Here is a 54,865-nt window from a genome sequence, read left to right as displayed (position 1 = left end):
GTGCGAGCGGGCGTCGGTGAGCCGTCCGGAGTCATGGGCGAGCCAGCCCACCGAGATGGCCAGCTCGCCCGCGCCCGCGTACAGCCGCTCCACCACGGAGCGGCCGTAGCCGCCCGCGTCGAGCAGCGCGTACGCGGCGCTCAGCGGGCGCGCGGTGTGCACGTAGAGGCTGTCCGCGCCGTGCCGGTCGTCCAGCAGCCGGATGCGGCGCACGGCCTCCTCGACGGCGGCCGCCTCGGCCTGTCCGGCCCGCCGGGAGGTCCGCACGGCCTCGGCGGCGGCCACCGCCCCGCCCGCCATGAACGCACGCCGTAGCAGTTCGCTCTCCTCGAAGATGTCGATGTCGGCCGGGGCGCGGGGCTCCGGCTCCGGGCGGGGTGCCGGAACGGCGGCCGGCCCGACCGGGCGGCCCCGGACCGCCTCGCGCGGGGTGAATCCGAGGTCGGTGAGGGCGCGGCCGGGGAACATGTGGCGGAACACGCGCTCGTACGCGTAGTTGGGGCAGCGGATCGCCCCTGACTCGACGCGGCCGATATAGCGCGCGTCGCAGGAGACCTGTTCGCCGATCTCGCGGGCCGCGCGCCGTACGGACGCCGCGAACTCGGCCGGTGAGAGCTGCCCGCGTAACAGCCGGAACGCGGTGTTAGGGCGGGATGACGAGGCTGGTGGGGCTGGCGAGGATTCCGGAAGCGGCCTCATGGTGACCCTCCCTACGGTGCTGCCGTGTCGGCGGGGGAGAACCGTACCGGTTACGACGTTCCGGACATTTGGATATTCCCGGCAATAAAGACAAGTCGCCCTCGATCTGCCATGAACTGCCATCCTTTACGGCGGCATTCGGCCGTAGCCGTTGACACTGCCGAGCGTTGAACCCTGAGCAACCCGATGAAGAGGGAGGCCGGAGTGGATATCAGCCGCTCGCGGACGACTGCCCAACATCACCCGCGCCAGGAGTGTGATCTGGTCACCGTGCCCGCCCGCCAGGGGCTGGAGGCGGTGGACATCCTGCGCCGCGGCTGCGACGGCCTCGGCCCCGTGATGCACGACAACGCCTGCGACACCCTCGGCTTCCTGGTGCCGCCCGGCACCGCGGACGGCTGGGACATGCCGGGCAGCGCCTGCACCGAGACGGCCGGGCGCGGCATGCGCATAAACGACGGCGGCGCCGTGGGGCAGGGCGCCACCCACTGGCTGGTGCCACCGGACGCCGCGTACACCGGCGCCACCGACCCCGCCGAGCTGCGGGCCGCGCTCGGTGAGGCGGCCCGCACGATCGAGGCCGTCGACCGCTGTCAGTAGCCCTGTGACCAGCCCCGATGCCGGGCGGTGGACCGGCTGTCGGTGGCCCGGCCCATACTGGGGCGCATGGCGAAAGGCACGAAGAAGCGAGCGGCGGAGCGCGGGCGCGCGGCGGGCCGGGGGCGCACCCCCGAGCCGGTCACCGCACCCGTCGACGGGGGCCTCGCCGAGCTGGTGCCGGACCGCGACCGCCCGCGCGGCTGGACGCTGCTGCTGGACGGCAAACCGCAGTCCCATGTGGACCTCGACGACCCCGCGTACCTCGACTTCGAGTACCAGCGGCGGCTCGGCCACGCCGCCGATCTCGCCGCCCCGCCGGGGCGCCCGCTGCACGCCGTCCATCTGGGCGGCGGCGCCTTCACGCTGGCCCGCTACATCGCGGCGACCCGCCCCCGCTCCACCCAGCAGATCGTCGAGATCGATGCCCCGCTCGTCCAGTTCGTACGGCGCGAGCTGCCGCTCGGCCCCGGCGACCGGATACGGGTGCGGGGCGCCGACGCCCGGGCCGGGCTCGCCAAGGTGCCCGAGGGCTGGGCCGATCTGATCATCGCGGACGTCTTCAGCGGGGCCCGCACCCCCGCGCACCTGACCAGCCAGGAGTTCCTGGCCGAGGTCCGCCGGGCGCTGCGCCCCGGCGGCCTCTACGCGGCGAACCTCGCCGACGGCCCGCCGCTGGCCCATCTGCGCGCCCAGATCGCCACCGCCCGCGCCGCGTTCGCCGAGGTGTGCCTGACCGCCGACCCGGCCGTGCTGCGCGGCCGCCGCTTCGGCAACGCCGTCCTGCTGGCCGCCGACCACGAGCTGCCGGTGGCCGAGCTGACCCGCCGCGCCGCCGTGGACCCGCACCCCGCCCGGGTCGAACACGGCCGCGCGCTCGCGGACTTCACCGGCGGCGCGGCCCCGGTCACCGACGCGACGGCCACCCGGTCCCCGGCGCCCCCGGCCGCCGTCTTCGACTAAATCTGTCGCATTCCACAGATCCGGTCGTATGTTCCCCATCCGCTCGCTAGCGTGCCCCCCGTAGTCCACCTAACTCCGTACGCAGGGCAGGCAGATGATGAGCCGCAGGTACCGCCGTCGCCGCACCGTGGGCCGGGGCACGATGGCGATCGGCGCGACCGCCGTCGTCCTCGTGGCGGGCGGGGCGGCGTTCGCGCTGAGCGGCGCGGTCGGTGGCGGCGAGTCGGTGAACGAGGCGCCGGACCTGGGCGCGGGTACGGGACCGGGTACGGGACCCGGGACCGCGCCGGGCGGGACCCCCAGCACGACGCCGGGCACGACACCGGGCACGACGCCGGGGCAGCAGGGCAACGGGGAGGGGGTGGCGGCCGCCGCGCCCTTCGCGCCGTACATCGACACCTCGCTCCACGTCCCTTACGACATGGTCGGCACCGCGAAGAAGACCGGCGTCAAGGAGTTCACGCTCGGCTTCGTCTCCCCCGGCGGCGGCTGCACCCCCGAGTGGGGCGGCAGAACCGCGCTCGGCGGCGACAAGGTGGCCCGGCAGACGAAGGCGCTGCGCGCGGAAGGCGGCGACATACGGGTCTCCTTCGGCGGCCAGTCCGGGAACGAACTGGCCCTGGCCTGCTCCTCGGTGGACGACCTGGCCGAGGCCTACGGCGAGGTCGTGGACCGGTTCAAGCTCACCAAGATGGACTTCGACATCGAGGGCAAGGCGCTGAAGAACGCCGCGGCCAACACCCGCCGGGCGCAGGCCATCGCCGCGCTGCAGAAGGAGAACCCCGGCCTGGACGTCTCCTTCACCCTGCCCGTGATGCCCACCGGCCTCACCCGGGACGGCGCCGAGCTGGTCGCCGACGCCGAGAAGAACGGGGTGAAGATCTCCGCCGTCAACATCATGGCGATGGACTACGGCACCTTCTACGACGGCGACATGGGCCAGTACGCGATCGACGCGGCCACCGCGACCCAGAAGCAGCTGAAGCGCGCGCTGAGGCTGAGCGACGAGGCGGCGTGGAAGGCCGTCGGTGTCACCCCGATGATCGGCGTCAACGACGTCAAGGTCGAGATATTCACGGTCGAGGACGCCACCCAGCTGGTGCGGTTCGCCCGGACCAAGGGGCTGGGCAAGCTGTCCATGTGGTCCGCGACCCGCGACAAGCAGTGCGCGGGCGGCGCCCAGAAGTCGGCGTCGGCGATCTGCAGCTCGGTCGAGCAGGACGCGCTGGCGTTCACCAAGGCGCTGGGCGGCTACGAGGGCTGACCGCACAGCCCCTCGGCTAGTGGTGGGGGGTCTCCTGCTGCTCCCGGTACTCCTCGGCCGTCGGCTTGGCGATCTGGCCGCCGTCGCCGAAGTAGAAGCGGGACAGCCGCGCCCGCAGACGCACCGAGCGGGACAGTTTCCGTTCGACCCCGGCGCCGTCCACGGCCGGTGGCAGCTCCAGGGGCTCGTACTGCTCGTAGGCCGTCAGCGTGTACCGCTCGCCCGGTGACAGCGGCTCGTGCACCTCGATGTACTCGCCGTGCGGCAGCCGCTGGATGATGCCGGTCTCGCGGCCGTGCAGCACCATGTCGCGGTCGCGCCGCTGCAGCCCGAGGCAGATCCGCCGGGTGATGGCGAACACCACGAGCGGCACCACGAAGAAGCCGATCCGCCCCGCCCAGGTGATCGCGTTGATCGACAGATGGAAGTGGGTCGCGAAGAGGTCGTTGCCGCCGCCGATCAGCAGGACCGTGTAGAGGGAGATCCAGGCGGCGCCGAAGGCGGTGCGGGTGGGGGCGTTGCGCGGGCGCTGGTTCAGATGGTGTTCGCGCTTGTCGCCGGTGATCCACGCTTCGAGGAACGGATAGAGCCAGATGGCGAGCAGCACCATCGGGAAGACCACCAGGGGGATGAAGACACCGAGGACCAGGGTGTGGCCCCACAGATTGATCTCCCAGCCCGGCATCAGCCGGATCAGCCCCTCGGAATAGCCCATGTACCAGTCGGGCTGGGCGTCGGTGGAGACCTGGTCGGGCCGGTAGGGGCCGTACGCCCAGATCGGATTGATCTGGGCGATGCCCGCCATCAGGGTGGTGATGCCGAAGACGAGGAAGAAGAACCCGCCGGATTTGGCGACATAGACCGGCCACAGCGGGGGACCCACGATATTCATGTTCTTCTTGCCGGGCCCGGGCCCATGGGTGTGCTTGTGATAGACGAGCAGGATCATATGGAGGGCCAGCAGGCCGAGCATGATACCGGGAATGAGCAGCACATGGAGGGTGAAGAGCCGGGGGATGACGATCGTCCCGGGGAACTGTCCGCCGAAGAAGAAGAACGACAGATACGTGCCGACGATCGGCACCGACAGGATCGCGCCCTCCATGAAGCGCAGCCCGGTGCCGGAGAGCAGGTCGTCGGGGAGCGAATAGCCCATGAAGCCGTCGAACATGCCGAGAATGAGCAGTCCGGCGCCGGAGAGCCAGTTGATTTCGCGTGGCTTGCGGAAGACGCCGTTGAAGAACGTCCGCATCATATGGGCGATCATGCTCGCGATGAAGAGCACGGCCGCCCAGTGGTGGATCTGCCGCATGAGCAGGCCGCCGCGCACGTCGAAGCTGATGTCCATGGTGGACTCGAACGCCTGGGACATGTGGATGCCGTTGAGCGGCTCGTAGCGGCCGTGATAGACGACCTCGTTCATGGCGGGCTCGAAGAACAAGGTCAGGTAGACGCCCGTCAGGATGATGATGACGAACGTGTACAGGGCGATCTCGCCGATCAGGAAGGACCAGTGGTCGGGGAAGACCTTCCGCAGATTGGCCTTGGCCATCGAGAAGAGGCCGACTCGCCCGTCGAACCACCCGGCGAGTGCCTCGCCCTTTGCTTTGCTCATATCTCATGCATTTACCAGCACCGTCCGCCCACCGCTCTGTCGGCCGGGCGTGTGGCCCATGCCGTAATCCATTCGGAGGAGGAAAGTGCGGCTCCGCCCACCCCCCACAGGCTGGGCGGAGCCGCGGTCTTTTCCCGCGGCCCGGATTACGCGTCCGGCAGCTCCCCGGTGCGCGCGACCTCCGCGTACCAGCGGGCGCTGGACTTCGGGACGCGGGCCTGGGTGGGGTAGTCGATGTAGACCGCGCCGAAGCGCTTGCTGTAGCCGTACGCCCATTCGAAGTTGTCCATCAGCGACCACAGGAAGTAGCCGCGCAGATCGGCGCCGTCCGCGATGGCCCGGTGGGCGGTGGCCAGATGGGCGCGTACGTAGGCGATCCGCTCCGGGTCGTGGACGTGGCCGTCCGCGTCCGGCTTGTCGTCGTACGCGGCGCCGTTCTCGGTGATGTAGAGCGGCACGCCCGGCGCCTCCCGGGTGTAGCGCATCAGCAGGTCGTACAGCCCGGTCGGGTCGACGGTCCAGCCCATCTCGGTGCGCTCGCCCGGCGTCTGGTGGAAGGCGACCCGCTCGGAGCCCGGCCAGGGGGAGTGGGCGCTGGCCCCGTGGCCGTCGTGCCGGGCGGCCCGGCCCCCGTTGTCGGTGGCGGCTGATACCAATGAGGGCGTGTAGTAGTTGATGCCGAGCGCGTCGAGGGGGTGCTTGATGACGGCCAGGTCGCCATCGCGGACGAAGGACCAGTCGGTGATAGCCGTCGTGTCCTCGATGAGGTCGTTCGGATACGCGCCGCGCAGCAGCGGCCCGCTGAACACCCGGTTGGCCAGCGCGTCGATACGGCGCTGAGCGTCCAGGTCGGCCGGGTCCTGGGTGAGCGGGCGGACCACCGCCGGGTTGAGGCTGATGGCGATCTGGGCGCGGGCCGGGAGGGCGGCCCGCAGCGCCTGGGCGCCGAGGCCATGGGCCAGGTTCAGGTGGTGGGCGGCGCGCAGCGGGGCGAGCCGCTCGGTGCGGCCCGGGGCGTGCACCCCGGAGCCGTAGCCGAGGAAGGCGCTGCACCACGGCTCGTTGAGGGTCGTCCAGTACTCGACGCGGTCGCCCAGCGCCTCCGCGACGATCCCGGCGTACTCGGCGAACCGCTCGGCCGTCTCGCGTTCCGGCCAGCCGCCCGTGTTCTCCAGCTCTTGGGGGAGGTCCCAGTGGTAGAGGGTCAGGACCGGCTGGATTCCGGCGGACAGCAGCTCGTCCACCAGCCCGCGGTAGAAGTCCAGCCCGCGCTGGACGGCGGGCCCGCGGCCGGTGGGCTGGACGCGTGACCAGGAGACCGAGAAGCGGTAGGCCGCGAGGTTGAGGTCGGCCATGAGCCGGATGTCCTCGCGGAAGCGGTGGTAGTGGTCGACCGCGACATCGCCGGTGTCGCCGCCGAGCACCTTGCCGGGGGTGTGGCTGAAGGTGTCCCAGATGGACGGGGTGCGGCCGTCCTCCTGCGCGGCGCCCTCGATCTGATAGGAGGCGGCGGCCGCGCCCCACAGGAATCCGGGCGGGAAGGAAAGACTCATGGAAGCGCTCCCATTCGAGGTCGTGATGTGGGGAGGGACGGGGGAGAGGGAGGTGAGGGCGGTGCGGGCGGCGCGGACGAAGGGCTCAGCCCTTGACCGCGCCCTGCATGATGCCTCCCACGATCTGCTTGCCGAAGAGCACGAAAGCGATCAGCAGCGGCAGGGTGCCGAGCAGCGCTCCCGCCATGATCACCGACTGGTCGGGGACATAGCCGCGGCCCAGTCCGTTCAGCGCGACCTGGACGGTGGGGTTGCCCGTCTGGGTGAGCGCGATGATCGGCCAGAAGAAGTCGTTCCACGCCTGGACGAAGGTGAGCATCCCCAGCACGGCCATGGCCGGGCGGGCCGCCGGGAAGACCACGTGCCAGATGACGCGCAGGCTGCTGGCGCCGTCCATCCGGGCAGCCTCGATCAGCTCCGTCGGCAGCGCCTGGCTGAGGTACTGCCGCATGAAGAACACCCCGAAGGCGGTTACCAGCGTCGGCAGGATGACGGCCTGGAGCTGGTCGGTCCACTCCAGCTTCGCGACCACCATGTACAGCGGCACGACGCTGAGCTGGGGCGGCACCATCATCGTCCCGATGGTGAGCATCAGCAGCAGGTTCTTGAAGCGGAAGCGCAGCTTGGCGAAGGCGAAGCCCGCGATGGTCGAGAACAGCACGGTGCCGGTCGCGATGGTCCCGGCCACCACGGTCGTGTTCAGCAGCGCCTCGCCCATATTGGCGTCGTTCCACGCCACATCGAGGTTGTGGAACAGGTTCCCGCCGAACCAGAACGGCGGCGGGGTCTCGGCGAGCCGGGTGTTGGTGCGGGACGCGGCGATGGCGGTCCACACCAGCGGGAAGAGCGAGCCCAGGGTGAACAGGGTCAGCACGGCGTAGGTGATCTTCCCGCCGTGCAGCTGCTTGCCCGCGCGGTTACGGCCCTTCCGCCCGGCCGGGGGCGGTGCGGGCGGTGCGGTGGCCGGTCGGGAAGACACGGTGGCGGTCATGGTGGTCCCTCGTCTCCCTCACTGGCTCTTCCGCAGCCGTCGCTGCACCAGCCAGTTGGCCGCGGCGATCAGCAGCAGGATCAGGAACATGGCCCAGGCGATGGCCGAGGCCCGGCCCAGGTGCTGGTTCACCCAGCCCTGCTCGTACAGGTAAAGACCCAGCGTCTGGAACTGGTGGTCGCCCCCGCCGGTCGCGCCCGCGCTGCCGTTGAACAGCAGCGGCTCGCCGAAGAGCTGGGTCGCCCCGATCGTGGACACCACGATGGTGAACAGGATGGTGGGCCGCAGCGAGGGGATCGTGACGTGGAGGAACTGCTGCCAGCGCGAGGCCCCGTCGAGCGACGCCGACTCGTACAGATCGTGCGGCACCGCCTGCATGGCGGCCAGGTAGATCAGCGCGTTGTAGCCGGTCCAGCGCCAGATGACGATCGTGGAGACGGCGAATTGCGAGGACCAGGTGCCGTTCTGCCAGTCGATCCCGTCGACGCCGATCAGGCCAAGCGCCCAGTTGATCATTCCGTAGTCGCGCCCGAAGAGCAGCACGAACACGAGCGTGGCGGCGGCGACGGAGGTGGCGTACGGGGTGAGCATGGCGACCCGGAAGAACATCGAGCCGCGCAGCTTGTAGTTGAGCAGATGCGCCAGCCCGAGCGCCATGATCAGCTGCGGCACGGTGGAGATCAGCCCGATGGTGAACGTGTTCTGGAGCGCGTTCCAGAAGAACTCGTCCTCCCACAGCCGGGAGAAGTTCCGCATCCCGACCCACTCCATATGGGTGGGGTCGGTCAGCTCCACCCGGTGCAGCGCGGACCAGCCCGTGTAGACCAGCGGGAAGAGCCCGAACGCGGCGAAGAAGACGAAGAACGGGGCGACGAAGGCGTACGGGCTCCACTTCACGTCCCAGTGGTGGCGGCGGGAGCGCCACGCGCGCCGCCGCCGCTCCCGGGGATCGAGGGGCGCCACCGGAGTGGCGCGGCGCGGGGCCGCGCCCCCCTGCCCTGCGGGGGGCGCGGCAGTACCGGAGGTGGTGGGCATTCCGGTCACTGGTCCAGCGCGTTGTCGATCGTCTTGGTCGCGGCCTTCCAGCCCGCCTCGGGCGACCTGCCCTGCTGGTCGACCTGGAGGAGGCCGATGTCCACGAGGTTCTGGTTGATGATCTGGTCCTTCGCGCCCAGCACCTGGACCGGGATGCCCTTGGCGGCCTCGGTGAAGATGGAGCCGATCGGCGCGTTCGCGAAGTAGGGGTGCTTGGCGTCCTTCACGTCCGGCAGGGAGTACGACGCCTGGGAGCTGGGCCAGCTGCCGCGCTCCTTGAACAGCTTCGCCTGCTGTTCGGGTGCGGTCAGCCAGGCGACGAGCTTGGCCGCCTCTTCCTTGTTCTTGCCCGCCTGCGGCACGCCGAGGAAGGTGCCGCCCCAGTTGCCGGGCTTGGGCGCGGCGGCCACGTCCCACTGGTCCTTCGCCTTGTCCCCGGCCTTGCTCTGGATGTAGCCGAGCATCCACGGCGGGCAGGAGACGGTGGCGAACTGCCCGTTGGCGTAGCCCTGGTCCCAGCTCTTCTGGAACTGCTGGAGCTTGGCGGTCATCTTCCCGGTGGCCGCCTTGGTGGCCAGCTCCCAGGCGTCCTTCACCGCCGGGCTGTCCTTGTAGATGATCTTGCCGCTCTTGTTGTAGTAGCGCTCCGCGTTGCCCGCGACCGCCGCGTTGAAGACGCCGCCGGCCGAGTCGACGAAGGCCGTGCCGCTGGGGGCCTTCTTCATGTACTTCTCGCCCGCGTCCAGGTACTTGTTCCAGTCCCCGGCCCAGAGCTGGGAGACCTTCTCACGGTCGGTGGGCAGCCCGGCCTTCTGGAACAGGTCCTTGCGGTAGCAGATCGCCATCGGGCCGATGTCGGTGGCGAGGCCGACCGCCTTGCCGTCCTTCGTGATGCTCTGCTGCCATTTCCAGTCGAGCCAGTTCTCTTTCTTGACGCCCGCTGTCTTCGAAAGATCAACGAACTTGTCCGCCTGGGTCTGGACGACCTCGGCGATGTTGGCGACTTCGATGCCCTGGACATCGGCCAGACCGCTGCCCGTGCTCAGGTGGTTGAGCAGCTGCGGGTAGTAGTTCTCGTTGCGCTCGATGACCGTCTGCTCGATCGTGATGTCCTTGTGGAGCTTCATGTACTCGTCGTAGAGACCGGCTTCCTTGAAGCCCATGGTGCCGAAGAGACCCATGATGATCTTGGTCTTTCCGCCACCACCGCCCCCGCCGCCCCCGCCTGACTTGGTGTCGCTGTCGCCGTCGTCGGCACAGCCGCTGAGCAGTCCGGCCCCTAACGCGGCGATGGCCGCGAGGGCCACCGCTCTGCTGCGGTACGTACCAGTGATCCTGCGCATTCCGTCCTCCTAGCGCCCTGACGTACCGCTCCCGGCCAAAAAGGGGGAATCCATGGGACTTTGAGATGCATCGGCACGGGCGGGCAGCGTGCGGGTTGTGTATGACTCAGGTACTGTGGGAGCGCTCCCAGGTTGATGTGTTGAAGGGTTGCGGCTCCCCGCTGGGGTGTCAAGGGACAGAGCGGAACAACTTCCGGAAACCGCACTGCTGTTGAATGTCCACCGCAGCCGCCCATGTGGGTGGATCTGCTGGGTACGGAGGCTGGAGGCGCGAGATGGCAGGAACCCGGCGGCGGCATGGTGCGGGGCGCGGCAGGCCCACCCTTGAGGAGGTCGCGGCCCGCGCGGGCGTCGGCCGCGGCACCGTCTCCCGGGTGATCAACGGCTCGCCGAGGGTCAGCGACCGCACCCGTACGGCCGTCGAGCAGGCCGTCGCCGAACTCGGCTACGTGCCCAACCGGGTGGCCCGCGCGCTGGCCGCCAACCGGGCCGACGCCGTCGCGCTGGTCATACCCGAGCCGGAGACCCGGCTGTTCGCGGAGCCCTACTTCTCGGACATCATCCGCGGCGTCGGCGCCGAGCTGGCCGACACCGATCTGCAGCTGCTGCTGACCCTCATCCGCACCCCCAAGGAGCGCCAGCGCTTCGCCGAATACCTCTCCGCGCACCGGGTCGACGGCGTCCTGCTGGTGTCCGTCCACGCGGACGATCCGCTGCCCGACCTGCTGGAGCGCCTGGAGATGCCCGCGGTGCTCAGCGGGCGCCGCTCGGCGCACGAGTCGGTGCCGTACGTCGACTCGGACAACACCGGCGGCGCGCAGTCCGCCGTGGAGCACCTCATCGGGCGCGGCCGCACCACCGTCGCCACCATCACCGGGCCGCTGGACATGTACGTCGCCCAGTGCCGTCTGGACGGCTACCGCGCCGCGGTCCGGGCCGCGGGCCGGGAGCCGGAACCGGAGCTGGTGGCGTCCGCCGACTTCACCGAGGAGGGCGGCCGCCGGGCGATGCGCCAGCTGCTGGAGCTGCGGCCCCGCCTCGACGCGGTCTTCGCCGCCTCGGACGTGATGGCCGCGGGCGCCCGCCAGGTGCTGCGCGAGTCCGGGCGGCGGGTCCCGGAGGACGTCGCGCTGGTCGGCTTCGAGGACTCCGCGGTCGCCCGCCACATGGACCCGCCGCTGACCAGCGTCCGACAGGCGACCGAGGAGATGGGCCGGGCGATGGTGCGGGTGCTGCTGGAGGAGATCGAAGGCCCCTCGGAACGGCCCTCCAAGCGCCCCCAGGTGGTGCTGCCGACCCAGCTGGTGCGGCGCGAGTCGTCGTGAACGGGTAGGCCCCGCTCGCGTTCGTACGAACACGAGCGGGGCCTGTGGGAGGAGTTACAGCGCCGGGTAGGCGTTCCTCAGCAGCTGCTGGAACTGGGCCGAGAACCAGTGGCCCGACAGCGGCGCGTTCGCGAGCGAACCGGACATGTTGTAGCCGTTGCGCGCGTTGCCCGTGTACGTCGGGTCGCACATCCGGTCGAAGCCCTTGCCCTCGTCGTTCGGGATCTGCGAGCTGGAGCCGTCGGACTCGCCCGGGGGCTTCATCCACACGTACGCGTCGATCCCGGCGGCGGGCGATGCCTTGGGCCGCTCACCGAGCCCGGCCCCGGACTGGTTGCACCAGTTGCCGATGTGGATACGGCGGTCGTAGCGGCCGCCGTTGACGTACGTGTCGACGCTGGTCGTGGCGCCAGGGCCGGACGGGCGGGCCGCGCCGCCCCAGCCGTTGCGGGAGGTGTCGATGAGCGCGCCGACGTTCGACGGGAAGCCCACGTTCACCAGCTCCTGGCGGAAGCCCTGGGCGAACGACAGCTCGTCGACGTAGCGGTTCCAGTCCACCCACTTGGACTGGCGGACCGTGGTCCCGTTGACGTTGTCGTTGATGGTGAAGTTGTTTTCCTTCAGGGCGCTGTAGTTGGCGGTGTTGACGATGATGCCCGCCACCTTGTCGACCGTGCTGCCCTCGGCGGTCGCGGCCTGCTTGAGGACCTGGGCGGTGGCGTTGAAGTTGTCGTCCCAGCCGATCCAGCCGTGGTGTCCGGCGTCGATGTAGTTGTAGACGTTGCCGATGGCGCCGAGCTTGTTGACCGCGTAGCCGACGCCCTTCACGTAGTTGCCGTTGGCCTTCATGGTGTCGCACTGCGGGGTGGCGGTCGGGCGGCCGCCGGTGTTGGTGACCAGGTTCGGCAGCGAGTCGATCTCGATGGTGGTGACGATCCGCAGATTGGAGTTGGCGTACTTCGACTCGCCCAGGATCGACGCGATCGGGTTGATGTACTGCGTCTTGTACTTGTCGATCTCCGTCGGGCCCAGCTCGCCGTTGGAGGCCAGCGCCGCGCAGTCGCGGCCGGGCAGGTTGTAGATGACGAGCTGGACGACGGTGGGGCTGCCGCCCGACTGCTGGAGCGCGGTGTCCAGGTGGGCGCGGAGGCCGCGGGCGCCGGAGGTGCCGTTGATCGCGGCGATGCGGTCCATCCAGACGCCGGTCGGCTGGTTGGAGATCCTGGAGCCGCCGGGCTCGGCGGCGGCCTTGGCGGACCAGTCCGGGTTCACGTACACCTTGGCGCCCGCGTACGGGTTGTCGACCTTCGCGGCGGCCTTGGCGGCCCCGTCGGCCTGCGCCGAGGCGGTGCCCGCGAGCGAGCCGACGGTCAGGGCGGTGGCGGCCAGCAGCGCGCCGCCCGCGAGCGCGGCCGCGCGGGTGCGGCTACGGGGCTTCTGGAACGGTGGGGGAGGTGAGGGAATGCGGCTCATGACAGTCCTTTCAGGTGATCGCGGAGTCCGATGCCGAAAGCGGTGGGGGTGCCGTTGAAATCGCTGATCAGAGAGGGGCCGGACGAGCAGTCCCAGGTGTTCCAGGTCCAGCCGAGATACGAGGCGCGCCGGGCGTCCAGCCAGGCCATGACGCGGTCGATGTAGCCGTGTGAGCAGGTGTTCTCGCCGATCTCTCCCGCCACGAACGGGACTTGGGCGATCACCGGGGCCAGCTGCTCGTTGAAGCAGCTCTCGCTGGAGCAGGTGTTGAAGTTGTACGTGTGCCAGGCGGCGGCGAGGTTGCCCGCCGGGTCGCTCGGCTTGTACGCCAGCCACTGGCGCATGTCGTTGGAGTACGCGAGGCCGCCGAGCAGGATCACGTTCCGGGCGCCGGTGGCCCGTACCGCGTTCACCAGGCTCTGCGTCCCGGCGACCGGGAAGTCGATGCCGGGGCAGCTGCCGCCGTCCCGCCAGCACTTCCACGCCGCCGTGAGGTCGGAGGTGGCGCGGTCCGGGAACGGCTCGTTGAAGAGGTCGAAGACCACGGCCTGGTCGCCCTTGAAGGTCTCCGCGACCGAGGACCAGAACGCCGGGGTGTACTGGGCGTTCGGCATCGGCTTCTGACAGGTGGCGTAGGCGGTGTCCGGGCACTTGTTGTCGCCGCCGGTGTACTTTCCGTGGCTCCAGTGGAGTTCGAGGATCGGCGTGATGCCGTGGGCCTCAAGACGGGTGACGTACTCCTTCACCGCGTTGATGTAGTTCGCTCCGCGATAGGCGGCGTTGATGTGCGACAGCCCGAGCCAGCACTCCTCGTTGAGCGGGACGCGGACCGCGTTCGCCTTCCACCCGGCGATGGCCTTCACGGACGCGTCGTCCATCGGCCCGTCGAAGATGCCCCGGCCCTGTACGCACATGAACTCGCCGCCCGAGCGGTTGACGCCCAGCAGCCGCCGGGTGGCCCCGTTCTCGTCCACGAACGCGTTGCCCGCGACGCGCAGCTTCGGCGGGGTGCCGCCCTGGCCCGGCGGGGGATCGGTCGGGTCCGTGGGATCCGTCGGGCCGGATCCGCCGTCGCACGCCACGCCGTTGAGCTTGAAGGCCGACGGCACCGGGTTGGACCCGGACCAGGAGGCGGTGAACCCGGCGCCGACGCTGCCGCCCGTCGCGATCTTCCCGTTCCAGGCGGCGTTGACCGCGGTCACCGTCGTCCCGGACTGCGACCAGGTGGCGTTCCACCCCTGGGTCACCTTCTGTCCGGCGGAGAAGTCGAAGGTGAGGGTCCAGCGGTCGAGCGCGGCTCCGTTGTTGGTGATCGTGACGTTGCCCTGGAAGCCGTCGCCCCACTGGCTGGCGGCGGTGTACGCCACGGTGCAGGCGGCCGCCGCCCGTGGTGCGACGGAGCTGCCGGACCGTGGTGCGACGGAGGTGCCGGACGCGGCGGCGGTGCCCGCGGTGCCCGCCAGGGTGAGCGACGCGGCGGCCGCCAAGGCGTAAAGGCGCGGTGGTGCTCGCATGGAGCGACTCCTCGGGTGCTCGCGCCGTCCCGTCGGCGCTGACTGCTGGAACCGCTCCCACTGGTTGAGCTGACCGTAGCGCCAGTGGCGTACATGTCAACAGACTCGTTCAGAGATTTATCGGTCGAAGGCCTTCTGTCAGGCCGTCCTGTTCAAAGACTTGACACTTCCTCAGATGGAACGGACGCTTGGGAGCGCTCCCACTGGTTCGCACATCCCCCCGTTTCCGAACCCGCGTGGAGGTCCCCCATGCGCGTACAGCGAGGCTCACCCTTGTCAGGGGCGCGTCGGCGGATGAGACGGCTGGTGACCGCGCTGGCCGCGGCCCTCTCGCTGCCCGTGGCCATGACCGCCGCCGGTGGCGCCGCCCCCGCCCACGCCGACACCGCCGCCGCCGTGCAGTGCAACGTCGACTACAAGACGAACGACTGGGGCTCGGGCTTCACCGCCGATCTCACGATCTCCAACCCCGGTACCGAGGCCATCAACGGCTGGACCCTGACCTACGACTACGCGGGCAACCAGAAGCTCGGCAACGGCTGGAACGGCACCTGGTCGCAGTCCGGCAAGACCGTCACCGTCAAGAACGCCGCCCACAACGCGAACATCGCGGCCGGTGGCAATGTCACCACCGGCGGCCAGTTCAGCTACAGCGGCGCCAACGCCGCGCCCACCGCCTTCGCCGTCAACGGCGTCACCTGCCGAGGCGCCCACCAGCCGCCCATCACCGTCCTCACCAGCCCCGCCCCGGGCGCCGTCTACTCGGCGGGCGGCACCGTCCCGATGGCGGCCACCGCCGCGGCCGCCGACGGCGCGAGCATCACCAAGGTCGAGTTCTACAGCGACACCAAGCTGCTGGGCACCGACACCACCTCGCCGTACAGCTTCGACTACGCGGACGTCCCGGCGGGCGACTTCTCGCTGTACGCGAAGGCCTACGACAGCCAGGGCGCCGCCGCCGAGTCCACTCCGGTCGGCATCCATGTCGCGGCGGGCCCCGCGCTGGTCGCGAGCCCCGCTCAGCTCGGCGTCGAGCAGGGCAAGACCGGCACGTTCGGCCTCCGGCTGTCCACCAGGCCGTCCGCCAACGTGACGGTCGCGGTGGCCCGTACGTCCGGCAACTCGGGCCTGACCATCTCCTCCGGCGGCAGCCTCACCTTCACCCCGGCCAACTGGAACACCGCCCAGCAGGTGACCGTCGCCGCCGCCAGCTCCGGCACCGGCTCCGCGACCTTCACCGCGACCGCCTCCGGTCACACCAAGGCCGAGGTCACCGTCACCCAGCTGGCCGCCGCCAAGACGTACGACGCCCGCTTCCTGGAGCTGTACAACAAGATCACCGCGCCCTCGGCGGGCTACTTCTCGCCCGAGGGCATCCCGTACCACTCCGTGGAGACCCTGATCGTCGAGGCGCCCGACCACGGCCATGAGACGACGTCCGAGGCGTACAGCTATCTGATCTGGCTCCAGGCGATGTACGGCAAGGTCACCGGCGACTGGACCAAGTTCAACTCCGCGTGGGACATCATGGAGAAGTACATGATCCCCACCCGCGCCGACCAGCCGACGAACAGCTTCTACAACCCCTCCAAGCCCGCCACCTACGCGCCCGAGTGGGACCAGCCCTCGCAGTACCCGGCGAAGCTCGACGGCAACGTGCCGGTCGGCCAGGACCCCATCGGGGCCGAGCTGAAGAGCGCGTACGGCACCGACGACGTCTACGGCATGCACTGGATCCAGGACGTCGACAACGTCTACGGCTACGGCAACTCGCCCGGCAAGTGCGAGGCGGGCCCGTCCGACACCGGCCCGTCCTACGTCAACACCTTTCAGCGCGGCCCGCAGGAGTCCGTCTGGGAGACCGTGACCCAGCCGACCTGCGACGGCTTCAAGTACGGCGGCAAGAACGGCTATCTGGACCTGTTCACCGGTGACGCCTCCTACTCCAAGCAGTGGAAGTTCACCAACGCCCCCGACGCCGACGCCCGCGTCGTCCAGGCCGCCTACTGGGCCTCCGAGTGGGCCAAGGCGCAGGGCAAGGGCAGCCAGATCTCCGGGAACATCGCCAAGGCCGCCAAGATGGGCGACTATCTGCGCTACGCCATGTACGACAAGTACTTCAAGAAGGTCGGCAACTGCGTCGGCGAGACCACCTGCCCGGCGGGCAGCGGCAAGAACAGCTCCAGCTATCTGCTCTCCTGGTACTACGCCTGGGGCGGCGCCACCGACACCTCCGCGGGCTGGGCCTGGCGCATCGGCTCCTCGCACGCACACGGCGGCTACCAGAACCCCATGGCGGCCTGGGCCTTAAGCTCGTACGCCGACCTCAAGCCCAAGTCCGCGACCGGCGCGAGCGACTGGTCCACCAGCCTCAAGCGGCAGGTCGAGTTCTACCGGTGGCTGCAGTCCAGCGAGGGCGCCATCGCGGGCGGCGCCACCAACAGCTGGCAGGGCCGCTACGCCACCCCGCCCGCCGGAAAGTCCACGTTCTACGGCATGTACTACGACGAGAAGCCGGTCTACCACGACCCGCCGTCCAACCAGTGGTTCGGCTTCCAGGCGTGGTCCATGGAACGCGTCGCCGAGTACTACAACCGCACCGGTGACGCCTCGGCCAAGGCCGTCCTCGACAAGTGGGTCACCTGGGCGCTGTCCAAGACCACCATCAACCCCGACGGCACCTACCAGTTCCCGTCCAACCTCCAGTGGTCCGGCCAGCCCGACACCTGGAACGCGTCCAGCCCCGGCGCCAACACGGGCCTGCACGTCACCGTGACCGACTACACCAACGACGTGGGCGTGGCCGCCGCGTACGCGAAGACGCTGTCGTACTACGCGGCCAAGTCGGGCCACACCGCCGCCAAGAACGCCGCCAAGGCGCTCCTCGACGGTATGTGGAACCACCACCAGGACGCGCTGGGCATCGCGGTCCCCGAGTCCCGCGCCGACTACAACCGCTTCGACGACCCGGTCTACGTCCCCAGCGGCTGGACCGGCACCATGCCCAACGGCGACAAGATCGACTCCAGCTCGACCTTCCAGTCGATCCGCTCCTTCTACAAGAACGACCCGGCCTGGTCCAAGGTCGAGGCGTACCTGAAGGGCGGCGCGGTGCCGAGCTTCACGTACCACCGCTTCTGGGCCCAGGCGGACATCGCGCTGGCGATGGGTTCGTACGGAGAACTCTTCGAGTAGCGGAACCCATCGTGCGGACCGGCGGGGCCCTCAGGGTCGGGGGCCCCGCCTCCTCGCTGCCGTTTGAGGACGTCGCGGATTCGCCCATCTGGGGCATCCAGGGGTGCGACGACGGCGCCCCGGCCGCAGCGTGGAGCCATGACCGAGAGCGAGAGCCCGCGCGTCACCCGGCCGACGATGGTGGTGCTCGGCGTCCAGCACGCCGATCCGCCCTACCGCCTGGTGGAGGTCGCGGGGGAGCTGGTCGGCAAGGCGCACTCGGTCCTGGACATCATCGAGATCGCCCGCCAGCTCGGCCTGGACAACATCGACCTGGACGACCCGGACGTGGTGCGCTGGGTGGGCGGCGACAAGTTCACCTGGACCCCCTGGTGGCCCCGCCACCCACCGCAGCACGAGGGGCGCGCCTAGTCCTGCTGTATGGAGGGCTGCGCCGCGGCCTTCAGCCGTGCCGCCGCCTTCTGGGTCACGTCCTCCACGAAGGCGGTGTCGCTGCTGGGGGAGAAGGTCAGCTCGGCGACCGTGGCGCCTTCCCGGATCTGCACGACGTTGAAGGGGAAGCCCATGGCGTTCATCTGGATGCCCACGGACTCCTCGCCCGCCGTGGGCGCCGCCCAGCGCTTGAACGCCATCTTCGCGCCCGCCGCCTTGCCCCCTTCGCGGCATGCGGCGGGGATCTTACGGAGCTGGCTGATGTTCTGCGCGGCGGCGAGGTCGTCGCGGTAGCTGGTGATCCGCGTCTCCACGCTGTCGAACTCGTCGTTCTCCAGCGACCGCCCGACCCCGGCCGCGGGCTTGCCGATGGCACGGTTCGTACGGGCGACGAACGCGTTGCAGGAGGCGGACGGGCTCTTCCACCCCTGGAGGTTCTGCCTGTCCGTCTGGTACGTCCCGTCCAGGTGCTCCTCGTCCACCTTCCACCCGGCGGGCATGTCCTCCGGGGTCAGCAGCGCCTCGCCCAGGGCGTCGGCGGACAGGGGCTTCGCGGTGGCAGTGGGGCTCGGGGAAGCGGAATCCGCCTGCCGCGACGCCTTCCCCTCCGCCTGTCCGCCGGACGCGCCGCCACAGCCCGCCGTCATCAGCACGGCCACGACACAGGCCGCTCCGGCCGCCGTCTTCTTGAACACAGTCCCGCCCCCGTTGAATTCGTCCTTCACCTGCGCAGGGCAGCCTAGACGGCGTCGAAGAACGCCCGCATATCGGCGGCGACATCACCCGGCCGCTCCATGGCCACGAAGTGGTGGCCGCCCGGGTTGCCGGTGGGCCAGTGGACGATCGTGTTGTGCCGCTCGGCGAGCCTGCGGATGCCGGGCGGGCCGCTGTAGACGCCCGTCGGGGCCACGGCCTGGCCCTCCGGCCAGCCGAAGCCGGTGCTGTCGTACATGGGCCAGGACGAGGAGCCGAACGTGCCGGTGAACCAGTAGAGGCTGAGGTTGGTCAGGAACAGATCCCGGTCGATCAGCTCCTGCCACCCCTTGCCCGCCGTGGTGAATTCCTTGAACTTCTGCGCCATCCAGGCGAGCGCGGCGACGGGGGAGTCCTGCCATCCGTAGGCGAAGGTCTGCGGCGCCGCGCGGAGCAGCGCGTGGTGATCCACGCCGTTGATCCAGTCCTGCTCCTGGAGCCACGCGTACGCCGCCCGCTCGTCCTCGGTCAGGTCGGGGACGTCGGCCTCGGTCGGGAAGCCGAGCCCGCCGATGACGTAGACCCCGGCGACCCGTCCCGGCGGGGCGGCCCTGGCCACCTCCGGGGCGACGTACGCGCCGAAGTCCCCGCCCTGGGTGCCGTACCGGTCGTAGCCGAGGCGTTCCATCAGCTCCGCCCAGATCCGCGCCACCCGCGCCGCGTTCCAGCCGGTCTCGCGCGGCGGCGCGGAGAAGCCGAAGCCGGGTACCGAGGGCACGACCACGTGGAACGTGCCGGTCAGCTGGCCGATGAGGTTGGCGAACTCCACGAAGGAGTTGGGCCAGCCGTGGGTGAGGAGGAGCGGCAGCGCGCCGGGGTCGGCGGACCGGATGTGCAGGAAGTGGATGTCCTGGCCGTCGATTTCCGTCATGAACTGCGGGAACTCGTTCAGCCGCGCCTCCTGCCCACGCCAGTCGAAGCCCTCGCCCCAGTACCCGGCCAGCTCCTTCAGCTCCGCGACGGGGACGCCGCGGCTCCACTCCTCGCCGGGAAGCTGCCGAGGCCAGCGGGTGCGGGCCAGCCGGTCGTTCAGGTCGTCCAGGTCCGGCTGCGGGATGTGGATGCGGAAGGGACGTACCTCGGTGCCGCTCATGGCTCTCCTCGGGGCGGGCTTCTTCGCGATGACGCGCCTGACCCTAGGAACCGTTGAGGACAGCCCGCGTCCTCAACGCACGCCCTCTGTCTCTGTCTCCGTCTCCGTCTCTGTCACGTGCTCGCGCGGACCTGCCTCCGGGCGCGTCCGGCCGGGCAGGGCGGTGGCGAGCAGCGCGCCCAGCGCCGCGACCGCCGCGAGGGCGGCCAGCGCGGGGCCCATCGCGGCGGCGAAGGTTGCGCCGCCCGGCAGCCGCAGCAGCATCGTCGCGGCGGCCACTCCCAGCGTCGGCCCGATGTTCATGGCCGTCTGCTGGAGCCCGCCCGCCACCCCCGCGTGCTCCAGCGGCGCGTGGCGCACGACGACGGCCGTCGCGGTGACCATCACGGTGCCGAAACCGGCCCCGAGCGCGAAGAAGCAGCCGCCGATCTCCGGGACGGTCGCCGCCCGGTCGAGCCGGGAGAGGAGCAGGATGCCGAGCGCGAGGACGGCCATCCCCGCCACCGCCGTACGCCGTGGTCCGCACCGGCGCGCCAGGACCGCCGCGACCGGCGCGCCCAGCACCATCGTCGCGGCCAGCGGAAGCACCCGCAGCCCGCTCTCCAGCGGGTCCAGCGCGAGGACGTCCTGCAGGAAGTACGTGCCGACGAACAGCGCCCCGAACAGCGCCGCCGACGCCGCCACCAGCACGCCGAGCGCCGAGGTGACCGTCGCCGAGCGCAGCACGCCGGGCGGCACCAGCGGGTTCGGCGTACGGCGCGCGTGCCATACGTACGCGCCCCCGGCGGCCGCCATGGCGAGGAGGCCGGGCGCGGTGGCCGCCGTCCAGCCGGTCTCCGGTATCGCGGCGAGCGTATGGACCAGGCACACCAGGGCCAGCGCCAGCAGACAGGCGCCGGGCAGGTCGAGCGCCACCTCGGTGCGCGGCCCGTCCGGTCCGTCCGGTCTGTCCGCCGGGACGCGTACGACCAGCGCCAGTACGCCCACCGCCGCCGCGGGGACAACGCTCAGGAAGAAGACCGACCGCCAGCCGAACTGCGCCGCGAGCGCCCCGCCCACGATCGGCCCGGCGGCGGCCGCCACCCCGATGGCGCTGGTACGCAGCGCGATCGGCATCCCGAGCCGGTCGCGCGGATAGGCGGCGCGCAGCATGCCGAGGGTGGCGGGCTGCAGCAGCGCGCCGAACACGCCCTGCGCGACGCGCAGTCCGATCACCCAGCCGATGCCGGGCGCCACCCCGATGCCCGCCGACGCGGCGGCGAAGCCCAGCGTGCCGACCGCGAACACCCGTTGGTGGCCATACCGGTCGCCGAGCCGCCCGGCGAACACCAACAGGCTGGCGACGGCGATGAGATAGCCCGTGCTGGTCCACTGCACCTGGGTGAACGAGGCGTGCAGATCGCGCTGCAGGGCGGGCTGTACGACGGTCAGTACGGTGCCGTCGAGGGCGACGACGACGGCGCCGGTGACGCTGCCGACGAGGATGAGCCGCTGCCGTCGCCGTGACGTCGTCGTCATGCCGCCCCCAGGTGGGCGTCCATCGCCGCCCGCAGCAACGGCTCGACGTCCTCCGTACCGGTGGCGAGCGGGAGGCTGCCCCACTCCCACAGCTGCGCGATGCCGTGCAGATTGGCCCACAGGGCACCCGCGACGACACCCGCCTCCGCCTCGGGGCGTACCCGGCGGACCAGCCCCACCAGCACCTCGAACAGCGGCAGACTGGTCTCCCGCAGCCCCAGTTGGTTGCTCTCCAGCAGATCGTGCCGGAACATCAGCTCGAACATCCCGCGGTTGGTCCGCGCGAACTCCAGGTAGACCCGCCCCAGCGCCATCAGCTGCTCCCGGGGCTCCCGCCGCCCGTCCCCGATCGCCGCCCCGGCCTGCCCGGCCAGCTGGTCGAAGCCGCGCCGCGCGATGGCCGACAGCAGGGACAGATGCGTCGGGAAGTAGCGCCGGGGCGCCCCGTGCGAGACCCCGGCCTGCCGCGCGATCTCGCGCAGCGACAGGGCCGCCGCGCCCTCCCGGTCCACCAACTCGACGCCGACATCGACCAGTCGGGTCCGCAGGCCCCTGTCCTCTTCGCTCATAGACAGTGTCTACCAGTCAGAAATAGACACTGTCTACTGTCAACTGCGAGTTGACACACCCAGAAGTGTCAACCCATAGTTGACACATGACGAACCCGGACGCGAACGCGCAGCCCACCGGCATGACCAACCCCGTACGCCTCGACGAGCTGATCGATGCCATCAAGAAGACCCACACCGACGCCCTGGAGCAGCTCACCGACGCGGTCATCGCCGCCGACCACCTCGGTGACGTGGCCGACCACCTCATCGGCCACTTCGTGGACCAGGCCCGCCGCTCCGGCGCGTCGTGGACCGACATCGGCAAGAGCATGGGGGTGACGCGGCAGGCGGCCCAGAAGCGCTTCGTCCCCAAGGGCTCCGCCGCCCAGGACCTCGACCCCAGTCAGGGCTTCGGCCGCTACACCCCCCGCGCCCGGAACGTCGTGGTGTCCTCCCAGAACGAGGCCCGCGCCGCCTCCAACGACGAGATCCGCACCGAACACCTCGTCCTCGGCCTCCTGGCCGAGCCCGACGGCCTGGCCGCCAAGGCGATCGTCGCGCAGGACGTCCTCCTGGACACCGTCCGCCAGGCCGCCACCGCCGCCCTCCCGCCCGCCGCCGACTCCATGCCCGCGCTGGTCCCCTTCGACGCGAGCGCCAAGAAGGTCCTCGAACTCACCTTCCGCGAGGCCCTGCGCCTGGGCCACAACTACATCGGCACCGAGCACATCCTGCTCGCCCTCCTCGAACACGAGGACGGCTCGGGCGTGCTCGCGGACCTCGGCATCGCCAAGGCGGGTATCGAGGCGTCCATCGTCCAGATGCTGGAGCGGATCCAGGCGGACTTCTCCGAGAAGGAGTCGTAACCCGCTGACGCGCCCCCTCAAGCGCCGCCCGCCGAACGTGTAGCGCGGGCGGCGTGGGGCGAGCGGTACGCACATACGCCCGAAGCGTCGGACTTATGATCCAACGCGTGGACATCCCCGACAGAATCATCGCCCTCCAGCAGTCGGCGGACGCCGAGCACGCCAAACTGGCAGGTCTCGCCGACGCCGACCACACGACCCAGTGGAAGCGCTGGTACGACGCCGCCGTCGCCGTGCAGGCCGCCGTCACCGAACACGCCCGGGACGCCGGGCTCAGCCGGGCCGCGCTGGAGGCCGCCGTGAAGAAGGCCGTACGACATCCGGCTCCGGCCGACGGCTGAGCCGGTACCTCTCCTGACCCGGGGAGTGTGAGCCGCGCGACCCCGTCGCGTGTTCCCTCCCCGGGACCGGCTGAGCGACGATGAGGACGGCGGCCCGGCCCCCGAGGCCGGGCGCCGCACCCGCGCCCGCTCCCCGGAAGGACGCCCCCGCTCATGCGCCTCCTGCTCGTCCGCCACGGCCAGACCCCCTCCAACGTCATCCACGCCCTGGACACCGACCTGCCGGGCGCGGACCTCACCCCCCTCGGCCGTCAGCAGGCGGAGGCCCTGGTGGAGCGCCTCGCGGTTGAGCGGATCGACGCCCTGTACGCCTCCCCGCTCCACCGCGCCCAGCAGACGGCCGCCCCCCTCGCCCACGCGCGCGGCCTGGAGGTCGTCATCCGCGAGGGCATACGCGAACTGCGCGCCGGTGACCTGGAGATGCGCGACGACAGCGAGTCCGTGCAGCTCTACCTCAAGACGGTGATGGCCTGGTCCGCCGGTCAGACCGACCTGCCGATGCCGGGCGGCGACACCGGCGAGGAGGCCCTGGCCCGCTACGACGAGGTGATCGAGGAGATCGCCGCCTCGGGGGCGGAGTACGTCACCGTCATCAGCCACGGCGCGGCCATCCGCACCTGGACCGCCGCCCGCGCGCTCAACATCGACGCCGCGTTCGCCGCCCGCAACCCCCTGGAGAACACCCAGACCGTCACCCTGACCGGCGACCCACGCAGCGGCTGGACGGTCACCCACTGGGGCACCGAACGGATCGCCTGACGGCCCCGGAGTCGGTCCACACCTCGGCCGAGTCCAGGACGCGTCGGACCCGCCGGAGTCCTCGCCGTCCTTGCCGCCGCCGGACGCGATGCCGCCGATGACGCACACCGCGGTGAGCGCCCCGATGGCGGAGAGCACCTTGTGCCGGGCGAACCAGCTTCGCCGAGGCCGCGGTGGGACGGCCTGGGGAACTTGCCGAAGGCCGACCGTGACGTGAGGTGCGGGCGTCGGGACGCGCGGCTACACGCCCGGCCAGCGCGGGCCCGTTTCGGCGTCCCGGCACCATGCGTACTGCTGATCCGACGTCACCGTCAGGCCGTAGTCGTACAGCTCGGGACGCCCCTCCGTCAGCCACCCGTCCCAGCCCCGCTCCACCTCGTCCGCGAGGCGCCGGGGCCCGCCCTGGTAGGCGACCGTGGTGCCGTCGCCGACCGCGGCGAGCATCGCCCACGACGTGGAGCCGTCGTGGAGCCAGGCGTTCAGCCCGTCCTCGTCTTCGGCGGTCGTGATCTGTACGTCTGACACGGCGACGCGCAGGGCGAACCGCAGGTGCCAGTCGTCGCGCAACGGCGTCAGGTCTCGCGTGAACGGCCGCTCGTCCGCGTACGGCGCGGCCTCGCGTACCTGCTGGAAGTCCCGGCCGAGGTCCGTGCCGCGGGCGGGCATGAACGTGGCCAGGCCCTGCACCCAGCCGCTCGCCGACCGACCGTCGCCCGCGACCGTGAGCGCGACATGCCCAAGTCGCCCCCAGGGGAGGACGATCCGGCCGCCCGGCCGGGTCTGCTCGACCCATGCCCACGGGACGCTGTCGACCGCGTAGGTGGCGATCACCCGGTCGTAGGGCGCCCCCGCCGACCACCCTGCGGCGCCATCGGCAACCCGCACGTCCACATCCGCCCCAGCTCGCTTGAGCCGCCCGGCCGCGGCCGCCGCCAGCCCGGCGCCCACCTCGACGCTGACCACGGAGCCCGCCCGCCGGGCGAGCAGCGCCGCGTTCCAGCCGGTACCGGTACCCAGCTCCAGCACCCGCTGACCGGACTCCAGGCGCAGCGCGTCGAGCATGTCGACCACGACGCCCTGCGCGGACAGACTGGACGACGGCACGCCCCCACGGATCTCGGTGACCGCGGCCGCATCCGGCGAGCCGTACACCTCGGCCGTCCACTCCTCGAAGGCGCTACCGCGATCGATGGGCACGTATGCCCGCCCGGTCCACCGCCAGAGCCGGTCCGGCGCGAAGTCATGCCGCGGCATGGCCGCGACCGCGGCCCGAACCCACGGCGCCCGCCCGGGCCACGCGCCACGCTGCTCCATGACGTCATCCAACGCGGCGCGCAGCCCCTCCTGCCCGGTCACTTCCGGTGCGTCCCGCTCCCGGGGGTTCCCCACGGGTTCGTCCCCTCACTGTCAGACGTGTGGCGCCCATGGTGATGCCGAACCGGGGCGCGCGGCAGGGCGCACGGGCGCTTCGGGGTGAGCGGCGTCGGGGTGCGCGCGCCCGGCGGATCCCTGGCGACGGCGTACGGGGGCTTACGCGCCCTGCTGATCGACCGTCAAGGCCTCGCGGGCGGCCGCGAGGATCTGGTCGGAGAGTGGGGAGCCCTTGGTGGCGCGGGCCAGGACGAGGGCGCCGAGCATCGTGCACAGCCGGGTGAGGCCGTCCGCGCCCTCCTCGCCCTCGGTGTCCTCCGTGGCGAGCCACTCGGCGAAGTCGCCCACGCCCTCGGTATAGACGCGGCGGGCCTCGCGGTCCTCGGGCTCGCGCGCCATGTCGGCGGCGAGCGCGGCGGCGGGGCAGCCGTCCGCCGGGCTGTCGCGGTGCTCGGTGGAGAGGTACGCGTCGATCAGCGCGCGCTGGGCGGCCTCGCGCTGCCCGCCGTACTGCTCTAGCCCGTCGTCGCGCTGCCGGGTCAGCCCCTCGAAGGCATGGGCGGTGGCTTCGCCGATGAGCGCGTCCTTGGAGGCGAACTGCTTGTAGAAGCCGCCGTGGGTCAGACCGGCCGCCTTCATGAGGTCGGCGACGCTGATGTGGGTGCCCTGCTCCCGGAACAGCCGGGAGGCGGTGTCCACGACCCGCCTGCGGTTCTCCTCCGCCTGCGCCTGCGATACGCGGCCCATCAGCCACCTCCCGTTTGGATGTCGATTGACATCCATTCTAGGGCGTGCTTTAGATTATGTACGTAATCTAAATCACGCAAGTGCAAGGAGCGGTCATGGAACTGAAGGACGCGGTCGCGGTCGTCACCGGCGCCAACCGGGGGCTCGGGCGGCACCTGGCCGCCCAGCTGGTGGAGCGCGGGGCGAAGGTCTACGCGGCGGCCCGGCGCCCCGAGGCGGTGGACCTGCCGGGCGTCACCCCGCTGCGGCTGGACGTGACGGACGAGGAGTCGATCCGGGCCGCGGCCCGCACCGCGTCCGACGCGACGCTGCTGGTGAACAACGCGGGCATCTCCACCCCCACGCCGCTGATCGCGGGCGGCCCGGACGCCGTGCGCCGGGAGATGGAGACGAACTTCTACGGCCCGCTCGCCGTGACGCGGGCCTTCGCCCCCGTCATCGAGGGCAACGGCGGCGGTGCCGTGCTCAACGTCCTGTCCGTCCTGTCCTGGCTGCACCCCGCCCCCCTCGGGTCGTACGCCGCGACCAAGGCCGCGGCATGGGCGCTGACCGACGCCGCCCGCGAGGAACTGGCGCCGCGCGGCATCATCGTCTCGGCGCTGCATGTCGGCTACATGGACACCGACATGGCCGCAGGCGTCCCCGCCGACCAGAAGGCCGACCCCGCCGAGGTCGCCGCGCAGGCCCTGGACGGCGTCGAGACGGGCCTGCCCGAGATCCTCGCCGACGAGGTCACCCGGCACGTCAGGCAGTCCCTGGCGGCCTCGCCGAACGCCGCCTGAGGCGCACCCCCTGACGACCGGCTCACCGCGTCCTGTGTCACTCGCCCGAGCCTGGGCACACGGGAGTGGTCCCGAGGGGGGAACCTCCCGGAGGAGTACCGCCGTGATCAAGAAGCTGCACGATATGGGCCTGCGCAGCGAGCACGCCTACACCGCCGCCGTCGCCTCCATCGGGCTGTCCCTGCTGACCTGGGCCGCCTCGCTCCGCGCCGAGCCCGGCCGGGGCATCGACCGGGCCGACCGGTGGGGGATCTTCGTCGGCGAGTGGGCGCCCACCTTCTTCGGCCTCGGTATCGCCCTGTCCCACTACGAGCAGGAAGAGGGCTCGCTGATGGACAAGGCGCACGCCAACGGCGAGCGTCAGCGGCAGATGGCGGGTACCGCGTAGGCCGCCCGGTTCGGGGATACGACGAAGGGCTGACCTGGTCTCCCAGGTCAGCCCTTCGGTCGTTCAGGGTGAGTAACGGGACTTGAACCCGCGACATCCTGGACCACAACCAGGTGCTCTACCATCTGAGCTATACCCACCATGACCGCTGCTTTCCGCACCGGCCGAGAAAAACTATACAGGGTCGGCGGGGGTGCTCGCTCCCGGCTTTCGTGTGTGCCGGGAGCGAGTCGCTACGGCTGCCGGGCGGGCAGGACGTGGCGGGCCGCGATGGTCTTCGCGGTGTCCGAGTCCGGGCCGGGCTGCGGCACGAAGACCGCCTCCCGGTAGTAGCGCAGCTCGGCGATCGACTCATGGATGTCGGCGAGTGCGCGGTGGTTCCCGTTCTTCTTCGGGCTGTTGAAGTAGGCCCGCGGATACCAGCGGCGGGCCAGCTCCTTGACCGACGAGACGTCGACGATCCGGTAGTGCAGGTACGCCTCCAGCGTCGGCATGTCCCGCAGGAGGAAACCGCGGTCGGTGGAGACCGAGTTTCCGCACAGCGGGGCCTTGCCGACGTCCGGGACGTGCTCGCGGATGTACGCCAGGACCTGGGCCTCGGCATCGGCCAAGGTGGTCCCGCCGTCCAGCTCCGCGAGCAGTCCGGAAGCCGTGTGCATCTCCCGCACCACCTCGGGCATGGTGGTCAGCGCCTGGGCGGGCGGCCGGACAACGATGTCCACTCCGTCGCCCAAGATGTTCAGCTCGGAGTCCGTGACCAGCGCGGCCACCTCGATGAGCGCGTCGTCCGACAGCGAGAGCCCGGTCATCTCGCAGTCGATCCACACCATGCGATCGTTCATACGTCTCACCCTACGGGGCGTTCCCGCTGGCCGGGCAGGGTCGGACGGCCCGGGGCGCGGCCCGTGGCCTGCTCAGGCAGGCGTGGGGCGTACGCATCGGATTCCGGCTTGCCCGGTTCCGTACCGCCCGGTGGATGCGGCGAGTGCGGAGGGTGATGGTGGTGTCCCGAATGGGTGACGGGCGCACCGGGGCGGCGCAGCGGCATGGCGTGCTCACCGGGGCGCTGGTCGAGCACCTCGGCACGCTCGCCGCCACCGAGCCGTTCGGCCCGCTCCAGCCGGTCCAGCCGGTCCGGACCGCGCTCCGGGGCGCCGCCCTGGGGCCTGCGGGCCCGATAGGCGGCCCGGTAGGCGGCCGGGGAGGACCCCAGCTGCCGCCGGAAGTGCCCGCGCAGCGCCACCGGGGACCGGAAGCCGCAGCGCCCGGCGACCTCGTCGACCGAGTAGTCGGAGGTCTCCAGGAGCCGCTGCGCCTGGAGCACCCGCTGGGTGATCAGCCACTGCAGTGGAGCGCTCCCAGTGAGCGACCGGAAGCGGCGGTCGAAGGTGCGCCGGCTCATATAGGCGCGGGCGGCCAGGGCCTCGACGTCGAACTGCTCGTGCAGATGCTCGAGCGCCCACGCCACGACCTCGGCGAGCGGATCCGCGCCGATCTCCTCTGGTAACGACCTGTCCAGGTAGCGCTCCTGCCCTCCACTGCGGCGCGGCGGCACGACGAGCCGGCGGGCCAGGGCCCCCGCGGCGTCCGCGCCGTGGTCGGTGCGCACGATGTGCAGGCACAGGTCGATCCCGGCGGCGGTGCCCGCCGAGGTCAGTACGTCGCCGTCGTCCACGAACAGCTCGCGCGGATCCACGTGGACGGATGGGTAGCGCTTGGCGAGCGTCGGCGCGTACATCCAGTGCGTGGTCGCCGGGCGGCCGTCGAGCAGCCCCGCGGCGGCCAGTACGAAGGCCCCGGTACACAGGCCCACGATGCGCGCGCCCTCCTCGTGCGCGCGGCGCAGCGCGTCGAGCGCGGCGGCCGGTGGCGGCTGGGTGATCGACCGCCAGGCCGGTACGACGACGGTTCCGGCCCGGGACAGCGCCTCCAGGCCGTACGGTGCGGTCAGTTCCAGTCCGCCAGTCGTTCGCAGTGGCACATCTTCGCCCGCGCACACCAGCAATCGGTACCGAGGGACTCCGGCGTCCTGCCGGTCGATACCGAAGACGGAGAGCGGGATGGAGCTTTCGAAGATCGGTCCGCCGCTGAACAGCAGCACCGCGACGATTTCTCGTCGGCGGCGTCCGGAGAGCTTGCGCGAGGTCTCCGGTACGGTCGTGGAGTCCTGGCTCATGGCTCTAAGCCCCCCTCGGTGGTCGCGTCCTCTCGGTCCTGCACGTTTCCCCTCGGTCCTGAACGGTTCCCCCGCCGGTCATGGCCAAGATCGAATCTACTGTGTCGCGTGTGGTCGCCGTGACCAGTTCACCACCCGCCACTATGTCGACATGACAACTTGGCGCGAAGCATTCGATCACGAAGCGTTGCACTCGTAGCCCTCGCTGTGAAGTGGGCCTCCTGCTGACGCCCACTTCCCGTAGGGGGTACGGGTGGCTCGTACCCCTTTCCACGCTGGCCGGAAGGGGGTTGAGCATGGCGTTTGCCAAGGGAAGAACTGGGATGCGAAGTTGGCCGAAAACCAGCGGGCGCAGACGTGCGGACGGGTCCTTCGACCGGCGTACGACCGGCTCATGCCGCGTCGCGGTCGTGTCTACGGAGTACGACGTGGCGCGCTTCCCGGGGGTGTCCGGGGACCCTGCCGGGGCCGCGCCGGACGCGCCGGGCCGGGGCCCGGCGTCAGTTCCGCCGACCGCCCCGGTGCGTGCCGATGCCGGTGCGGCTGTGTCGCCCGCGGTGCGGGCTCGCGGCACCGGCGTCGAACCGGGCGGCCGCGCGTTCGTAGTAGCGCAGAAGGGAGCGGCTGGCGGCGGTCACGGCGGCCAGGCCCACGGCGGCGCCCGCCGCGCCGCTCAGCGGTGAGCCACAGAGCAGGAGGACGGCCGGGACCACGGCGCAGCCGAAGGCGGACCAGCGGATGACCTCGTTCACGGGGTCGCGGCCAGGGTCACAGCCGGGGCCGTCGCCGGGCGCGATGCCGGGCGGGACGCCGGGGGCGTCGTACTCACGGGTGCCTGGCACGGTGGCGGCTCCTCTCGCACGGTGGACAAGCGGTGGAGGGCAGTGGACGGCGGTGGACAGATGGTGGACAGATGAGGGGAAGACGGGTCGGCGGACGGTGGAAGCGCGGTAGAACGGGGCTCCGGCGCGGGTCGCCCCCGGCGTCCGCCGGGGCCCGTGGGGCGGTCGTAGCGGCGACCGGTGCGGTCCGTCCGGCCTGTTCTGTACGGAGGCCATCGCTCCGCGGCTACTACAACGTCCCGCCTGCCGACAGGTCACTGCCGGGCGACCGCACGGCGTACGGGAGGGGTCGGCGGGGCCTGAGTCGGGACCACTTGGGGCATTGCGTTACGGGCCGCCCTCCGGCATGCTCCGGGGAATGCTTCGGCCGCTCCGCTGCCGGGGCAACCTCTGGGCAGGCGAGGAATGGCGCCGTACCCTTGGGGGTAAGGGCTTGGAAAGATGAATCCCGGACGGATTTTTTTCGTTCGGCGCTCGTCCCAAGCTCTAGCGGAGCTCTAGTCCCCCGCCAACTTCAACCTGAGTCCCCGCCGTATTCCTCCGCACGAGGACACCCTTCGCCGAGACACCGATGGCCGGTCACGAAATCCCCGAACCCGCGGACCGCAAGCGGGTCGCCGATCACCTGGCGCACCCCCAAGCGGCGGAAGAAACACGTCATTCCTGCGATCCAGCCTTCCAGCACGGCGTCGTGGTCGGATTCGACGGTTCCACATCGAGCGAGCGCGCCCTCGCGTACGCCATCGGCATGGCCGGGCGCTCCGGCTCAGGTCTGATCATCGTCCATGTGGCCAACCGGCTGCCGACGACCGTATGGGCGGGCTGCGAGCCCCCCGTTTTCGTCGACGTTCCCGATCACCGCACCGAGGTGCTGGGCCTTGAGCTGGCCTGTGCCGAGCACCTCACCGAGGTGCCGTGGATCCTCGTCGAGCGGGGCGGCGACATCTGCCACGAGCTGGAGGAGGTCGGCCGGGAGTACGCGGCCGACGCGATCGTGGTCGGCTCCACGCATGGGCTGGTGGGGCGGATCTTCGGCTCGGTCGCCGGGCGGCTCGCGCGGCGCGCGCAGCGGCCCGTCGTCGTCATCCCCTGAGCCCGGGGCCTCATCTCCTGCATCCGGGGCCCGAAGCTTTTCTCCAGCAGCCGCACGCTGAAACCTCCGCATGGGCACCCGCCCGGGCGGACGTTCAGAACTGGACAGCCTCAACTCCCCTTCCCCTCGGCCGAGATGGCCCCAGGGCCGGCTTGACATCCGCCGAAACTACCCGCGCGTAGAGGTGGATTGGGCACGTGTACGGGGCATAAACCGTTCGGTGTGGCGCCGGGCGGGAAGTGACGGTTCCCGCGCGGTGGCCAGCGCCGGCGTAAGGGCGACGCCGGCCCAAGGGGCGGCCCCCGCGTGCGTGGTGGCACACGCGGGGGACCGCCGAGCGGCGACTACTCCACGGTCACGGACTTCGCCAGGTTCCGGGGCTTGTCGATGTCCCGGCCGAGCGCCAGCGCCGTGTGGTACGCCAGCAGCTGCAGCGGGACGCCCATCAGGATCGGGTCCAGCTCGACCTCGTTGCGGGGTACCACGATCGTGTGGTCCGCCTTGTCCTGCACCTGGTGCGCGACCGCGAGGATCCGGCCGCTGCGGGCCTTGATCTCCTCCAGCGTCGCGCGGTTCTTCTCCAGCAGGTCGTCGTCCGGCAGCACCGCGACGGTGGGCACCTCGGGCTCGATGAGCGCGAGCGGGCCGTGCTTCAGCTCCGAGGCCGGGTACGCCTCGGCGTGGACGTAGGAGACCTCCTTCAGCTTCAGGGAGGCCTCGCGCGCCACCGGGTAGCCGCGCACCCGCCCGACGAACATCATGCTCTTTGCGTTCGCGTATTCCGCGGCGAGCTTCTTGATCTCGTCCTCGCCGCGCAGCACCTCCGCGATCTGCTCGGGCAGCTTGCGCAGCCCCGCGATGATCCGCTTGCCGTCGGCGACCGAGAGGTCGCGGATGCGGCCGAGGTGGAGGGCGAGCAGCCCGAAGGCGACGGCGGTGTTGGTGAAGCACTTGGTGGAGACGACGCACACCTCCGGCCCCGCGTGGACGTACACGCCGCCGTCCGTCGCGCGGGCGATCGCGCTGCCCACGACGTTGACGACGCCCAGCACCCGCGCGCCCTTGCGCTTCAGCTCCTGGACGGCGGCAAGTGTGTCGTACGTCTCGCCGGACTGGCTGACCGCGATGTAGAGGGTGTCCGGGTCCACGACCGGGTTGCGGTAGCGGAACTCGCTCGCGGGCTCGGCGTCTGCGGGGATCCGGGCCAGCTCCTCGATCAGCTGCGCGCCGATCAGGCCCGTGTGGTACGCCGAACCGCAGCCGAGGATCTTGACCCGGCGGACGCCGCGCGCCTCGCGCGCGTCCAGGTTCAGCCCGCCCAGCCGGACGGTGGAGAAGCGGTCGTCGATCCGGCCGCGCAGCACCCGGTCCACGGCATCGACCTGCTCGTGGATCTCCTTGTGCATGTACGTGTCGTGGCCGCCCATGTCGTACGACTCGGCCTCCCACTCCACCGTCTCCGGCGCGGGGGCGGTGCGGCTGCCCTCGGTGGTGTAGGTGCGGTAGTCGTCGGCCTTGATGGTGGCCATCTCGCCGTCGTCCAGGGTGATCACCTGGCGGGTGTGGCTGACCAGCGCGGCGACGTCCGAGGCGACGAACATCTCCTTCTCGCCGATGCCCAGCACGACGGGGGAGCCGTTGCGCGCCACGACGATGCGGTCCGGGAAGTCCGCGTGCAGCACGGCGATGCCGTACGTGCCCTCGACCAGGGCGAGCGCGTGGCGGACCTTCTCCTCCAGGGTGTCCGCCTGCGAGCGGCCGATGAGGTGGGCGAGGACCTCGGAGTCGGTGTCGGAGATCAGCTCCACGCCGTCGGCGGCGAGCTTGGCGCGCAGGTCGTCGGCGTTGTCGATGATGCCGTTGTGGACGATCGCGACCTTGCCGTCCGCGTCCAGGTGCGGGTGGGCGTTGATGTCATTGGGCGCGCCGTGGGTGGCCCAGCGGGTGTGCGCGATGCCCGCGGTGCCCGCGAAGCGCTTGGGCAGCCTGGCCTCCAGGTCGCGGACCCGGCCCTTGGCCTTGGCGGTCTTCAGCCCGGCGGCGCCCTGCCCGTTCTGCGCTCCCTTGACCGGCTTGGCCTGGACCGCGATGCCCGCCGAGTCGTAGCCGCGGTACTCCAGCCGCTGCAGCCCCTCCAGCAGCAGCGGTGCCACGTCGCGTTTCCCGATGTATCCGACGATTCCGCACATGGTGTTCAGGCCCTCCCGATTGAATCGATCACGAATGCTCGCCCTGGTCGCTCCGGCGGTGGCGGCCGCGGGGCCGGGCGTGGTGGTGACGTCAGCCGTAGACGATGCGGCGCAGCTGGCGCAGCGAGAGTTCGGGCGGTGCCACCGCGCGGTACGGCAGCTCGGCCGTGATCCGCTCGAAGATGTCCGCGTTGGTCAGTCCGCCGGACTGCAGCTCGCGGTGGCGTCGCCGGATGAACTCCTCCGTCGTCTCGTCGAAGTACGCCAGTACGTCCAGCACCACCCGGGCCGCCTCGCCGCGGCTGAGCGGCGTGCTGCGGACCAGGTGGTCGATGAGGTCATCGTGGGACATACGGCGATCGAGCATCCGTAGATACTGCGGCCCCCCGGGGTGTTTCGCAAGAATCCTGCCCGATATCGGGCAGGCTCGGGTTCTAATGGCGAGAAAACTGACGAAGGACGGCTTGTTTGGCGGTGATGAACTCCTCCTCGGTGAGCACCCCGCCCTGATGAAGATCGCCCAGCTCGCGCAGTCGTCGCAGCAGGGCGTCGTGATCCGCCTCACCCGCTTCGGGCTGTGCGAGTCCGGTGGGCGCCGCGTCCAGAGCCGGGGGCGCGTCGGCGGGGGCGTCGGTGGGGGCGTCGGCGGGCTCCGCCGGGGTGAAGGGGTGCGGCAGCCGGGCCGTGACGGCGGCCGCGACCAGCGCCATCAGTGGGTCCTTCCGGAAGCCGTACAGCACGACGGCGTGCGGGTCGTACTTGGGCGCGGCCGTCGCCGTCGCCTTGGCCACGGTGAAGCGGAGGAAGCCGTTCTCCAGCCCGGCGGCGGGAAACCACTCCACCGCCTCCAGGTCCGCCAGCGGGATCGTGCGGGGCCCGCCCGACTTCTTCGACTCCTCCGTCTTCCAGTTCCATTCCAGCCGGATGCGCTCACCGTCGAAGGACGCGGTCGCGTCACCCGCCGTCGCCGACAGCGGCACCGGCGGACCGGCCAGCAGATAGCGGTCGCACGGGCCGGAGGGCACCTGGTCGAGCAGCAGGGCCTGCCGGACCTCGTCGACCAGATACTCGGCGACGCCGGTGCGGTCCGGGTCGACCGACAACTGATACGGATCGGCCGCGTCCGGCAGCTTGCCGCCCGTGGCCTGCGCCAACGGGTCCGCGCCCACGCGTAACCGCAGCCGCAGACGGCCGGACTTGCGCCCCGGTTCGTACGCGACGCCCGCCAGCGCCTCCAGGGGCACGGCCAGTTCGCCGAGCGCCTGCCGCACCGGGTGCACGCTCTTGTCCCGCCCTGGGACGATCCGTACCGCTTCTCCGTCAAAGGTCCACATGCCATCGCGCTGGGTGATTTCCGCCATGAGGTGGATTCTGACAGCCGCACAGCGGACACATTGGTCTACACCTTGACCCCAACTGGGCGTCGCGGTACGCAAGATGTCGCGGTACCCACGATGCGACGCTTCGTTGAAGGGAACCCCTGTGAGACGACGCCGTGCTCGACTGCTGTGCTCCCTCCTGCTGACCGTGGCGGCCGGGGCGGGGGCGGGGACCGCCGCCACCGCCGCGCCTTCCTCCTTAGCCGCCTCCGCTTCCGGCTCCGCCGCCGCGCCGGTCCCGCTGGACCGGGTCGTGCCCGCGCCCGCGTCCGTACGGCCCGGCAAGAGCCCGTACACGCTTCGCTCGGCGACCCCGATCCGGGTGGGCCAGTCCCGTGCCGCGCGCACGGCGGGCGACTATCTGGCGGGCGTGCTGCGCCCCGCCACCGGCTACCGGCTGCCGGTCACCGCGCGCGGGGGCGCGGACGGCATCCGGCTGCGGCTGGTGGGCGACGAGCGCGGCGCGGAGGGGCCCGGTACGAAGGGTGCGAAGGGGCTCGGCGCGGAGGGCTACCGGCTGGAGGTGAACCGGCGCGCCGTCACCATCAGCGCCCGTACGTCCGCCGGGCTCTTCCACGGCATCCAGACGCTGCGGCAGCTGCTGCCCGCCTCCGTCGAACGCGCCACCCGCCAGCCCGGCCCCTGGCGGATCTCCGGCGGCACCATCACCGATGTGCCGCGCTACGCCTGGCGGGGCGCGATGCTCGACGTCTCCCGGCACTTCTTCACCGTCGACCAGGTCAAGGCGTACGTCGACCAGCTCGCCCTCTACAAGATCAACAAGCTGCACCTCCACCTCTCCGACGACCAGGGCTGGCGGATCGCCATCGACTCCTGGCCCCGGCTGGCCACCTACGGCGGCTCCACCCAGGTCGGCGGCGGGCCCGGCGGCTACTACACCAAGGCCGACTACCGGGAGATCGTGCGGTACGCGGCCTCCCGCCACCTCACCGTCGTCCCCGAGGTCGACCTGCCCGGCCACACCAACGCGGCCCTCGCCTCCTACGCCGACCTCAACTGCGACGGCGTCGCCCCGCCCCTCTACACCGGCACCGAGGTCGGCTTCAGCTCGCTGTGCGTGCCCAAGGAGGTGACGTACGACTTCGTGGACGACGTCATCCGCGAACTCGCCGCCCTCACCCCCGGCCGCTACCTCCACATCGGCGGCGACGAGGCGCACTCCACCAGCCACGCCGACTACGTGGCCTTCATGGACCGGGTCCAGCCGATCGTCGCCAAGTACGGCAAGACCGTGCTCGGCTGGCACCAGCTGACCGGCGCCCGGCCCGCGCGGGGGGCGATCGCCCAGTACTGGGGGACGAGCGGAGACGAGAAGGAGGTCGCCGACGCCGCCAAGAACGGCACCCGCCTCATCCTCTCGCCCGCCAACCGCGCCTACCTGGACATGAAGTACGACCCGAGCACCCCGCTGGGGCTCAGCTGGGCCGGATACGTCGAGGCGAAGCAGTCCTACGACTGGGACCCGGGCAGCTACATCGCCGGTGCCCCGCCGTCCTCGGTCCTCGGCGTGGAGGCCCCGCTGTGGTCGGAAACCCTCTCCACCAGCGACCACATCGAGTACATGGCCTTCCCCCGCCTCCCCGGCATCGCCGAACTGGGCTGGTCGCCACGGTCCACGCACAACTGGGACGACTACCGGCTGCGGCTCGCCGCGCAGGCACCCCGGTGGGACGCGATGGGCATCGACTACCACCGCTCCCCGCAGGTGCCCTGGCCTGCCGCCGGGTGATCAGTTGCTGGTGATGGAGGGAATCGCCGTCGGCGCCCGGACCGGATCGAACCGGAAGACCTGGCCCGTGTCGTCGGCGGCGCAGGGCAGTTGGAGCACCGGGTCACCCTTACGGGTCGATCCGCCGGGCACCGACACGCACTGGTCCGTGTGGACCGGCCGGATCCGGTAGCCGCTCACCGGCTTGGTGACCCGCTGGATGCGGAACGACTCGGCCGTGCCCCGGTGGCCGCAGTAGTCGTCCATCATCTGCGTGCCTCCCTTGGTGCTGCCCTGGCCCACCCCGAGACATCCGTAGCCGAAGACGGGGTGGAGGGACCGGAGCCGGACGGTGGCGTCGCCCGACTCCTCCAGGGCGTACACCGGAATGCTGCGACGGCAGTCGGCCTGGAAGATGCTGCCCCCGCTCTTGCTCTCCACCTCGGCCAGGCACAGCGAGGAGACGGCGGAGCGGATGCGGTAGGTGCCGGGGGCGGGCGTGGCTGGAGCGGACTGGGCGGACGGCGCGGCGGTGCCCCGCGTCCGCGGCTCGCCGTCGTCGGCCGTCATGGCCACCGCGAGCGAGGCCGCCGCGCCCACGAGCACCAAGGTCAGCGCCGCGCCCATCAGCTTGCCGCGCGGCACCCGTTGGCGGCTTTCCGGCGGTTGTTCACTCCGTTCCGCGATGTCGTGATAGATCTCCAGCCATTCCGCGGAGCGATCTTCTTCTCCGCAGGCGCGGAGAAAGGCCATCAGCGTTTCGGTGCGCGGTAAGGCGTCCGTACGTAACGCATCGGCCAAGGTGCTGCGTGCCAGCACGTCGCCGCGCTCGGCGGCACGCTCCTCCAGCTGCCGATAGGTCAGTCCCGATCTTTCTTTCAGCTCCCGCAGCAGCGCGACGAATTCAGCGGCATTGCGCGCAGAGCGCGGCCCCCATTCCCCCTGGCTCCCCATGCCAGCCATGCTGGCGGAGGCGATGCGGGGCGGCAATGCGAATTCGCGCCCTTCCGGTCCCGGTCCGTTCCCAGTCCGTTCCCGGTCCGTCGATGTCCCGGACAAGGCCCTGACCAGGCCGGACAGTGGCGGGCTGTCCGGGACACCCGGACCCTGTTGCTCTCGTTCCGCCGCCTCAGCAAGCCCTTGGGCAGCGCCGAATCAACGTGCGAATTCGCGGCGCATTCGCAGACGAACCAACTGAAAAGGGAGCGACGAAATGTCTCGTACTCGCAAGTTTGTGATGCCCTTGGGTGTGGCGATTGCCGCCGGAACTCTCGCCGCGGGCGGGGTGACCCCCGCGGTGGCGGCCGCACCTTCGGTGACCGGAACCACTCAGGCCACGTCGTTCGTGGGCTGCGCCTCGCTCTACAGCAACAAGCCGGGCCGGGCGCAGATCAAGAACATCTGCAGTAAGGCGATCGACGCCACCGTATCCGTGGACTGGTCCTGGGACCCCTCCTGCATTCGGATCAACCCGGGGCGCATTCTCTCCATCACCTGGAACTCGACCGCCGGGAAGGCGGAGTACGCCTACGAGTGCTGATTCCGCACGGCTGTCGGCCGACAGCCGGGGGAGGGGAGACGACCGGGGGGCGTCTTCCCCTCCCCGTCCTCGGTTCGGGGCTCAGCTCGCGAACCCCAACTCCCTTGCGATCAGCATCCGCTGCACCTCGCTCGTCCCTTCGCCGATTTCCAGGATCTTGGAATCGCGCCACATCCGGGCCACCGGGTATTCGTTCATGAAGCCATATCCGCCGTGGATCTGGGTCGCCTCGCGCGCGTTGGTGACCGCGACCTCCGAGGAGTACAGCTTGGCGATGGACGCCTCCTTCTTGAACGATTCGCCGAGCACCAGGCGGGAGGCCGCGTCACGCCAGGCGACGCGGGCCATATGGGCGCGGGTCTCCATGTCGGCGATCTTGAACTGGATGGACTGGTTGGCGCCGATCGGGCGGCCGAAGGCCTCGCGGGTCCTGGCGTACGACACCGACTCGTCCACGCAGCCCTGGGCGAGCCCGGTAGCCAGGGCGGAGATGGCGATGCGGCCCTCGTCGAGGATGCGGAGGAACTGGGCGTAGCCCCGGCCCAGGTCGCCCAGCAGGTTGGCGGCCGGGACACGGCAGTCGGCGAAGGACAGCTCGCGGGTGTCCGAGGCGTTCCAGCCGACCTTGGAGTAGGGGGCGGCGACGGTGAGACCGGGGGTGCCGGACGGCACGATGAAGGAGGAGATCTTGGGGCGGCCGTCCTCGGTGCGGTCGGTGACGGCGGTGACGGTGATCAGGGCGGTGATGTCCGTACCCGAGTTGGTGATGAAGCACTTGGTGCCGTTGATCACCCACTCGCCGGTGGCCTCGTCCAGCCGGGCCGTGGTGCGGGTGGCGCCCGCGTCGGAGCCGCCGCCCGGCTCGGTCAGGCCGAAGGCGCCCAGGCTCTCACCGGAGCACAGCCCCGGCAGCCACCGGCGCTTCTGCTCCTCCGTCCCGTAGAGGAAGATCGGCATCGCGCCGAGCGAGACCCCGGCCTCCAGGGTGATCGCGACGGAGGAGTCCACCCGGGCCAGCTCCTCCAGGGCCAGGCACAGCGCGAAGTAGTCGCCGCCCATCCCGCCGTACTCCTCCGGGAAGGGCAGCCCGAACAGCCCCATCCGGCCCATCTCGCGGATGATCTCGTACGGGAACTCATGCTGCTCCCAGTACTCCCCGATCTTCGGGGCGACCACATCGTGCGCGAACGCCTCGACGGTGCGGCGCAGTTCCTCGTGCTCGGGGGAGAGACGATGGTCGATCGCCATGACTCACATCTCCTTCTGGGAGGTCTGGGAGTTCTGGGAGAGGGCGCGGACGGTGCGGGACGGGCTGGGTCGGCCCAGGTGCCGGGCCATCCACACGCTGGTGGCGGTGAGACGGTGGATGTCGATCCCGGTCTCGATGCCGAGGCCGTCGAGCATCCACACCAGGTCCTCGGTGGCGAGGTTGCCGGTGGCGCTCTTCGCGTACGGGCAGCCGCCCAGGCCGCCCGCGGAGGCGTCGACGGTGGTCACGCCGTGCTGGAGCGCGGCGAGGGTGTTGGCGAGGGCCTGGCCGTAGGTGTCGTGGAAGTGGACGGCCAGCCGGTCGGCGGGGATGCCCGCCTCGCCCAGCGTGGCCAGCAGCTCCCGCACATGGCCGGGGGTGGCCACGCCGATGGTGTCGCCGAGGCTCACCTCGTCGCACCCCATGTCGATCAGGCGGCGGCTGACCGAGACGGTCTGCGAGACCGGGACCGGGCCCTCCCAGGGGTCGCCGAAGCACATCGACAGATAGCCGCGCACGGTGACGCCCGCCTCGCGCGCCGTGGTGACCACCGGCTCGAACATGGCGAGCGCGTCGTCCACCGTCCGGTTGAGGTTGGCCTTGGCGAACGACTCGGTCGCGCTGCCGAAGACGGCGATCTCGCGGGCGCCGAGCGCGAGCGCGCGCTCCAGACCGCGCTGATTGGGCACCAGCACGGGGAGCCGGGCGCGCACATCGTCGATCAGCGGCATCAGCTGCTCGGCGTCGGCCAACTGCGGCACCCACTCCGGGCGGACGAAGCTGGTGGCCTCGATGGTGCCCAGCCCCGCGTCGGCCAGCCGCCGGATGAACTCGGCCTTCACGGCGACCGGCACGAGCGTCTTCTCGTTCTGCAGCCCGTCCCTCGGCCCCACCTCGTGGATACGCACCCGGGTGGGCAGCCCCGGGGCCGGGATGGTCATGGGGAGGGTCATCACTCACGCTCCTCGGTTACGCGCGGGGTGACGACCGCCAGCAGCTGGTCCATGGCGACGGTGCTGCCGGGGGTCACCTCCAGCTCGGTGACGGTCCCGTCGTGCGGGGCGGAGATCAGGTGCTCCATCTTCATCGCCTCGACCACCAGCAGGCCCTGGCCCGTGGTGACCTCGTCCCCGACGGCCGCCTTCACGACGGTGACCGTGCCGGGCATGGGAGCCGTCAGCTCCCCGGCGTGCGCCGCGGTGGCCCCGCCGCGCAACGCCTCCTCAATGGGGTCATGCCCCGCCACCCGCCAGGCATCCCCGCCCCGCCCCAGCCAGTGGCTGACGCCGTCGGCGGCATGCCGGAAGCGGTGGGTGACCCCGCCGAGGTCCAGCAACACCGACCCGTCGTCCATCCCCACGAGCCGGGCCGCGACGCCCGACCCCGAGCCGTCGGCCTCGGCGGCCCCGCTGCCGCCGCCTGCGGCCGCCGCACCGCTGTCCGCCGGATGGCCGGGCGCCGGGCGCGCCGCGTCCACGGGGTCGGCCGGGCCGCCGGGCCGGTCGCCCGCTGCCGCGTCGTGGGCGGTGTGCGGGTCGCCCGCATCGGCGGCTGTCACGGCGCTGCCGACCGCGCCTGTTGCGGTGCCGCCGCTGCCGGTCCCGGACGTGTGGCCGGGCGGAACGACCGCTCGCCCGGCCGCGGACGGGCCGCCGCCGGTCCCGGACGCGTGGCCGCCCGCGGGGCGCCGCGCGTCGTCTGCCTGCGCGGCATCCGCGCGCTCGATGCGGACCCGCGCCTCGTGGGCCCGGCCGCGCACGCGGACCGTCACCGGGTCGTGGCCGGGAATCCGCAGCCGGTGGACCGTCCAGGCGGGGTCGCCGCCGATCCGCCACCCGGTTGGTACAGAGAACGGATCGACCCAGACATCCGCACCGGATCCGCCGCCCCGCGAAGCGCCCGGCTCCAGCGCCGCCTGGCGCAGCAGCGCCGCCGCCGCGTAGACCTCGTCGGGGATCGCGGACGGGACGAGCGAGGCCGCCGCGCGGTCGACCAGACCGGTGTCCAGCTCACCCGAGACGACGTCCGGGTGGGCGGCCAGGCGCCGCAGAAAGCCGGTGTTGGTGTCCACACCGAGGACGGTCAGCGACCCCAGGGCGGCGCGCAGCCGCCGCAGCGCCGTGGGGCGGTCCGGGCCGTGGGCGATGACCTTGGCGAGCATCGGGTCGTACACCGTGCCGACCTCCGTGCCGGTGCTCAGCCCGGAGTCGACGCGCACCCCCTCGCCCGCCGGTTCGTCCAGGGCGAGCACCGGACCGGCCGAGGGGAGGAAGTCCACCCGGCCGTCGCCCGCCACCCGGCCGTCGCCCGCCACCCGGGCGGTCTCGGCGCAGATACGGGCCTCCACCGCATGGCCGCCGAAAGCGATACCGTCCTGCCCGTACGGCAGCGGTTCGCCCGCGGCGACCCGCAGCTGCCACTCCACCAGATCGAGCCCGGTGATCAGCTCGGTGACGGGGTGCTCGACCTGGAGGCGGGTGTTCATCTCCATGAAGCAGTACGCGGACGGGTCGGCGCCCGGCACGATGAACTCCACCGTGCCCGCGCCCACATAGCCGCACGAGCGCGCCGCCTGCACCGCCGCCTCGCCCATCAGCGCCCGGGTGGTCTCGTCCAGCAGGGGGCTGGGCGCCTCCTCGATGATCTTCTGATGGCGGCGCTGCAGTGAGCATTCGCGCTCGCCGAGGTGGATCACCTGGCCGTGGCCGTCCGCCAGGACCTGGATCTCGATATGGCGCGGCCGGTCGATCCAGCGCTCAACGAGCAGCGTGTCATCGCCGAACGCGCCGCGCGCCTCGCGCCGGGCGGCCGCGATCTCGTCGGCGAGCAGCGCCTCGTCCCGCACGAGCCGCATGCCCTTGCCGCCGCCGCCCGCGGACGGCTTGAGCAGCACGGGGGTGCCGATCTCCCGGGCGGCGTCGATGAGCTGGGCGTCCGTCAACCCACTGCCGGAGGAGCCCGGCACCACGGGCACCCCGGCCGCGCGCACGGTCTCCTTGGCGCGGATCTTGTCGCCCATCAGCTCGATGGCCCCGGCCGGGGGGCCGATGAAGACGAGCCCGGCGTCGGCGCAGGCGCGGGCGAACGCCGCGTTCTCCGCGAGGAAGCCGTAGCCGGGGTGGACGGCCTGGGCGCCGGTGCGGGCCGCCGCCTCCAGCAGCCGCCCGATCGACAGATAGCTCTCGGCGGCGGCCGCCGGGCCGATCCGCACGGCCGTGTCCGCCTCCCGGACGTGCCGGGCGTCCGCGTCGGCGTCGCTGTACACGGCGACCGAACGGACGCCGAGCCGCCGCAGGGTGCGGATGACGCGCACCGCGATCTCCCCGCGGTTGGCCACCAGGACCGTGTCGAACATCGCATGCGCCGCACTCATCGGGTGCATCCCCTCACATCCGGAAGACGCCGTAGCCGGGCGCCGCGGGTTCCTTGGCCGTGCGGTCGGGCAGCGGGGCGCTCGCGCACGCGGTGAGGGCGAGGCCGAGCACCGTACGGGTCTCCAGCGGGTCGATCACCCCGTCGTCCCAGAGCCGTGCCGTGGCGTAATAGGCGCTGCCCTGCGTCTCGTACTGCTCGCGGACCGGGGCCCGGAACGCCTCCTCGTCCTCCTCGCTCCACTTCTCGCCGCGCGCCTCCAACTGGTCGCGCTTGACGGTCGCGAGGACGGAGGCGGCCTGCTCGCCGCCCATCACGGAGATCTTGGCGTTGGGCCACATCCACAGGAAGCGCGGCGAATAGGCGCGGCCGCACATCGAGTAGTTGCCCGCGCCGTAGGAGCCGCCGATGACGACCGTCAGCTTGGGGACGCGGGTGCAGGCGACGGCGGTGACCATCTTGGCGCCGTGCTTGGCGATGCCGCCCGCCTCATAGCTGCGGCCGACCATGAAGCCCGAGATGTTCTGCAGGAAGACCAGCGGGATGCCGCGCTGATCGCACAGCTCGATGAAGTGGGCGCCCTTCTGGGCCGATTCGGAGAACAGGATGCCGTTGTTGGCGACGATGCCCACCGGATGGCCCATGATCCGGGCGAAGCCGGTGACCAGCGTCGTCCCGAACTCTGCCTTGAACTCGGCGAACCGCGAGCCGTCCACCACGCGCGCGATCACCTCGCGCACGTCGTACGGGGTGCGGGAGTCGACCGGGACCGCCCCGTACATCCCCGCGGGGTCGACCGCGGGCTCCTGGGAGGGCGTGAGCGGCCAGGGCGGCGCGCCCTGCTGGGTGGGGGAGGGCGGCAGGGTGGCGACGATCGTACGGACGATGCGCAGCGCGTGGGCGTCGTCCTCCGCGAGGTGGTCGGTGACGCCCGAGACCCGGGAGTGCACCTCGCCGCCGCCCAGCTCCTCCGCGGTGACGACCTCGCCGGTGGCCGCCTTCACCAGCGGCGGCCCGCCCAGGAAGATCGTGCCCTGGCCGCGCACGATGACGGCCTCGTCGCTCATCGCCGGGACATAGGCCCCGCCCGCCGTGCAGGACCCGAGCACCGCCGCGACCTGCGGGATTCCGGCGCCGGACATCCGCGCCTGGTTGTAGAAGATCCGCCCGAAGTGGTCGCGGTCCGGGAAGACCTCGTCCTGCATGGGGAGGAAGGCGCCGCCGGAGTCGACCAGATAGACGCACGGCAGCCGGTTCTCCAGCGCGACCTCCTGGGCGCGCAGATGCTTCTTCACCGTCATCGGGTAGTACGTGCCGCCCTTGACCGTGGCGTCATTGGCGATGACGACCACCTCACGGCCCGCGACCCGCCCGATCCCGGCGATCACCCCGGCCGCCGGGGCCTGGCCCTCGTACAGCCCGTCGGCGGCGAGCGGCGCCAGCTCCAGGAACGGCGAGCCCGGGTCCAGCAGGGTGTCCACCCGGTCGCGCGGCAGCAGCTTGCCGCGCGCGGTGTGCCGGGCCCGCGCCTTCTCGCCGCCGCCCAGCCGGGCCGCGGCGAGCTTCTCGCGCAGCCGCGCGGCCAGCTCGCGGTGCGCGGCCTCATTGGCCTGCCAGGCGTCGGACCCCGGGTCGGCGCCGCTTCGCAGCACCGGTGCCTGCTCCATCGCTACGGCCCCCCTCGCGGTTAGTGGTCGTTAACTCACCCATCAGGTTAACGACCACTAACCCCGCTGTCTAGAATTGCTTCCATGAGCACGCAAGCCCCTGCACCGACCCGCCGCGAACAGATCCTCAAGGAGGCCGCCCGGCTCTTCGCCGAGCGCGGCTTCCACGGCGTCGGCGTCGACGAGATAGGCGCGGCGGTCGGCATCAGCGGCCCCGGCCTCTACCGTCACTTCGCCGGGAAGGACGCGATGCTGGCCGAGCTGCTGGTCGGCATCAGCGGCCGGTTGCTGACGGGCGGCAAGCGGCGCACCGCGGAGGCGGCGGAGGCCGGGGACGCCCCGGCGGTGGTGCTGGACTCGCTGATCGAGGGCCACATCGACTTCGCCCTGGACGACCGCCCGCTGATCATCCTCCACGACCGCGAGCTGGACCGGCTCCGGGACACCGACCGCAAGCTGGTGCGCTCGCTCCAGCGGCGGTACGTGGAGCTGTGGGTCGAGGTCGTCCGGCAGGTCTACCCGGGGCTCGCCGAGGCCGACGCCCGGGCGTGTGTCCATGTCGTGTTCGGGCTGCTCAACTCGACCCCGCATCTGGGCCGCCCCGGCGCCCTCCCGGGCCGCGAGGCCACCGCCGCCCTGCTGCACCGCATGGCCCTGGGTGCGTTCGGCGCCGCCCACGCCTCGGACGGCTCCGCCCACCCCTCGGACGCTCTGGACAGGTGAGGTGACTGGCCGGTAGCTTCGGCTGAGCAAGCGCTTAGCCAGAGGGAGGCCGCAGAGATGCGTCGCACCGTGTTCAACGAGGACCACGAAGCATTCCGGGAGACCATCCGCGACTTCATCGCCGCCGAGGTCGTGCCGTACTACGAGGAGTGGCGGGAGGCCGGTCAGGCCCCGCGCGACTTCTACAAGAAGCTCGGCGAGCTGGGCATCTTCGGCATCGAGGTCCCCGAGGAGTACGGCGGCGCGGGCGAGACCAGCTTCAAGTTCAACGCGGTCATCACCGAGGAGTGCGCCCGCGCCGGGGTGAGCTTCGGCGGCAGCAGCGTCCACACCGCGCTCTGTCTCCCGTACATCCTCAAGTACGCCAACGAGGAGCAGAAGCGGCGCTGGCTGCCCTCCTTCGTCTCCGGCGACCTGATGACCGCCATCGCCATGACCGAGCCGGGCACCGGTTCGGACCTGGCGGGTATGAAGACCACCGCCAAGCTGTCCGAGGACGGCACCCACTACGTGCTCAACGGCGCCAAGACCTTCATCACCGGCGGCGTGCTCGCCGACCGCGTCCTGGTCTGCGCCCGGACCGCCCCCGCCACCCCCGAGGACCGCCGCGCGGGCATATCCATCCTGGTCGTGGACACCAGGAGCGAGGGCTACGCGGTCGGCCGCAAGCTGGAGAAGCTGGGGCTGAAGACGTCCGACACCGCCGAGCTGTCGTTCACCGACGTCAAGGTGCCGGTGGAGGACCTGCTGGGCGAGGAGGGCAAGGCCTTCGGCTACCTCGCGCACAACCTGCCGCAGGAGCGCCTGGGCATCGCCGTCGGCGCGTACGCGCAGGCCGCCGCGGCGGTCGAGTTCGCCAAGGCCTACGTCCAGGACCGCGAGGTCTTCGGCAAGAGCGTGGCGACCTTCCAGAACACCAAGTTCACGCTGGCCGACTGCAAGGCCGAGGTGGACGCGATGCAGGCGGTCGTGGACCGGGCCCTGGACGCGCATGACGCCGAGGAGCTGACCGCCGCCGACGCCGCCTCGGCGAAGCTGTTCACCACCGAGCGCGCGGCCGTCGTCATCGACAAGTGCCTGCAGCTGCACGGCGGTTACGGCTACATGATGGAGTACCCCATCGCCCGGCTGTACGCGGACACCCGTGTCACCCGCATCTACGGCGGGACCAGCGAGGTCATGCGGTCCATCGTCGCCAAGTCGATGGGGCTGTGACGGTCGTCATGTGCACGCCCATCGGCAACGGTGTCGCAACACGGGTCTGCAAGACTGCTTGAACCATGAATGACGCACTACAGAGCCTGCTCGACCTGCTCGACCTCGAACAGATCGAAGAGGACATCTTCCGCGGCACCAGCGATGCCGCACCTCTCGTGCCGCGGGTCTTCGGCGGCCAGGTGGCCGCCCAGGCCCTGGTCGCCGCGGGCCGCACGGTCCCGGAGGACCGTCCGCCGCACTCGCTGCACGCCTACTTCCTGCGGCCCGGCGACCCCGGGGCGCCGATCGTCTACACGGTCGACCGGATCCGCGACGGCTTCTCCTTCACGACCCGCCGCGTGGTCGCCGTCCAGCACGGGCAGCCGATCTTCCATCTGTCCGCCTCCTTCCAGCTGTACGAGGAGGGGCTGGAGCACCAGGAGCCGATGCCGGAGGTACCGGACCCGCTCTCGCTGCCCACCGCCGAGGAGCTGCTGCCCCGGTACGAGCACCTGCTCGCCGGGCCGGGGGTGGTCGACCGGATGCTGCAGGCGCGGGCCGCCGTCGACCTGCGGTACGTGGACGCTCCGCCGTACGGCAGCGTCGGACAGCCCCGTCAGCCGAAGTCGCAGGTTTGGTTCCGGACCGACGGCAAACTGGACGGCGTCGCCGACGATCCGCTGCTGCACGTCTGCCTGGCCACCTATGTGTCCGACATGACACTGCTGGACTCGGTGCTCCTCGCCCACGGCCGAGGCGGCTGGGCGGTCGGGGACATCGTCGGCGCCAGCCTCGACCACGCCATGTGGTTCCACCGGCCGTTCCGGGTGGACGACTGGCTGTTGTACGACCAGGAGAGCCCGTCCTCGTCCGGCGGCCGCGGGCTCGCCAAGGGCCGTATCTTCACCGCCGACGGGCGGCTGGCCGTCTCGGTGATCCAGGAAGGGGTCATGCGGGTCCCGCGCCCGAAGAAGTGATCCCCGGGAGGGGTGAGGTGACGCGCGTCAACCCTGGCGTACGGCCGGTCTGATCGACGTACGGCCCGGTCTGACGCGCGTCCCGGGGCGGCGCGTCAGAACTGGGCCGTCAGCCCCGCCGCGTCCAGCAGATAGGCCGTCATCGGCGCGTAGAACTTCGGATCGGTGACGTGGTCGTCCAGCGGGACCACCGTCTGAAGCGTCCCCTCCGCCTCGCCGAGGAACAGCGCCGGGTCGTTGCAGTCCGCGTACCCTACCGCGTCGATGCCGCGCTGCCCCGCGCACCCCGCCCAGCCGTGGTCGGCGACCACCAGGTCCGGCAGCGGCCGCCCCTCCCGGGCCAGCCCGTCCAGGATGGCCGCCATGGGGGCGGGGGAGTGGGTGTGCCACAGCGTGGCGCCGCGCTCCAGCATGGCCACGTCACAGAACTGGAAGACGTACCCCTCGTCCGCGTGCAGCCCGCCCGGGATCTCCACGATCTCGCACCCCGCCGCGTGCAGCGCCGACGCCGTGGCGCTGTGCACCTCCAGCAGCCCGCCCGGGTGGCCGGTGGCGAACAGCACCCGCTCCCGCGCCTCGGCCGCCTTCCGCAGCACCGACGCCATCCGGTCCAGCGCGCCGACGGTCAGCTCCGGGTCGATCGTGTCCTGCCCGGTGCGGTGCTCCGGGTCGTCGATCACTCCGCACCGCTCCGCCATGACGGCCAGCACGTCCTGCTCGTCCACCCAGCGGTCGCCCAGTTCCAGCCCCAGCCAGTAGTGGCGGTCGCCGTTCGCGAGCTTGCGGTAGTGGGAGAGGTTGTTCTCGCGCGGGGTGGCGACGTCACCCGCGATGCGCGTACGGACGAGATGGTCGATCAGTTCGGCACGGCTGGGCACGGTACTGGGTATCGGCATGTGGCCCATTGTCGCCCCTGTGTCAGGGAAATGGGGCGCATTGCTCGCCGTGTGGACGTGACGCGGTCATGGCGAGCCGGGGGCGCCCCGGGGAGCCCCCGGTAGGGGCGCGCCGGGCCGCCCCTACCGTCAGGGACGGTGACTACCGGCTGGGACGGCGGCTACGACCGGCCCCGCCGCCGGACCCACGGCCCGTCGCGCCACCGGACCCGCGCCCGGCACCGCCGCCGGATCCGCGCCCGGCGCCGCCACCGGAACCCCGGCCCGATCCGCCGCCGGATCCGCGTCCGGCGCCGCCGCCGGAGCCGCGCCCACCGCCGCCGCCGGAGCCGGCGCCGCGCCCGCCTCCGCCGCTGCGGCGCGTCTGCCGGGGGCCGGACGCCTGCCGCTGGGCGGGCGGGGCACTGATCGTCACCGGGACGCCCGACGGCTCCTGGGCGCCGGTGATCCGGGTCAGCTCTTCGTCGGTCGAGTGCACCCGGGCCGTGTTCGGGGTGATGCCCGCGGCGGACATCAGCCGGGTCATCTCGCGGCGCTGGTCGGGCAGGACGAGCGTGACGACGCTGCCGGAGCCGCCTGCGCGCGCGGTGCGCCCGCCGCGGTGCAGATAGTCCTTGTGGTCCGCGGGCGGATCCACGTTGACGACCAGGTCGAGGTCGTCGACATGGATGCCGCGGGCCGCGACGTTCGTGGCCACCAGCGCGGTGACGTCGCCGGTCTTGAAGCGCTCCAGGGTCTTGGTGCGCTGCGGCTGGGACTTGCCGCCGTGCAGCGCCGCCGCCCGTACGCCGTTGGCCAGCAGGTGGCGGGTGAGCCGGTCGACGGCGTGCTTGGTGTCCAGGAACATGATCACGCGGCCGTCCCGCGCGGCGACCCGGGTCGCGACGGAGCGCTTGTCGGTGTCCGCGATGTGCAGCACATGGTGCTCCATCGTGGTGACCGCGCCCGCCGAGGCGTCGACCGAGTGCAGCGCCGGGTCGGTCAGGAACTCGCGCACCAGGCGGCTGATGGCGCCGTCGAGGGTCGCGGAGAACAGCAGGCGCTGGCCATCGGTCGGCACCTGCCGCAGCAGCTTGGTCACCTGGGGGAGGAACCCCATGTCGGCCATCTGGTCGGCCTCGTCGAGGACGGTGATGCGCACCTGGTCCAGACGGCAGTCGCCGCGGTCGATCAGGTCGTGGAGGCGGCCCGGGGTCGCGATGACCACCTCGGCGCCGTTGCGCAGATCGTTGGCCTGCCGGTTGATCGACATGCCGCCCACCACGGTGGTCGGCCGCAGCCGCAGCCGCCGGGCGTAGGGCGTGAGCGCGTCGGAGACCTGCTGGGCCAGCTCCCGCGTCGGCACCAGGACCAGGGCGAGCGGACGCCGGGGCTCCGCGCGCTGTCCGGCGGTGCGGGCCAGCAGCGCCAGGCCGAAGGCCAGGGTCTTGCCGGAGCCGGTCTGCGCGCGCCCGAGGACGTCACGGCCCGCGAGAGCGCTGGGGAGGGTGGCCGCCTGGATCGGGAACGGCACGGTGACGCCCTGCTGCGTCAGCTCCGCGGCGAGACCGTCCGGAAGGTCCAGCTCCGCGAACGTGGCGACGGCGGGCAGCACCGGGGTGGTGCCGGGCGGCAGGGCGAATTCGTTGCCGCCGTCGGAGGGACGGCTGGTACGAACGGGGGAGCGGGAGTGTGACCGGGGCTTACGGGGCGAGCGGGCGTAACGGCTCATGCGGCGCCTTCCTGGAACGGGCGGGGATCGGCCCGCGGAAAGCGGGCACGAGCCGGGGCCCGCACCTCTTCAGGTGCGGGCCCCGGCTCGCGGTATGCGCTGCGTCAGGCGGGAACGATGTTCTCGGCCTGCGGGCCCTTCTGGCCCTGCGTGACGTCGAACGACACCTTCTGGCCTTCCTGCAGCTCACGGAAGCCCTGGGTGGCGATGTTCGAGTAGTGGGCGAAGACGTCGGCGCCGCCGCCGTCCTGCTCGATGAAGCCGTAACCCTTTTCCGAGTTGAACCACTTCACGGTGCCGGTGGCCATGTCATTTCTCCTTCAATGGGGGTCGATCCGGATTCCACACTGCGCGGAACCCGCGTCGCCGCATTGACTCCCATCCGGAAATGACCGGTTAAAACAAAAATGCGCCTGAGGCTACATCCCGTCAGGCGCACATAACGTTCATGGGTACCAAAACTGCAACTACCACGACTCTAACACGCGCGAGCCCGCACGGGGAGGTACGGATGGGGGCGGACGGGGGGAGACGCCGGTCACTCGGCAGCCGGTCGCGCGGCAGTCGCGCGGCAATGGACGCGGTGTCCAAAACGCCCGGGCGTGGTGCTGGGGAACGTACATGTGGTGGAGCGGCGGCCCTGCCTACGCTCGCATGCATGACCGCAGCAGACCGTGAGCCCACCGCAGCCCCCGTAGGCCCCGTCGACTCATCCCGCATCCCGCGCTACGCGGGCCCCGCCACGTTCGCCCGGCTGCCGCGTGTCGACGAGGTCGGCGGTACGGCGGACGTCGCCGTGGTCGGGGTGCCCTTCGACACCGGCGTCTCCTACCGCCCCGGCGCCCGCTTCGGCGGCAACGCCATCCGTGAGGCGTCCCGGCTGCTGCGCCCGTACAACCCGGCGCAGGACGCGTCCCCCTTCGCGCTCGCCCAGGTCGCCGACGCCGGGGACATCGCCGCGAACCCGTTCAACATCGACGAGGCCGTGGAGACCGTCCAGGCGGCTGCCGACGACATCCTCGACAGCGGCGCCCGGCTCATGACCCTCGGCGGCGACCACACCATCGCCCTCCCGCTGCTGCGGTCCGTCGCCCGTAAGCACGGCCCGGTCGCCCTGCTCCACTTCGACGCGCACCTGGATACCTGGGACACCTACTTCGGCGCCGAGTACACCCACGGCACGCCCTTCAGGCGCGCCGTCGAGGAGGGCATCCTCGACACCGCCGCCCTCTCGCACGTCGGCACCCGGGGTCCGCTGTACGGCAAGCAGGACCTGGACGACGACCAGAAGATGGGCTTCGGCATCGTCACCTCCGCCGACGTCATGCGGCGCGGCGTGGACGAGGTGGCCGACCAGCTGCGGCAGCGCATCGGGGACCGTCCCCTCTACATCTCCATCGACATCGACGTCCTGGACCCGGCCCACGCCCCCGGCACCGGCACCCCAGAGGCGGGCGGCCTCACCTCCCGCGAGCTGCTGGAGATCCTGCGCGGCCTGGCCGGCTGCCACCTGGTCTCCGCCGACCTGGTCGAGGTCGCCCCGGCGTACGACCACGCGGAGATCACCGCGGTGGCGGCGTCCCACACGGCGTACGAACTGACGACGATCATGGCCCGCCAGATCGCCGCCTCGCGCACCGCCTGAGCAGGTACGGGGGGTACTGGTGCCGTCCTCCACGGGGCCTCTAGCGGCTGCCGCTCCAATGGCCTCCCCGATCACGGGAATCGGGGGAAACGGAGGTACTGACCCCAGCTGATCCCTCGCGGTAGTCGCACTCACCGTGCCGCCCCGGTCGCCGTCTCCTCCCCCGACGGCCGCCGGGGCGGTGTCGTCATGTGCCGGTCCCGTCCGTGCGGTCAGGGATCAGGGGGCCAGGGGGGCAGAGGATCAGGGCGTCTCCGGGAGGTCCCGCGGGCCGTACAGCGCCGCCGGGGTGCCGGTGTGGAGGGCCCAGTAGCGGTCGCCGTAGGACCAGTGCCACCACTCGGTGGGGTAGTTGACCAGCCCGGCGGAGGTCAGCGCCGCGCCCAGGGCGTCCCGGTGGGCGCGGGCCCCGGCGGGGATGTTCGCCGCCTGCGTGTAGCAGGCGCGGGCGCTCTCCTCCGGGGTCGCGTCCCAGGGCGTGCCCATGTCCAGCTCGCGCCCGTCCGCGTCGGCGAGGGTGAGGTCGACGGCGGCGCCCGCGCTGTGCGGGGCGAGTTCGGGCGGCGATACGTAGCGGCTCGCCGCCGCCCGGATCTCCCCGCCGGACCAGGCGGGGTGCGCGGCGCGCAGCCGGGCCGAGTAGCGCTCGAAGTAGTGCCGCTGCAGCTCCGGTGGCCGGTAGCCCTCGATGAACAGCAGCCGCGTTCCCGGTGGCAGCGCCGACTGCGCCGTCAGCAGCCGCTCCAGCAGACCGCGCCGCAGATAGGCGTACGCCCCGGCGGGGTCAGCCGCCCGCCCGTCGACCAGCAGCCGAGGCTCGCGGCGTACGTCCGCCAGCGGCTCCCCGCACTCCCTGACCGGGATGGCCGCGACCCTCGGGTCGGACATCAAGGTGATTTGAGACATGGGGTGATCGTCGCAGGTGTGGGTGGTGCCCCCGCGCGATGCGCCCCCGCGTCGTACCCGTAATACCTGAGAGCTAGTTGGCGAGTGCACCCCCTGGAGTGACGCCAACTACCCGCCCTGCTCCCTACCTTCCTTACATACGACATCCGGCACGGAAGGGGGAAAGCGATGGCATTCCGTGTGCGCGGCCGCCTGCGTCGCACTCTGCTCGGTGTGCTCGTCGCCGCCTCGGTGGCCGTGCCGGTGGCGGGGGCCGCGCGGCCCTCGGCGGTCCCGGCGCCCGCACCGTCGGCGCTGCCTCCGCTGACCGCCGCGACGCCCGCCGCCCTCGACGCGCGCTATGCGGCCCACCGCGCGGACATACGGTCCGCGGAGCGGATGGCCGCCGACCACGGCGACCGGCGGCGGGCGGCCGCGCTGCGGGGGATGGCGGGCGGCGCGCGGCAGTTCCTCTCCTTCGACGGGCGGGACGGGGGCCGTTCCGTCGAGGTCTTCGGGGATCTGTCGCGCGCCACGCGGGTCGCGGTCCTGGTGCCGGGCTCGGACACCAGCCTCGACCGGTACGGGCGCCTGCGCGCCGGGGCCGTCGCGCTGCGGCACCAACTGGGGGAGCGGGGCGCCGTCGTCGCCTGGCTCGGGTACGAGACGCCGGGCACGGTGAGCCCCGAGGTGCTGACGGCGGGGCGGGCCGACCGTGCGGCACCCGGGCTCGCCTCCTTCGTCGGGGAGTTGGCCACGGCCGTGCCCCGGGCCCGGATATCGCTGCTCTGCCACTCTTACGGCTCGCTGGTCTGCGCCCGGGCCGCGTCCGGGGTGGCGGTCGCGGCCATCGTCCTCTACGGCAGCCCCGGTGTCGGCGCCGACAGTGTCAGCCAGTTGCACACCCGGGCCGCCGTCTGGGCGGGCCGGGGCGCGCACGACTGGATCGGTGGCGTCCCGCATGTGCGGATTCCGCTGCTGTTCACCACCGTCGGGCTGGGCACCGATCCCGTCTCGAAGGGGTTCGGCGCCCGGATATTCGACGCGGGCGGCGGCGGCCACAGCGACTACCTGAGGCCCGGTTCCACCAGCCTGAGGAGCCTGGCCCGGATCGTGGGGGACGGCCGTGCGTGAGCTGATCCGGCGCATCGACGCCGCCACCCCGCCCGACCGCGACCGCGCCGTGGACGCGCTGCGCGCCTTCGCCATCCTCGGCGTGGTGCTCGGCCACTGGCTGGTGACCGCTCTCGTCGCCGACAGCGGCACGGTGCGGGCCGCGAGTCCGCTGCTGTACCAGCCCCATCTCGTCCCGATCTCCTGGGTGTTGCAGACCCTCGCGGTGTTCTTCCTGGTGGGAGGGCAGATGGGCGCGCGCGGTCAGGCGTGCGCGCAGGCCAGGGGAGTCACATACCGGCAGTGGCTGGGCGCCCGGATGGCCCGGCTGTTCCGGCCGGTCGCGGCGGTGCTGGTGGTGTGGGCCCTGGCGGCGGGGGCGATGCTGGCCTCGGGGGTGGGTCTGACGACCCTGCACACCCTGCTCAAGCTGGTGCTGTCACCGCTGTGGTTCCTGCTGGTCTTCGCGGCGCTCACGGCGGCGACCCCGCTGGTGGCGCGGCTGCATCCGCTGTGGCCGCTCGCCGTCGTCCTCTATGTCGACCTGTACCGCTTCGGCTTCGGCGGGCCCGCCTGGCTCGGCTGGATCAATCTGGCGGCGGGCTGGCTGGTCCCGTACTGCCTGGGCGCGGCATGGGCGCGCGGAGGGCTGCGGGGGCGCATGACCGGATGGGTGCTGCTGCTCGGGGGCGGGGTGGCCACGGCCGGTCTGGTCCTGTTCGGCGGCTATCCGGCGGCCATGGTCGGGGTGCCCGGCGCCGCGATATCCAACCTCAACCCGCCGACCCTGGCGGCCGTCACCTTCGGCCTGGCCCAGTGCGGGGCGGCGCTGCTGCTGCTCGGCCCGCTGCGGCGGGTGCTGGCACGGCCCGCCGTATGGGCGGTGGTGGCGCTGCTGAACGTCTCCGCGATGACCATCTTCCTGTGGCACCAGACCGCGATGATGGCCGTCACTTCGACCATGCTGCGGCTCACCGGCCCACTGCCCGGTCTGCACACCGTGCCCGACGGGCCGGGCTGGCTGGCGGCCCGGCTGATATGGCTGCCGGTGTTCGCGGCGGCGCTGCTGGTGTGCCGGGCGGCGTTCGGCGCGTATGAGCGGGGCAGACCGCGCACGGCAGGACGGGTGGTGCGCGAGGGCCGCCCGGGCGGGGCCGCGAGGGAGACGCGGAAGGGAGACACGAAGGGGAGCGGGAGCGGTGCGGCGTGGATAAGGTCGCGTCCATGAGGGGGCGGGGGTGGGTGGTGAAGGTGACGCGGGGGCTGCGGGCGGTTCCGGGCATCCTGCGCGAGGACCTGTGGACGACGGCGGCC

The 54,865-nt window shown here is 71.5% G+C and carries 50 protein-coding genes and 1 tRNA gene (2 of these 51 cut by a window edge); 21 read left to right on the top strand and 30 right to left on the bottom strand.

Annotated elements, in window-relative coordinates; all coding sequences use genetic code 11:
- Positions 1-699, bottom strand: partial view of a tetratricopeptide repeat protein gene (locus ACFV9T_RS09215; protein ID WP_385437808.1) — the 5' portion only. It extends 660 nt beyond the left edge of the window; 699 of the gene's 1,359 nt are visible here — the first part of the coding sequence; its start codon is at positions 697-699; its stop codon lies off the left edge, out of view.
- Between the two features lie 186 nt (positions 700-885).
- Between ACFV9T_RS09215 and ACFV9T_RS09210 the strand changes: the two genes are divergently transcribed.
- The 3 genes from ACFV9T_RS09210 (at position 886) to ACFV9T_RS09200 (ending at position 3,523) form a co-directional block, all read left to right on the top strand.
- On the top strand, positions 886-1,299 hold the full coding sequence (locus ACFV9T_RS09210) for a hypothetical protein (protein ID WP_385437807.1): 414 nt from the start codon (positions 886-888) through the stop codon (positions 1,297-1,299).
- Positions 1,300-1,365: 66 nt separating this feature from the next.
- Positions 1,366-2,259: a spermidine synthase gene (locus ACFV9T_RS09205; RefSeq protein WP_385437805.1), complete on the top strand. Its 894-nt coding sequence runs from the start codon at positions 1,366-1,368 to the stop codon at positions 2,257-2,259.
- A 94-nt stretch (positions 2,260-2,353) separates the two neighbouring features.
- Entirely contained in the window at positions 2,354-3,523 is a 1,170-nt protein-coding gene (locus ACFV9T_RS09200) for a chitinase (RefSeq protein WP_385437804.1), read from the top strand.
- A 16-nt stretch (positions 3,524-3,539) separates the two neighbouring features.
- Here the strand turns inward: ACFV9T_RS09200 and ACFV9T_RS09195 are convergent, their stop codons facing one another.
- The 5 genes from ACFV9T_RS09195 to ACFV9T_RS09175 all read right to left on the bottom strand — a co-directional run bounded on the left by ACFV9T_RS09195 (position 3,540) and on the right by ACFV9T_RS09175 (position 10,060).
- Positions 3,540-5,138, bottom strand: coding sequence for a cytochrome bc complex cytochrome b subunit (locus ACFV9T_RS09195; protein ID WP_385437802.1), 1,599 nt, complete (start codon positions 5,136-5,138; stop codon positions 3,540-3,542).
- A 146-nt stretch (positions 5,139-5,284) separates the two neighbouring features.
- Positions 5,285-6,691 carry a glycoside hydrolase family 1 protein gene (locus ACFV9T_RS09190; RefSeq protein ID WP_385437800.1) on the bottom strand — a complete coding sequence of 469 codons (1,407 nt, stop codon included), beginning with the start codon at positions 6,689-6,691 and terminating at the stop codon, positions 5,285-5,287.
- An 85-nt stretch (positions 6,692-6,776) separates the two neighbouring features.
- Positions 6,777-7,682 (bottom strand): carbohydrate ABC transporter permease, encoded by a 906-nt coding sequence (locus tag ACFV9T_RS09185; RefSeq protein WP_385437798.1) that lies wholly within the window; start codon positions 7,680-7,682, stop codon positions 6,777-6,779.
- 18 nt (positions 7,683-7,700) lie between these two features.
- Positions 7,701-8,717, bottom strand: coding sequence for a carbohydrate ABC transporter permease (locus ACFV9T_RS09180; RefSeq protein WP_385437797.1), 1,017 nt, complete (start codon positions 8,715-8,717; stop codon positions 7,701-7,703).
- A 5-nt stretch (positions 8,718-8,722) separates the two neighbouring features.
- Positions 8,723-10,060, bottom strand: a complete 1,338-nt coding sequence (locus ACFV9T_RS09175) for an ABC transporter substrate-binding protein (RefSeq protein ID WP_385437796.1) — start codon at positions 10,058-10,060, stop codon at positions 8,723-8,725.
- 275 nt (positions 10,061-10,335) lie between these two features.
- Here ACFV9T_RS09175 and ACFV9T_RS09170 point away from each other — a divergent pair, with 275 nt between their 5' ends.
- Positions 10,336-11,385, top strand: coding sequence for a LacI family DNA-binding transcriptional regulator (locus tag ACFV9T_RS09170; RefSeq protein ID WP_385437795.1), 1,050 nt, complete (start codon positions 10,336-10,338; stop codon positions 11,383-11,385).
- A gap of 54 nt (positions 11,386-11,439) precedes the next feature.
- Here ACFV9T_RS09170 and ACFV9T_RS09165 read toward each other — a convergent pair whose 3' ends face one another.
- Positions 11,440-12,858: a glycoside hydrolase family 6 protein gene (locus ACFV9T_RS09165; protein ID WP_385437793.1), complete on the bottom strand. Its 1,419-nt coding sequence runs from the start codon at positions 12,856-12,858 to the stop codon at positions 11,440-11,442.
- Positions 12,855-14,372 carry a cellulose binding domain-containing protein gene (locus tag ACFV9T_RS09160; RefSeq protein WP_385437792.1) on the bottom strand — a complete coding sequence of 506 codons (1,518 nt, stop codon included), beginning with the start codon at positions 14,370-14,372 and terminating at the stop codon, positions 12,855-12,857. Before ACFV9T_RS09160 ends, ACFV9T_RS09165 begins: the two co-directional genes overlap by 4 nt.
- Before the next feature lie 294 nt (positions 14,373-14,666).
- Here ACFV9T_RS09160 and ACFV9T_RS09155 point away from each other — a divergent pair, with 294 nt between their 5' ends.
- Positions 14,667-17,567, top strand: coding sequence for a glycoside hydrolase family 48 protein (locus tag ACFV9T_RS09155; RefSeq protein WP_385437790.1), 2,901 nt, complete (start codon positions 14,667-14,669; stop codon positions 17,565-17,567).
- A gap of 138 nt (positions 17,568-17,705) precedes the next feature.
- Positions 17,706-17,978, top strand: a complete 273-nt coding sequence (locus ACFV9T_RS09150) for a hypothetical protein (RefSeq protein WP_385437789.1) — start codon at positions 17,706-17,708, stop codon at positions 17,976-17,978.
- Here the strand turns inward: ACFV9T_RS09150 and ACFV9T_RS09145 are convergent.
- The 4 genes from ACFV9T_RS09145 to ACFV9T_RS09130 all read right to left on the bottom strand — a co-directional run bounded on the left by ACFV9T_RS09145 (position 17,975) and on the right by ACFV9T_RS09130 (position 21,932).
- Positions 17,975-18,724 carry a hypothetical protein gene (locus ACFV9T_RS09145; protein ID WP_385437788.1) on the bottom strand — a complete coding sequence of 250 codons (750 nt, stop codon included), beginning with the start codon at positions 18,722-18,724 and terminating at the stop codon, positions 17,975-17,977. The two genes, ACFV9T_RS09150 and ACFV9T_RS09145, sit on opposite strands and share 4 nt — an antisense overlap.
- Before the next feature lie 14 nt (positions 18,725-18,738).
- Positions 18,739-19,845, bottom strand: coding sequence for an epoxide hydrolase family protein (locus tag ACFV9T_RS09140; RefSeq protein ID WP_385437786.1), 1,107 nt, complete (start codon positions 19,843-19,845; stop codon positions 18,739-18,741).
- A 72-nt stretch (positions 19,846-19,917) separates the two neighbouring features.
- On the bottom strand, positions 19,918-21,363 hold the full coding sequence (locus ACFV9T_RS09135) for an MFS transporter (RefSeq protein ID WP_385437785.1): 1,446 nt from the start codon (positions 21,361-21,363) through the stop codon (positions 19,918-19,920).
- Positions 21,360-21,932 (bottom strand): TetR/AcrR family transcriptional regulator, encoded by a 573-nt coding sequence (locus ACFV9T_RS09130; protein WP_385437784.1) that lies wholly within the window; start codon positions 21,930-21,932, stop codon positions 21,360-21,362. The genes ACFV9T_RS09135 and ACFV9T_RS09130 overlap by 4 nt, the downstream gene beginning before the upstream one ends.
- 86 nt (positions 21,933-22,018) lie before the next feature.
- Between ACFV9T_RS09130 and ACFV9T_RS09125 the strand changes: the two genes are divergently transcribed.
- The 3 genes from ACFV9T_RS09125 (at position 22,019) to ACFV9T_RS09115 (ending at position 23,880) form a co-directional block, all read left to right on the top strand.
- Positions 22,019-22,780 carry a Clp protease N-terminal domain-containing protein gene (locus tag ACFV9T_RS09125; protein ID WP_385437782.1) on the top strand — a complete coding sequence of 254 codons (762 nt, stop codon included), beginning with the start codon at positions 22,019-22,021 and terminating at the stop codon, positions 22,778-22,780.
- Between the two features lie 107 nt (positions 22,781-22,887).
- Positions 22,888-23,121 carry a hypothetical protein gene (locus ACFV9T_RS09120; protein ID WP_385437781.1) on the top strand — a complete coding sequence of 78 codons (234 nt, stop codon included), beginning with the start codon at positions 22,888-22,890 and terminating at the stop codon, positions 23,119-23,121.
- Positions 23,122-23,274: 153 nt separating this feature from the next.
- A complete protein-coding gene (locus tag ACFV9T_RS09115; protein ID WP_385437779.1) occupies positions 23,275-23,880 on the top strand; it encodes a histidine phosphatase family protein in 606 nt (201 codons plus the stop codon).
- Between the two features lie 240 nt (positions 23,881-24,120).
- On the opposite strand, the gene ACFV9T_RS09110 is transcribed toward ACFV9T_RS09115, so the two are convergent.
- Positions 24,121-25,269, bottom strand: a complete 1,149-nt coding sequence (locus ACFV9T_RS09110; RefSeq protein WP_385437777.1) for a methyltransferase domain-containing protein — start codon at positions 25,267-25,269, stop codon at positions 24,121-24,123.
- Between the two features lie 141 nt (positions 25,270-25,410).
- A complete protein-coding gene (locus tag ACFV9T_RS09105) occupies positions 25,411-25,998 on the bottom strand; it encodes a TetR/AcrR family transcriptional regulator (RefSeq protein ID WP_385437776.1) in 588 nt (195 codons plus the stop codon).
- Positions 25,999-26,093: 95 nt separating this feature from the next.
- Between ACFV9T_RS09105 and ACFV9T_RS09100 the strand changes: the two genes are divergently transcribed.
- Both ACFV9T_RS09100 and ACFV9T_RS09095 read left to right on the top strand, forming a co-directional pair.
- Positions 26,094-26,780, top strand: a complete 687-nt coding sequence (locus tag ACFV9T_RS09100; RefSeq protein ID WP_385437774.1) for an SDR family oxidoreductase — start codon at positions 26,094-26,096, stop codon at positions 26,778-26,780.
- 103 nt (positions 26,781-26,883) lie between these two features.
- Entirely contained in the window at positions 26,884-27,168 is a 285-nt protein-coding gene (locus ACFV9T_RS09095) for a hypothetical protein (RefSeq protein ID WP_385437773.1), read from the top strand.
- Between the two features lie 67 nt (positions 27,169-27,235).
- On the opposite strand, the gene ACFV9T_RS09090 is transcribed toward ACFV9T_RS09095, so the two are convergent.
- The 4 genes from ACFV9T_RS09090 to ACFV9T_RS09075 form a co-directional block, all read right to left on the bottom strand.
- Positions 27,236-27,308 (bottom strand) — tRNA-His (locus ACFV9T_RS09090).
- A 93-nt stretch (positions 27,309-27,401) separates the two neighbouring features.
- Positions 27,402-28,010, bottom strand: a complete 609-nt coding sequence (orn, locus tag ACFV9T_RS09085; RefSeq protein WP_385437771.1) for an oligoribonuclease — start codon at positions 28,008-28,010, stop codon at positions 27,402-27,404.
- A 5-nt stretch (positions 28,011-28,015) separates the two neighbouring features.
- A complete protein-coding gene (locus ACFV9T_RS09080; RefSeq protein WP_385437770.1) occupies positions 28,016-29,344 on the bottom strand; it encodes a helix-turn-helix domain-containing protein in 1,329 nt (442 codons plus the stop codon).
- Between the two features lie 500 nt (positions 29,345-29,844).
- Positions 29,845-30,186 carry a hypothetical protein gene (locus ACFV9T_RS09075; protein WP_385437769.1) on the bottom strand — a complete coding sequence of 114 codons (342 nt, stop codon included), beginning with the start codon at positions 30,184-30,186 and terminating at the stop codon, positions 29,845-29,847.
- 571 nt (positions 30,187-30,757) lie between these two features.
- Here ACFV9T_RS09075 and ACFV9T_RS09070 point away from each other — a divergent pair.
- The gene (locus ACFV9T_RS09070; RefSeq protein ID WP_385437768.1) at positions 30,758-31,279 is read left to right on the top strand and encodes a universal stress protein; all 522 of its coding nucleotides are present in this window, start codon (positions 30,758-30,760) and stop codon (positions 31,277-31,279) included.
- 344 nt (positions 31,280-31,623) lie between these two features.
- On the opposite strand, the gene glmS is transcribed toward ACFV9T_RS09070, so the two are convergent.
- The 3 genes from glmS to ACFV9T_RS09055 form a co-directional block, all read right to left on the bottom strand.
- Positions 31,624-33,468, bottom strand: coding sequence for a glutamine--fructose-6-phosphate transaminase (isomerizing) (gene glmS / locus ACFV9T_RS09065; RefSeq protein ID WP_385437767.1), 1,845 nt, complete (start codon positions 33,466-33,468; stop codon positions 31,624-31,626).
- A 91-nt stretch (positions 33,469-33,559) separates the two neighbouring features.
- Positions 33,560-33,835: a hypothetical protein gene (locus tag ACFV9T_RS09060; RefSeq protein ID WP_100807152.1), complete on the bottom strand. Its 276-nt coding sequence runs from the start codon at positions 33,833-33,835 to the stop codon at positions 33,560-33,562.
- A gap of 67 nt (positions 33,836-33,902) precedes the next feature.
- Complete coding sequence (locus ACFV9T_RS09055) at positions 33,903-34,829, bottom strand: DUF4429 domain-containing protein (RefSeq protein ID WP_385437765.1); 927 nt, start codon at positions 34,827-34,829, stop codon at positions 33,903-33,905.
- Between the two features lie 76 nt (positions 34,830-34,905).
- Here ACFV9T_RS09055 and ACFV9T_RS09050 point away from each other — a divergent pair, with 76 nt between their 5' ends.
- On the top strand, positions 34,906-36,597 hold the full coding sequence (locus ACFV9T_RS09050; RefSeq protein ID WP_385437763.1) for a beta-N-acetylhexosaminidase: 1,692 nt from the start codon (positions 34,906-34,908) through the stop codon (positions 36,595-36,597).
- Here ACFV9T_RS09050 and ACFV9T_RS09045 read toward each other — a convergent pair whose 3' ends face one another.
- On the bottom strand, positions 36,598-37,530 hold the full coding sequence (locus ACFV9T_RS09045; RefSeq protein ID WP_385437761.1) for an RICIN domain-containing protein: 933 nt from the start codon (positions 37,528-37,530) through the stop codon (positions 36,598-36,600). It lies immediately after the preceding gene.
- 259 nt (positions 37,531-37,789) lie between these two features.
- Here ACFV9T_RS09045 and ACFV9T_RS09040 point away from each other — a divergent pair, with 259 nt between their 5' ends.
- Positions 37,790-38,116, top strand: a complete 327-nt coding sequence (locus tag ACFV9T_RS09040; RefSeq protein ID WP_385437760.1) for a hypothetical protein — start codon at positions 37,790-37,792, stop codon at positions 38,114-38,116.
- An 81-nt stretch (positions 38,117-38,197) separates the two neighbouring features.
- Here the strand turns inward: ACFV9T_RS09040 and ACFV9T_RS09035 are convergent, their stop codons facing one another.
- The 4 genes from ACFV9T_RS09035 to ACFV9T_RS09020 are packed head-to-tail and all read right to left on the bottom strand — an operon-like array spanning position 38,198 to position 44,404.
- Complete coding sequence (locus tag ACFV9T_RS09035; RefSeq protein WP_385437758.1) at positions 38,198-39,364, bottom strand: acyl-CoA dehydrogenase family protein; 1,167 nt, start codon at positions 39,362-39,364, stop codon at positions 38,198-38,200.
- A 3-nt stretch (positions 39,365-39,367) separates the two neighbouring features.
- A complete protein-coding gene (locus tag ACFV9T_RS09030; RefSeq protein WP_385437756.1) occupies positions 39,368-40,318 on the bottom strand; it encodes a hydroxymethylglutaryl-CoA lyase in 951 nt (316 codons plus the stop codon).
- Entirely contained in the window at positions 40,318-42,720 is a 2,403-nt protein-coding gene (locus ACFV9T_RS09025; RefSeq protein ID WP_385437894.1) for a biotin carboxylase N-terminal domain-containing protein, read from the bottom strand. The genes ACFV9T_RS09030 and ACFV9T_RS09025 overlap by 1 nt, the downstream gene beginning before the upstream one ends.
- A gap of 31 nt (positions 42,721-42,751) precedes the next feature.
- The gene (locus ACFV9T_RS09020; protein ID WP_385437755.1) at positions 42,752-44,404 is read right to left on the bottom strand and encodes a carboxyl transferase domain-containing protein; all 1,653 of its coding nucleotides are present in this window, start codon (positions 44,402-44,404) and stop codon (positions 42,752-42,754) included.
- Positions 44,405-44,488: 84 nt separating this feature from the next.
- Between ACFV9T_RS09020 and ACFV9T_RS09015 the strand changes: the two genes are divergently transcribed.
- From ACFV9T_RS09015 to ACFV9T_RS09005, 3 genes are all read left to right on the top strand, one after another.
- Entirely contained in the window at positions 44,489-45,127 is a 639-nt protein-coding gene (locus ACFV9T_RS09015) for a TetR/AcrR family transcriptional regulator (RefSeq protein ID WP_385437753.1), read from the top strand.
- Between the two features lie 57 nt (positions 45,128-45,184).
- Positions 45,185-46,342 (top strand): acyl-CoA dehydrogenase family protein, encoded by a 1,158-nt coding sequence (locus tag ACFV9T_RS09010; RefSeq protein WP_385437751.1) that lies wholly within the window; start codon positions 45,185-45,187, stop codon positions 46,340-46,342.
- A gap of 65 nt (positions 46,343-46,407) precedes the next feature.
- A complete protein-coding gene (locus tag ACFV9T_RS09005; protein ID WP_385437749.1) occupies positions 46,408-47,301 on the top strand; it encodes an acyl-CoA thioesterase in 894 nt (297 codons plus the stop codon).
- A gap of 95 nt (positions 47,302-47,396) precedes the next feature.
- Here the strand turns inward: ACFV9T_RS09005 and ACFV9T_RS09000 are convergent, their stop codons facing one another.
- From ACFV9T_RS09000 to ACFV9T_RS08990, 3 genes are all read right to left on the bottom strand, one after another.
- Positions 47,397-48,206: a phosphatase gene (locus ACFV9T_RS09000; RefSeq protein ID WP_385437748.1), complete on the bottom strand. Its 810-nt coding sequence runs from the start codon at positions 48,204-48,206 to the stop codon at positions 47,397-47,399.
- Between the two features lie 133 nt (positions 48,207-48,339).
- Positions 48,340-49,908, bottom strand: a complete 1,569-nt coding sequence (locus tag ACFV9T_RS08995; protein WP_385437746.1) for a DEAD/DEAH box helicase — start codon at positions 49,906-49,908, stop codon at positions 48,340-48,342.
- 104 nt (positions 49,909-50,012) lie between these two features.
- Complete coding sequence (locus ACFV9T_RS08990) at positions 50,013-50,216, bottom strand: cold-shock protein (RefSeq protein ID WP_365236484.1); 204 nt, start codon at positions 50,214-50,216, stop codon at positions 50,013-50,015.
- A gap of 350 nt (positions 50,217-50,566) precedes the next feature.
- Between ACFV9T_RS08990 and speB the strand changes: the two genes are divergently transcribed.
- Complete coding sequence (gene speB / locus ACFV9T_RS08985) at positions 50,567-51,553, top strand: agmatinase (protein WP_385437745.1); 987 nt, start codon at positions 50,567-50,569, stop codon at positions 51,551-51,553.
- A 243-nt stretch (positions 51,554-51,796) separates the two neighbouring features.
- Here the strand turns inward: speB and ACFV9T_RS08980 are convergent, their stop codons facing one another.
- Positions 51,797-52,459 (bottom strand): M15 family metallopeptidase, encoded by a 663-nt coding sequence (locus tag ACFV9T_RS08980; RefSeq protein ID WP_385437743.1) that lies wholly within the window; start codon positions 52,457-52,459, stop codon positions 51,797-51,799.
- A 168-nt stretch (positions 52,460-52,627) separates the two neighbouring features.
- On the opposite strand from ACFV9T_RS08980, the gene ACFV9T_RS08975 reads away from it, so the two are divergent.
- The 3 genes in view from ACFV9T_RS08975 to ACFV9T_RS08965 are tightly spaced (each overlapping or abutting the next) and all read left to right on the top strand, a layout consistent with a single transcriptional unit that may run on beyond the window.
- Positions 52,628-53,572 carry an alpha/beta hydrolase gene (locus ACFV9T_RS08975; protein ID WP_385437742.1) on the top strand — a complete coding sequence of 315 codons (945 nt, stop codon included), beginning with the start codon at positions 52,628-52,630 and terminating at the stop codon, positions 53,570-53,572.
- Positions 53,565-54,779, top strand: coding sequence for an acyltransferase (locus tag ACFV9T_RS08970; protein WP_385437741.1), 1,215 nt, complete (start codon positions 53,565-53,567; stop codon positions 54,777-54,779). The genes ACFV9T_RS08975 and ACFV9T_RS08970 overlap by 8 nt, the downstream gene beginning before the upstream one ends.
- Positions 54,776-54,865, top strand: partial view of a sensor histidine kinase gene (locus tag ACFV9T_RS08965; protein ID WP_385437739.1) — the 5' portion only. 1,257 nt of this gene lie beyond the right edge of the window; 90 of the gene's 1,347 nt are visible here — the first part of the coding sequence; its start codon is at positions 54,776-54,778; its stop codon lies beyond the right edge, outside the window. Before ACFV9T_RS08970 ends, ACFV9T_RS08965 begins: the two co-directional genes overlap by 4 nt.

This window comes from Streptomyces sp. NPDC059850, assembly GCF_042731515.1.
Lineage (GTDB): Bacteria > Actinomycetota > Actinomycetes > Streptomycetales > Streptomycetaceae > Streptomyces.
The sequence above is the reverse complement of the archived record's forward strand: the minus strand, read 5'-3'. Positions and strand labels throughout refer to the sequence as shown.

What these genes read in the sequence shown, in the direction of transcription:
- ACFV9T_RS09210 (WP_385437807.1), top strand. Translation starts at nt 886, where the DNA reads ATGAAGAGGGAGGCCGGAGTGGATATCAGCCGCTCGCGGACGACTGCC.
- ACFV9T_RS09205 (WP_385437805.1), top strand. Translation starts at nt 1,366, where the DNA reads ATGGCGAAAGGCACGAAGAAGCGAGCGGCGGAGCGCGGGCGCGCGGCG.
- ACFV9T_RS09200 (WP_385437804.1), top strand. Translation starts at nt 2,354, where the DNA reads ATGATGAGCCGCAGGTACCGCCGTCGCCGCACCGTGGGCCGGGGCACG.
- ACFV9T_RS09195 (WP_385437802.1), bottom strand. Translation starts at nt 5,138, where the DNA reads ATGAGCAAAGCAAAGGGCGAGGCACTCGCCGGGTGGTTCGACGGGCGA.
- ACFV9T_RS09190 (WP_385437800.1), bottom strand. Translation starts at nt 6,691, where the DNA reads ATGAGTCTTTCCTTCCCGCCCGGATTCCTGTGGGGCGCGGCCGCCGCC.
- ACFV9T_RS09185 (WP_385437798.1), bottom strand. Translation starts at nt 7,682, where the DNA reads ATGACCGCCACCGTGTCTTCCCGACCGGCCACCGCACCGCCCGCACCG.
- ACFV9T_RS09180 (WP_385437797.1), bottom strand. Translation starts at nt 8,717, where the DNA reads ATGCCCACCACCTCCGGTACTGCCGCGCCCCCCGCAGGGCAGGGGGGC.
- ACFV9T_RS09175 (WP_385437796.1), bottom strand. Translation starts at nt 10,060, where the DNA reads ATGCGCAGGATCACTGGTACGTACCGCAGCAGAGCGGTGGCCCTCGCG.
- ACFV9T_RS09170 (WP_385437795.1), top strand. Translation starts at nt 10,336, where the DNA reads ATGGCAGGAACCCGGCGGCGGCATGGTGCGGGGCGCGGCAGGCCCACC.
- ACFV9T_RS09165 (WP_385437793.1), bottom strand. Translation starts at nt 12,858, where the DNA reads ATGAGCCGCATTCCCTCACCTCCCCCACCGTTCCAGAAGCCCCGTAGC.
- ACFV9T_RS09160 (WP_385437792.1), bottom strand. Translation starts at nt 14,372, where the DNA reads ATGCGAGCACCACCGCGCCTTTACGCCTTGGCGGCCGCCGCGTCGCTC.
- ACFV9T_RS09155 (WP_385437790.1), top strand. Translation starts at nt 14,667, where the DNA reads ATGAGACGGCTGGTGACCGCGCTGGCCGCGGCCCTCTCGCTGCCCGTG.
- ACFV9T_RS09150 (WP_385437789.1), top strand. Translation starts at nt 17,706, where the DNA reads ATGACCGAGAGCGAGAGCCCGCGCGTCACCCGGCCGACGATGGTGGTG.
- ACFV9T_RS09140 (WP_385437786.1), bottom strand. Translation starts at nt 19,845, where the DNA reads ATGAGCGGCACCGAGGTACGTCCCTTCCGCATCCACATCCCGCAGCCG.
- ACFV9T_RS09135 (WP_385437785.1), bottom strand. Translation starts at nt 21,363, where the DNA reads ATGACGACGACGTCACGGCGACGGCAGCGGCTCATCCTCGTCGGCAGC.
- ACFV9T_RS09130 (WP_385437784.1), bottom strand. Translation starts at nt 21,932, where the DNA reads ATGAGCGAAGAGGACAGGGGCCTGCGGACCCGACTGGTCGATGTCGGC.
- ACFV9T_RS09125 (WP_385437782.1), top strand. Translation starts at nt 22,019, where the DNA reads ATGACGAACCCGGACGCGAACGCGCAGCCCACCGGCATGACCAACCCC.
- ACFV9T_RS09115 (WP_385437779.1), top strand. Translation starts at nt 23,275, where the DNA reads ATGCGCCTCCTGCTCGTCCGCCACGGCCAGACCCCCTCCAACGTCATC.
- ACFV9T_RS09105 (WP_385437776.1), bottom strand. Translation starts at nt 25,998, where the DNA reads ATGGGCCGCGTATCGCAGGCGCAGGCGGAGGAGAACCGCAGGCGGGTC.
- ACFV9T_RS09100 (WP_385437774.1), top strand. Translation starts at nt 26,094, where the DNA reads ATGGAACTGAAGGACGCGGTCGCGGTCGTCACCGGCGCCAACCGGGGG.
- orn (WP_385437771.1), bottom strand. Translation starts at nt 28,010, where the DNA reads ATGAACGATCGCATGGTGTGGATCGACTGCGAGATGACCGGGCTCTCG.
- ACFV9T_RS09080 (WP_385437770.1), bottom strand. Translation starts at nt 29,344, where the DNA reads ATGAGCCAGGACTCCACGACCGTACCGGAGACCTCGCGCAAGCTCTCC.
- ACFV9T_RS09070 (WP_385437768.1), top strand. Translation starts at nt 30,758, where the DNA reads ATGGCCGGTCACGAAATCCCCGAACCCGCGGACCGCAAGCGGGTCGCC.
- glmS (WP_385437767.1), bottom strand. Translation starts at nt 33,468, where the DNA reads ATGTGCGGAATCGTCGGATACATCGGGAAACGCGACGTGGCACCGCTG.
- ACFV9T_RS09060 (WP_100807152.1), bottom strand. Translation starts at nt 33,835, where the DNA reads ATGCTCGATCGCCGTATGTCCCACGATGACCTCATCGACCACCTGGTC.
- ACFV9T_RS09055 (WP_385437765.1), bottom strand. Translation starts at nt 34,829, where the DNA reads ATGGCGGAAATCACCCAGCGCGATGGCATGTGGACCTTTGACGGAGAA.
- ACFV9T_RS09050 (WP_385437763.1), top strand. Translation starts at nt 34,906, where the DNA reads ATGTCGCGGTACCCACGATGCGACGCTTCGTTGAAGGGAACCCCTGTG.
- ACFV9T_RS09045 (WP_385437761.1), bottom strand. Translation starts at nt 37,530, where the DNA reads ATGGGGAGCCAGGGGGAATGGGGGCCGCGCTCTGCGCGCAATGCCGCT.
- ACFV9T_RS09040 (WP_385437760.1), top strand. Translation starts at nt 37,790, where the DNA reads ATGTCTCGTACTCGCAAGTTTGTGATGCCCTTGGGTGTGGCGATTGCC.
- ACFV9T_RS09035 (WP_385437758.1), bottom strand. Translation starts at nt 39,364, where the DNA reads ATGGCGATCGACCATCGTCTCTCCCCCGAGCACGAGGAACTGCGCCGC.
- ACFV9T_RS09030 (WP_385437756.1), bottom strand. Translation starts at nt 40,318, where the DNA reads ATGACCCTCCCCATGACCATCCCGGCCCCGGGGCTGCCCACCCGGGTG.
- ACFV9T_RS09025 (WP_385437894.1), bottom strand. Translation starts at nt 42,720, where the DNA reads ATGTTCGACACGGTCCTGGTGGCCAACCGCGGGGAGATCGCGGTGCGC.
- ACFV9T_RS09020 (WP_385437755.1), bottom strand. Translation starts at nt 44,404, where the DNA reads ATGGAGCAGGCACCGGTGCTGCGAAGCGGCGCCGACCCGGGGTCCGAC.
- ACFV9T_RS09015 (WP_385437753.1), top strand. Translation starts at nt 44,489, where the DNA reads ATGAGCACGCAAGCCCCTGCACCGACCCGCCGCGAACAGATCCTCAAG.
- ACFV9T_RS09010 (WP_385437751.1), top strand. Translation starts at nt 45,185, where the DNA reads ATGCGTCGCACCGTGTTCAACGAGGACCACGAAGCATTCCGGGAGACC.
- ACFV9T_RS09005 (WP_385437749.1), top strand. Translation starts at nt 46,408, where the DNA reads ATGAATGACGCACTACAGAGCCTGCTCGACCTGCTCGACCTCGAACAG.
- ACFV9T_RS09000 (WP_385437748.1), bottom strand. Translation starts at nt 48,206, where the DNA reads ATGGGCCACATGCCGATACCCAGTACCGTGCCCAGCCGTGCCGAACTG.
- ACFV9T_RS08995 (WP_385437746.1), bottom strand. Translation starts at nt 49,908, where the DNA reads ATGAGCCGTTACGCCCGCTCGCCCCGTAAGCCCCGGTCACACTCCCGC.
- ACFV9T_RS08990 (WP_365236484.1), bottom strand. Translation starts at nt 50,216, where the DNA reads ATGGCCACCGGCACCGTGAAGTGGTTCAACTCGGAAAAGGGTTACGGC.
- speB (WP_385437745.1), top strand. Translation starts at nt 50,567, where the DNA reads ATGACCGCAGCAGACCGTGAGCCCACCGCAGCCCCCGTAGGCCCCGTC.
- ACFV9T_RS08980 (WP_385437743.1), bottom strand. Translation starts at nt 52,459, where the DNA reads ATGTCTCAAATCACCTTGATGTCCGACCCGAGGGTCGCGGCCATCCCG.
- ACFV9T_RS08975 (WP_385437742.1), top strand. Translation starts at nt 52,628, where the DNA reads ATGGCATTCCGTGTGCGCGGCCGCCTGCGTCGCACTCTGCTCGGTGTG.